This is a genomic window from Pleurocapsa minor HA4230-MV1, from assembly GCA_019359095.1.
Taxonomy (GTDB): domain Bacteria; phylum Cyanobacteriota; class Cyanobacteriia; order Cyanobacteriales; family Xenococcaceae; genus Waterburya; species Waterburya minor.
In genome coordinates, this window is the sequence record JAHHHZ010000036.1 from 115,343 (window position 1) to 173,013 (window position 57,671).

50 protein-coding genes (2 of these 50 running past the window's edge) are annotated in these 57,671 nt (G+C 40.7%); 27 read left to right on the top strand and 23 right to left on the bottom strand.

Translation table 11 applies throughout. The features are described from left to right. Both metH and KME09_24455 read left to right on the top strand, forming a co-directional pair. On the top strand, window positions 1-355 hold the 3' end of the coding sequence (gene metH, locus KME09_24450) for a methionine synthase (GenBank protein ID MBW4537089.1). The gene continues 3,224 nt to the left of window position 1, outside the view; 355 of the gene's 3,579 nt are visible here — the last part of the coding sequence; its start codon lies off the left edge, out of view; it ends in the stop codon at window positions 353-355. Continuing rightward, entirely contained in the window at window positions 355-540 is a 186-nt protein-coding gene (locus KME09_24455) for a hypothetical protein (protein ID MBW4537090.1), read from the top strand. Before metH ends, KME09_24455 begins: the two co-directional genes overlap by 1 nt. Before the next feature lie 167 nt (window positions 541-707). Here the strand turns inward: KME09_24455 and mfd are convergent, their stop codons facing one another. Then, entirely contained in the window at window positions 708-4,220 is a 3,513-nt protein-coding gene (mfd, locus tag KME09_24460) for a transcription-repair coupling factor (protein MBW4537091.1), read from the bottom strand. Window positions 4,221-4,486: 266 nt separating this feature from the next. On the opposite strand from mfd, the gene KME09_24465 reads away from it, so the two are divergent. Continuing rightward, entirely contained in the window at window positions 4,487-4,780 is a 294-nt protein-coding gene (locus tag KME09_24465) for a type II toxin-antitoxin system RelE/ParE family toxin (GenBank protein ID MBW4537092.1), read from the top strand. A 12-nt stretch (window positions 4,781-4,792) separates the two neighbouring features. Next, a complete protein-coding gene (locus tag KME09_24470; protein ID MBW4537093.1) occupies window positions 4,793-5,098 on the top strand; it encodes a HigA family addiction module antidote protein in 306 nt (101 codons plus the stop codon). An 89-nt stretch (window positions 5,099-5,187) separates the two neighbouring features. On the opposite strand, the gene KME09_24475 is transcribed toward KME09_24470, so the two are convergent. Both KME09_24475 and KME09_24480 read right to left on the bottom strand, forming a co-directional pair. Then, window positions 5,188-5,487, bottom strand: coding sequence for a helix-turn-helix transcriptional regulator (locus KME09_24475; GenBank protein ID MBW4537094.1), 300 nt, complete (start codon window positions 5,485-5,487; stop codon window positions 5,188-5,190). After that, window positions 5,480-5,875 carry a type II toxin-antitoxin system RelE/ParE family toxin gene (locus tag KME09_24480; protein MBW4537095.1) on the bottom strand — a complete coding sequence of 132 codons (396 nt, stop codon included), beginning with the start codon at window positions 5,873-5,875 and terminating at the stop codon, window positions 5,480-5,482. Before KME09_24480 ends, KME09_24475 begins: the two co-directional genes overlap by 8 nt. A 265-nt stretch (window positions 5,876-6,140) precedes the next feature. Between KME09_24480 and KME09_24485 the strand changes: the two genes are divergently transcribed. The 3 genes from KME09_24485 to KME09_24495 all read left to right on the top strand — a co-directional run bounded on the left by KME09_24485 (window position 6,141) and on the right by KME09_24495 (window position 10,194). Next, entirely contained in the window at window positions 6,141-6,872 is a 732-nt protein-coding gene (locus KME09_24485; GenBank protein ID MBW4537096.1) for a hypothetical protein, read from the top strand. A gap of 618 nt (window positions 6,873-7,490) precedes the next feature. Further along, entirely contained in the window at window positions 7,491-9,647 is a 2,157-nt protein-coding gene (locus tag KME09_24490; protein MBW4537097.1) for an OmpA family protein, read from the top strand. A 13-nt stretch (window positions 9,648-9,660) separates the two neighbouring features. Beyond that, window positions 9,661-10,194: a GTP-binding protein gene (locus KME09_24495; GenBank protein MBW4537098.1), complete on the top strand. Its 534-nt coding sequence runs from the start codon at window positions 9,661-9,663 to the stop codon at window positions 10,192-10,194. On the opposite strand, the gene KME09_24500 is transcribed toward KME09_24495, so the two are convergent. Then, on the bottom strand, window positions 10,163-10,822 hold the full coding sequence (locus tag KME09_24500; GenBank protein ID MBW4537099.1) for a transaldolase: 660 nt from the start codon (window positions 10,820-10,822) through the stop codon (window positions 10,163-10,165). The two genes, KME09_24495 and KME09_24500, sit on opposite strands and share 32 nt — an antisense overlap. A 204-nt stretch (window positions 10,823-11,026) precedes the next feature. On the opposite strand from KME09_24500, the gene dnaK reads away from it, so the two are divergent. Together dnaK and KME09_24510 are read left to right on the top strand one after the other, a co-directional pair. Next, window positions 11,027-13,390: a molecular chaperone DnaK gene (gene dnaK, locus KME09_24505; protein ID MBW4537100.1), complete on the top strand. Its 2,364-nt coding sequence runs from the start codon at window positions 11,027-11,029 to the stop codon at window positions 13,388-13,390. 58 nt (window positions 13,391-13,448) lie between these two features. Further along, window positions 13,449-14,342, top strand: coding sequence for a J domain-containing protein (locus tag KME09_24510; protein ID MBW4537101.1), 894 nt, complete (start codon window positions 13,449-13,451; stop codon window positions 14,340-14,342). Window positions 14,343-14,452: 110 nt separating this feature from the next. On the opposite strand, the gene KME09_24515 is transcribed toward KME09_24510, so the two are convergent. From KME09_24515 to KME09_24525, 3 genes are all read right to left on the bottom strand, one after another. Next, window positions 14,453-15,187, bottom strand: coding sequence for a DUF2993 domain-containing protein (locus tag KME09_24515; protein MBW4537102.1), 735 nt, complete (start codon window positions 15,185-15,187; stop codon window positions 14,453-14,455). A 109-nt stretch (window positions 15,188-15,296) separates the two neighbouring features. Beyond that, on the bottom strand, window positions 15,297-16,772 hold the full coding sequence (locus KME09_24520; GenBank protein ID MBW4537103.1) for a catalase: 1,476 nt from the start codon (window positions 16,770-16,772) through the stop codon (window positions 15,297-15,299). A gap of 321 nt (window positions 16,773-17,093) precedes the next feature. Continuing rightward, window positions 17,094-18,815, bottom strand: a complete 1,722-nt coding sequence (locus KME09_24525; protein ID MBW4537104.1) for a hypothetical protein — start codon at window positions 18,813-18,815, stop codon at window positions 17,094-17,096. A 309-nt stretch (window positions 18,816-19,124) separates the two neighbouring features. Here KME09_24525 and KME09_24530 point away from each other — a divergent pair, with 309 nt between their 5' ends. Beyond that, window positions 19,125-21,119, top strand: coding sequence for an FAD/NAD(P)-binding protein (locus tag KME09_24530; GenBank protein ID MBW4537105.1), 1,995 nt, complete (start codon window positions 19,125-19,127; stop codon window positions 21,117-21,119). Between the two features lie 158 nt (window positions 21,120-21,277). Here the strand turns inward: KME09_24530 and KME09_24535 are convergent, their stop codons facing one another. Next, a complete protein-coding gene (locus tag KME09_24535; GenBank protein ID MBW4537106.1) occupies window positions 21,278-21,589 on the bottom strand; it encodes a 2Fe-2S iron-sulfur cluster binding domain-containing protein in 312 nt (103 codons plus the stop codon). Beyond that, window positions 21,586-22,935 carry a selenium-binding family protein gene (locus tag KME09_24540; GenBank protein MBW4537107.1) on the bottom strand — a complete coding sequence of 450 codons (1,350 nt, stop codon included), beginning with the start codon at window positions 22,933-22,935 and terminating at the stop codon, window positions 21,586-21,588. Before KME09_24540 ends, KME09_24535 begins: the two co-directional genes overlap by 4 nt. 375 nt (window positions 22,936-23,310) lie before the next feature. On the opposite strand from KME09_24540, the gene KME09_24545 reads away from it, so the two are divergent. Together KME09_24545 and KME09_24550 are read left to right on the top strand one after the other, a co-directional pair. Further along, window positions 23,311-24,087 carry a class II glutamine amidotransferase gene (locus KME09_24545; GenBank protein ID MBW4537108.1) on the top strand — a complete coding sequence of 259 codons (777 nt, stop codon included), beginning with the start codon at window positions 23,311-23,313 and terminating at the stop codon, window positions 24,085-24,087. 119 nt (window positions 24,088-24,206) lie between these two features. After that, window positions 24,207-24,551, top strand: a complete 345-nt coding sequence (locus KME09_24550) for a DOPA 4,5-dioxygenase family protein (GenBank protein ID MBW4537109.1) — start codon at window positions 24,207-24,209, stop codon at window positions 24,549-24,551. A 45-nt stretch (window positions 24,552-24,596) separates the two neighbouring features. On the opposite strand, the gene KME09_24555 is transcribed toward KME09_24550, so the two are convergent. From KME09_24555 to KME09_24565, 3 genes are all read right to left on the bottom strand, one after another. Next, the gene (locus KME09_24555) at window positions 24,597-25,562 is read right to left on the bottom strand and encodes an aldo/keto reductase (protein MBW4537110.1); all 966 of its coding nucleotides are present in this window, start codon (window positions 25,560-25,562) and stop codon (window positions 24,597-24,599) included. 70 nt (window positions 25,563-25,632) lie between these two features. After that, the gene (locus KME09_24560; protein ID MBW4537111.1) at window positions 25,633-25,863 is read right to left on the bottom strand and encodes a hypothetical protein; all 231 of its coding nucleotides are present in this window, start codon (window positions 25,861-25,863) and stop codon (window positions 25,633-25,635) included. Between the two features lie 45 nt (window positions 25,864-25,908). Next, a complete protein-coding gene (locus KME09_24565) occupies window positions 25,909-26,223 on the bottom strand; it encodes an NIL domain-containing protein (GenBank protein MBW4537112.1) in 315 nt (104 codons plus the stop codon). Between the two features lie 192 nt (window positions 26,224-26,415). Between KME09_24565 and KME09_24570 the strand changes: the two genes are divergently transcribed. From KME09_24570 to KME09_24585, 4 genes are read left to right on the top strand one after another with little or no spacing between them, the layout of a single operon-like run. After that, a complete protein-coding gene (locus tag KME09_24570) occupies window positions 26,416-27,531 on the top strand; it encodes a sulfonate ABC transporter substrate-binding protein (GenBank protein ID MBW4537113.1) in 1,116 nt (371 codons plus the stop codon). 5 nt (window positions 27,532-27,536) lie between these two features. Next, window positions 27,537-28,700 (top strand): FMNH2-dependent alkanesulfonate monooxygenase, encoded by a 1,164-nt coding sequence (gene ssuD, locus KME09_24575; GenBank protein ID MBW4537114.1) that lies wholly within the window; start codon window positions 27,537-27,539, stop codon window positions 28,698-28,700. A gap of 57 nt (window positions 28,701-28,757) precedes the next feature. Continuing rightward, window positions 28,758-29,540, top strand: a complete 783-nt coding sequence (gene ssuC, locus KME09_24580; GenBank protein ID MBW4537115.1) for an aliphatic sulfonate ABC transporter permease SsuC — start codon at window positions 28,758-28,760, stop codon at window positions 29,538-29,540. 24 nt (window positions 29,541-29,564) lie between these two features. Further along, entirely contained in the window at window positions 29,565-30,350 is a 786-nt protein-coding gene (locus KME09_24585) for an ATP-binding cassette domain-containing protein (GenBank protein ID MBW4537116.1), read from the top strand. Between the two features lie 187 nt (window positions 30,351-30,537). On the opposite strand, the gene KME09_24590 is transcribed toward KME09_24585, so the two are convergent. The 9 genes from KME09_24590 to KME09_24630 form a co-directional block, all read right to left on the bottom strand. Further along, window positions 30,538-31,539 (bottom strand): 2-hydroxyacid dehydrogenase, encoded by a 1,002-nt coding sequence (locus KME09_24590; GenBank protein ID MBW4537117.1) that lies wholly within the window; start codon window positions 31,537-31,539, stop codon window positions 30,538-30,540. A gap of 115 nt (window positions 31,540-31,654) precedes the next feature. Continuing rightward, window positions 31,655-33,799, bottom strand: a complete 2,145-nt coding sequence (ppk1, locus tag KME09_24595; GenBank protein ID MBW4537118.1) for a polyphosphate kinase 1 — start codon at window positions 33,797-33,799, stop codon at window positions 31,655-31,657. Window positions 33,800-34,089: 290 nt separating this feature from the next. Further along, on the bottom strand, window positions 34,090-35,406 hold the full coding sequence (locus tag KME09_24600; GenBank protein MBW4537119.1) for a hypothetical protein: 1,317 nt from the start codon (window positions 35,404-35,406) through the stop codon (window positions 34,090-34,092). 124 nt (window positions 35,407-35,530) lie between these two features. Next, window positions 35,531-36,928 carry an O-antigen ligase domain-containing protein gene (locus KME09_24605; GenBank protein ID MBW4537120.1) on the bottom strand — a complete coding sequence of 466 codons (1,398 nt, stop codon included), beginning with the start codon at window positions 36,926-36,928 and terminating at the stop codon, window positions 35,531-35,533. 62 nt (window positions 36,929-36,990) lie between these two features. Further along, window positions 36,991-37,935, bottom strand: a complete 945-nt coding sequence (locus KME09_24610) for a glycosyltransferase (GenBank protein ID MBW4537121.1) — start codon at window positions 37,933-37,935, stop codon at window positions 36,991-36,993. A gap of 7 nt (window positions 37,936-37,942) precedes the next feature. Further along, window positions 37,943-38,725 (bottom strand): class I SAM-dependent methyltransferase, encoded by a 783-nt coding sequence (locus tag KME09_24615; protein MBW4537122.1) that lies wholly within the window; start codon window positions 38,723-38,725, stop codon window positions 37,943-37,945. A 78-nt stretch (window positions 38,726-38,803) separates the two neighbouring features. Continuing rightward, a complete protein-coding gene (locus KME09_24620) occupies window positions 38,804-38,977 on the bottom strand; it encodes a hypothetical protein (GenBank protein MBW4537123.1) in 174 nt (57 codons plus the stop codon). Between the two features lie 9 nt (window positions 38,978-38,986). Next, window positions 38,987-39,658, bottom strand: a complete 672-nt coding sequence (locus KME09_24625) for a class I SAM-dependent methyltransferase (GenBank protein MBW4537124.1) — start codon at window positions 39,656-39,658, stop codon at window positions 38,987-38,989. Window positions 39,659-39,725: 67 nt separating this feature from the next. Then, entirely contained in the window at window positions 39,726-40,553 is an 828-nt protein-coding gene (locus KME09_24630) for a glycosyltransferase family 2 protein (GenBank protein ID MBW4537125.1), read from the bottom strand. A gap of 595 nt (window positions 40,554-41,148) precedes the next feature. Between KME09_24630 and KME09_24635 the strand changes: the two genes are divergently transcribed. The 10 genes from KME09_24635 to KME09_24680 all read left to right on the top strand — a co-directional run bounded on the left by KME09_24635 (window position 41,149) and on the right by KME09_24680 (window position 54,704). Then, window positions 41,149-42,303, top strand: a complete 1,155-nt coding sequence (locus KME09_24635) for a glycosyltransferase (protein ID MBW4537126.1) — start codon at window positions 41,149-41,151, stop codon at window positions 42,301-42,303. Further along, window positions 42,300-44,519, top strand: a complete 2,220-nt coding sequence (locus KME09_24640) for a polysaccharide biosynthesis tyrosine autokinase (protein MBW4537127.1) — start codon at window positions 42,300-42,302, stop codon at window positions 44,517-44,519. The genes KME09_24635 and KME09_24640 overlap by 4 nt, the downstream gene beginning before the upstream one ends. Window positions 44,520-44,571: 52 nt before the next feature. Then, entirely contained in the window at window positions 44,572-45,471 is a 900-nt protein-coding gene (locus KME09_24645; protein ID MBW4537128.1) for a sugar transferase, read from the top strand. Between the two features lies 1 nt (window position 45,472). Continuing rightward, window positions 45,473-47,335, top strand: a complete 1,863-nt coding sequence (locus tag KME09_24650; protein ID MBW4537129.1) for an ABC transporter ATP-binding protein/permease — start codon at window positions 45,473-45,475, stop codon at window positions 47,333-47,335. Window positions 47,336-47,406: 71 nt separating this feature from the next. Then, a complete protein-coding gene (locus tag KME09_24655) occupies window positions 47,407-48,600 on the top strand; it encodes a glycosyltransferase family 4 protein (GenBank protein MBW4537130.1) in 1,194 nt (397 codons plus the stop codon). Window position 48,601: 1 nt separating this feature from the next. After that, window positions 48,602-49,615, top strand: a complete 1,014-nt coding sequence (locus KME09_24660) for a glycosyltransferase family 2 protein (protein ID MBW4537131.1) — start codon at window positions 48,602-48,604, stop codon at window positions 49,613-49,615. 44 nt (window positions 49,616-49,659) lie between these two features. Beyond that, complete coding sequence (locus KME09_24665) at window positions 49,660-50,607, top strand: class I SAM-dependent methyltransferase (GenBank protein MBW4537132.1); 948 nt, start codon at window positions 49,660-49,662, stop codon at window positions 50,605-50,607. A gap of 42 nt (window positions 50,608-50,649) precedes the next feature. Continuing rightward, the gene (locus KME09_24670) at window positions 50,650-51,606 is read left to right on the top strand and encodes a flippase-like domain-containing protein (GenBank protein ID MBW4537133.1); all 957 of its coding nucleotides are present in this window, start codon (window positions 50,650-50,652) and stop codon (window positions 51,604-51,606) included. A gap of 69 nt (window positions 51,607-51,675) precedes the next feature. Next, window positions 51,676-52,968: an NAD(P)/FAD-dependent oxidoreductase gene (locus tag KME09_24675; protein MBW4537134.1), complete on the top strand. Its 1,293-nt coding sequence runs from the start codon at window positions 51,676-51,678 to the stop codon at window positions 52,966-52,968. Between the two features lie 32 nt (window positions 52,969-53,000). Then, window positions 53,001-54,704 carry a hypothetical protein gene (locus tag KME09_24680; protein MBW4537135.1) on the top strand — a complete coding sequence of 568 codons (1,704 nt, stop codon included), beginning with the start codon at window positions 53,001-53,003 and terminating at the stop codon, window positions 54,702-54,704. A 77-nt stretch (window positions 54,705-54,781) separates the two neighbouring features. Here KME09_24680 and recR read toward each other — a convergent pair whose 3' ends face one another. Beyond that, window positions 54,782-55,375, bottom strand: coding sequence for a recombination mediator RecR (gene recR / locus KME09_24685; protein ID MBW4537136.1), 594 nt, complete (start codon window positions 55,373-55,375; stop codon window positions 54,782-54,784). 250 nt (window positions 55,376-55,625) lie between these two features. On the opposite strand from recR, the gene KME09_24690 reads away from it, so the two are divergent. Beyond that, window positions 55,626-56,756, top strand: a complete 1,131-nt coding sequence (locus KME09_24690; protein ID MBW4537137.1) for a glycosyltransferase family 4 protein — start codon at window positions 55,626-55,628, stop codon at window positions 56,754-56,756. A gap of 18 nt (window positions 56,757-56,774) precedes the next feature. On the opposite strand, the gene KME09_24695 is transcribed toward KME09_24690, so the two are convergent. Further along, window positions 56,775-57,671, bottom strand: partial view of a glycosyltransferase gene (locus KME09_24695; protein ID MBW4537138.1) — the 3' portion only. Its footprint extends 255 nt past the window's final position; only the last 897 of its 1,152 coding nucleotides appear in the window; its start codon lies off the right edge, out of view; it ends in the stop codon at window positions 56,775-56,777.

Genomic DNA, 57,671 nt, shown 5'->3' on the forward strand with positions numbered 1-57,671 from the left:
ACAAAAACTCTTTCAGGCTGATAATTACACTGAATATCTGTACTTCCACGGTATGGCGGTTCAGATGGCAGAAGCACTAGCCGAATGGACTCACGCTAGAATTAGGCACGAGTTAGGCTTTGCCGCCGAAGAATCTAGCAGCATCCGCGATATCCTACAGCAGCGCTATCGAGGTTCCCGCTATAGTTTTGGTTATCCTGCTTGTCCTAACATTGCGGATCAGTTTAAGCAGCTAGATTTACTCGATACTAAGCGAATTAAAATGTACATGGATGAAAGTGAACAACTCTATCCTGAACAGTCCACTACGGCGATTATTACCTATCACCCCGCAGCGAGATACTTTAGTACCTAATGACAGACTTAATCTATCTTAATTACAATTGTCTTCAAAGAGGTTTTGACGATCTTACACAAACTAGAATTAAGATAGAAGCGATCGCCTGTCAAGAGATTTTTACTCAAGCCGAGAGGGATAAAGTAACTTTAATCTGGTCTTTTATGCACCAAGATGAAACCTTGCTTTGTCCTTTTCCTTAAAGAAAATATAAGGATACCGCTACGCGTCCTAAAGGACTTGTCTCGCATAGTTTCCGTCGCGTTTTGGGTAGGAAGATTCCCACCCAAAAGCCGACGGGGAGATACCGCTCCGCATATCGCGTCACGCGAAGCTAGTCCTTTAGGGCATATCCTTTAGCGCGCGAAACTTAAACCAATTCCAATTCAGGTAAAGCCTTGTGAATTGTACCCAACCAGTCAATCAAATCATTTAATTGTTTTTGGGGCTTCGCGATACCTAAACCCCGCACAATAACTTTCTTGGGCGCATAGACAAAACGCGATCGCAAGTGCTTCGGCAAATTCTCGGCGATTAGATTCCAAGCTGGTTCAGCCATCGGGGTTTCTAAGACAATATTTTGTTGTCCTTCGGGTTTAATACGCGAGAAGCCGATCGCTTTAGCAATTTGTTTTAATTCCATTACCTGAATTAATTGCTGGGTTGGGGAAGGGAGAGAACCATAACGATCTTCCCATTCGGCGGCAATTTGCACGAGTTCTTTTTTGGAGGTAGCAGTAGCGATCGCACGGTAGGCATCCATTTTTTGCTCTGGATCGCTGATATAGTTGGCAGGGATGAAGGATGTAAGTTTAAGATCGATTTGGGTATCTTCTACCTTGGGTATTTCTTGTCCCTGGATTTCTTGGATCGACTCTTGCAGCATTTCCATATAGAGATCGAAGCCAATTTGCGTCATTTGCCCTGATTGTTCTGCACCGAGAAGACTACCTACTCCACGTATTTCCATATCCCGCGTTGCCAATTGATAGCCAGAACCAAGTTGGCTAAATTCTTGTAAGGCGCGGAGTCTTTTGCGGGCGGTTTCTGATAATGTTTGTTTACTGGGGTATAGTAGCCAAGCGTGGGCTTGAGTACCCGATCGCCCAACTCTACCTCTTAATTGATACAGTTGAGATAAGCCAAATTTTTGGGAATCTTCGACAATAATGGTATTGACGCGAGGGATATCCAAACCCGATTCGATGATGGTGGTGCAAAGCAGTAAATCAGATTCGCCGTTGTTAAAAGTAAGCATGGTAGACTCTAATTCCGATTCTGGCATCTGTCCATGAGCGATCGCAATTTTAATTCCAGGAATCATGGTTCTCAGTTGGGCGCTAATCTCTTCAATCCCTTCGACACGAGGAACTACATAGAAAATCTGTCCACCGCGATCGAGTTCATTACGGATGGCGTTACGGATCACTTCTGGGTTATAGGGGGAAAGATGAGTTTTAATTGGACGACGGGATGGGGGAGGAGTGGTAATCAGGCTCATTTCCCGAATTCCTGACAGGGACATATACAGAGTACGCGGAATCGGTGTAGCAGAAAGGGTTAACACATCTACTTGGGATTTAAAATCCTTGATTTTTTCTTTCTGGTTGACTCCAAAACGCTGTTCTTCATCCACCACCAGCATTCCTAAATCTTTGAACTTAACATCCTTATTTAATAATTGCTGTGTCCCCACCACCACGTCTAATTCACCTGTGGCTAATCGCTGCACGATCTCCTTTTTCTCCGCTGCACTGCGGAAACGGTTTAATAAGCCAACGTTGATCGGATAGGGTGCAAATCGCTCTTTTAGGGTGTGATAGTGCTGCTGCGTCAGAATTGTTGTTGGTGCGAGAAACGCCACCTGCTTGTTACCACTGGTAATCACTTTAAAAATTGCCCGAATTGCCACCTCGGTTTTACCAAAGCCAACATCACCACATACTAATCGATCCATCGGGCGATCGCTTTCTAGGTCAATTTTAATTTCTTGAGTAGCTTTGAGCTGATCGGGAGTGGGTTGATAGGGGAAAGAATCTTCTAATTCTTGTTGCCAAGGGTTATCAGGAGGATAGGCATAACCTTCTAGTTTTGAGCGTTTAGCATAGAGTTTTAATAAATCTACCGCCAACTTCTTAATATTTTTCTTGACTCTGCTCTTAGTGTTTGACCAAGACACATTAGCCATTTTATTTAATTCTGGAGGACGCTTTCCTGTCTGCCGAAATCGCGTCAGCATATCTAAAGAATCGGCAGGTATTCTTAACGTTCCGTCGGCATATTTAACAACTAGATATTCACGGTTAACTAAAGTTTCTAATTCCAGAAATTTCCCTAAGCCATGATGTTTATGTACCACATAATCACCAGGACGTAATTTATCAAGATCGACTTTTTTAGAAGTAGCTCGACGGCGCTTACGAATATAGCCAGAAGTAGCTAAAGTTTGTTGTCCAAAGAATTCTTTATCCGTAACAATAACGATGCGATAAGTAGGTAAAATAAACCCTTCTAATTCCGCTAAACCAGAATATTTAACCGCTACCGCCGTACTTTGAATATGCGCCTTGTCAATTGCCCGAAAATCTTGGGGATTAGGGACAAACTGCACGGGACAATCGTGTTCTTGTAATAAAGAAGCCGAACGACTAGGCTGTGCCGAAACCAACCATGTCTGATACTTCTCTAAAGTCATTCCACTATATATTTCTCGCTTCCCTCTTAAGATTGCTGCTAACTTGGCAAACTGTTGAGGAGTTGTCGGAATCGGACGCGCCTGCAAATTATGTACCGCAACTCGATCGGGATTTGCTATCTCTAAACGAGGTTTTGCTTCCGCTATTTCTGATAAATAAATACAGTTAAAGTTATTAGTTTTAGCTAAACAATTAGAAAATTCACTATGAATCTTCGGCAGACTTTGATTTACATCTTGCCACTGAGATTGAGCTAATTCCAGCCAGCGATCGCTATGTGCTTGACACTGTTCTAATTCATCAATTGCAATAAAAGTACGCTCGGGTAAATAATCTAAAAGTGTTGCAGGCCGATCGAAGGCAATTCCTAAAAATCTTTTCATCCCTTCAGGGGGATTACCAGCCAGTAAAGCTTCTAATTCTTCGTTGTCTAAATAACTTTCGATACTCTTATCTTGCTCTAAAATACTCTGAGCAATAACATTACTAAAGCTGGTGGGAGTTAATAACAACTGCTCTACGCGATCGAGCGATCGCTGATTGGCAGGATCGAATTCCTTTAACTGTTCTAATTCATCGCCAAACCAATCTAGCCTAACGGGTAATTCTGCCGAAACAGGGAAAATATCGACAATATCCCCGCGTCTACTCCACTGTCCTTCGTTTTCTACCAAGTTTACTCGTTCATATCCCAATTTAGCCAAAAATTCATCTAGCTGCTGAGAAGTTAATTCCATCCCTGGCTGTAGAGTTAGACAATAAGACTGAAATACCTCTGGTGGTGGTAAATGGGGCTGAAGCGATCGCTCTGTAGCAACAATAGCTGTAGGGGCGATTCGCGAATCGCCCCTACAAAAAGCCCCTGATAAAACTTGCATCTGCCCCCAGGTAATTTCTGATTCAGGATCAAAATGGCTGTAGGGAGTGGCTTCAGAAGTAGGATAGAAATTTACTGTATCCCAACCCATTGCCTCTAATTGAGCAGCCCAACGCCCCGCCTCTTCTAAGGTAGAACACACCACCAACAAGTTCTTCTTTTCAGCTTGTGCCAAACTAGAACAAACGATCCCTTTGGCTAAGCGAGGAATACCGTTCAGCAACAAAGATTGCCCTCGATCTAGTTTACTTAGTAGTTCTTTGGTTAAAGGCGATTTTTCGATCCTCCGTACTACTGATGCAAAAGCCATATTTAACAGGATGATAAATTAAAGAATGAAAAGTTAGAAATTTTACTCTCTTTAAAAAGAGTAGCGAAAAACGAGGCTTGTTAGTGCAGGTATATTAGAAATGAGGTGCTGCGATCTCAAAGCTAGGCGCGACGCGAAGGACGCGAAGCTTATCCGAAGGTGTACCCTTTAGGGAATCCTTTAGGGAAGCTTAATCGCTTTTTGTATTAAAACAGTCTTATCTAATGGTGCTAAACTGTCTTTAGTATCATGACTACCGTGTTAAAATGATACTCAATTTTAAAGATCGAGGAACAAAAGATATTTTCAATGGAGACAAGACAAAATCTGCGCGTCAAACCTGTCCGCAATCTCTATGGAAAGTTGCCAGAAGAAAATTAGACCAGTTAGATTTTGCAGCAAATTTAAACGATTTGCGTTCTCCACTCAAAAATAAATTAGAAGCTTTAAAAAGCGATAGAAAAGGACAGTATAGTATTCGTATTAACGACCAATATAGAATTTGCTTTGTTTGGTCAGATAGTGATGTAGAAGATGTAGAGATTGTTGATTATCATTGACAGGAAATAGTTATGGTTAATATTCCTACAAATAGATCGCCAACTAGTCCAGGGGAAATGTTAAGAGAAGAATTCCTCGAACCAATGGGATTGACTCAACATCAGTTAGCTGATGGTATAGGAGTCAGCTACCAAAGAATTAACGAACTTATTAACGGTAAAAGAGGTATTACTACCAGTACAGCATTAAGATTAGCTAAATACTTCAATACAACTCCCGATTTTTGGCTGAATTTGCAAAGAGCAAATGATATTTATCGAGTTTTAAAAAAAGAAGCAGAACAGATAAACAAAATTCAACCAGTCAGTTCGACATAGAAGTAATTTTGGCGATCGCACTTGAGGTACACTTTCTTATAATTATTGGCGATGCGATCGCTTTTTCAATTGATAAATTTTAAATTAGATTATTTTGCGATCGGGACTAAATCAATTTTCACCTTTCGATTTAAAGCATTAGCAATACGTCCCAACATTGAAAGTGAATGTCCTTCATAATTTGCATCTTCTAAACGAGAAATAACTGACTGAGTAGTATCAATCATTTTTGCCAGTTCTTTTTGACTCAATCCCGCTTCAATACGAGCATCATAGATTAACTGTGCTACATAAGCATTGATTGTTTCTTGTTCGCATAACTCTCTTAATTCGGCATCATTACCAATTAAATTATCAATAATTTTAATTCCATCACTTGTTTTAGTCATTATCTGTTATCGCTCCTTTATAAGTATGTTTTTCTGGGTTTTGCTCAAACTTCTTTTTTCTTTTAATTGCTAATTCAATATCTTTTTTCGGAACTGCTGATGTCTTTTTAATAATTGAATGATTGAGTACAGCAATATGTTTACCATTAAAAAAATAGAGTATTCTGTACTGAGTATTTATATCTTTCGCTCTTAATTCATAGATACCATCCCGTAAGTAATCTGCTGCTGGTCTGCGTAATTCATAGCCAGTACTATTCAACTGGCGAATTCTAGCAACACATTTAGCAAAACCTTTGCGGTTTTTCTTTTTCAACTCCTCTAACCAGTCGATCACAGGAGCATCTCCTTCTTTTTCTTGAAAAAATAGTATTGAAGTTATCGGCACTGATTCAGATACATATTACTTTTTATAGCAATATTGCGATAATTTATTTCTATATTATCACGAGTGAAAAATATAAATCTGCATAGCGATCGCACGTACTATTGATGCAAAAGCCATAGTTTATAAGGGTGCGGAATAAATGAGGAAGGATGAAATAATTTTACCCTCTTAAAAAGATAGCGAAAAACGAGGCTGATTAGTGCAGGTATATTAGAAATAGAATTTATACTGGCTTTATGCAAGCTAATCTTTGAAAATAACAAAAATGTCTGATATCAACTATGAACTAGAATTGAGACAAGAGATCTCCAACTTATACAAAGTTTTTGAACTTTATCATTTAAATTCTCACATAGCAGGATGTCCCTGTTGCGTTACAAAAGACGATCAAAAATTAATCAAAAGTAAAATATTAAATCAATTAACTGTTGAAGATTTGAATAATTATGCTTTTCATGCAATTTCCACCTGGGGAACAATCGAAGATTTTAAACATTTTTTACCACGGTTATTGGAATTAACAGCTTTTGAACCTAAATTTTTCTGGCCAGATACAGTCATTAGAAAGCTTTCTTTTGCAGAGTTCGATGATTGGACAGAATCAGAACAAAAAGTCATCAATCAATATCTACTTGCATTGTGGAATTATATTTTATCTCAACCACCTCATTTAAATTTTAGTGCATCTGATTTTATAAACTCTTTATTAAGCATCAAAGATGAATTAAATCTATTTTTAGTAATATGGCAAAAACACCCTTCACTTTATTCTTTATTGCATTTATCAGAATTTATTAGATATCGAATTGATTTTAATAAAGTACCAATAAAAATCGATTATTTTTCTCAAAAAGACACAAAAGAATTTTTAGAATGGCTATCGAAAGATGAAATAATTAAAAAACTAGAACAATATTTTTTTGATAATTTAGATGAACCTTGGGCAGAACAGTTGGCTACTACTATAGATATTTTGAACTGTGTTTTCAATAAATAACTTTTTTAGCGATCGCTATTTAATTTGGAAAAGTGCGCTTGCCAATAATCAATTTATTATTCTCGTTCCAAAATTCGATCCACTTTATTTTCTATGGTCATCAATCTGCGTAAAATATAAGTTTAAGTAAGCTTTTCAACTAATTGTTTTTTGAAGCTTCCTTTTTTTAGTTTATATGTAAGTAGCGTAATCAGCGATCGCCCTTAATATTGATGCAAAAGCCATCTTTAACAGGATGATAAATTAAAGACTGAAAAGAAAAAACAGTATGGATCGGTGTAGATAGATTTAAGTAGGTAGGCAAAATAATTGCTCAAACCCCTACCCTTAGAACTATTTGTTACTCGTCCTAAAGGACTTGTCTACCGAACTAAGCGGCACAAGTCGCATAGTTTCCGTCGCGTTTTGGGTAGGAAGATTCCCACCCAAAAGCCGACGGGGAGATACCGCTCCGCATATTACTCGTTACTCGTTACTTGTTACTCCCTAACCTCATTTCCAATTTAATTACACCCACCTACTTAATTAAGTCTTAAGTCGAGATAATATTTTGATGAGAGAAAATTTAGGATACATAGGACACAATTTAGTCCTGTATGCTTTTAGTGAAGACCATCTATGAATGAAGATTCTCCAAATCAGCCAGATTTAGCTAACCACAAGGATCGAGATTCAGTTGATTTAGAACAGATTGAAAGTTTAATTGAGATTTTAATTGATGAAAAGACATCTCCTCCTAATTTTGATTCAGAATCGTTATCTGAACCAGATTTTAACTTATCAAGATCGGCTCAACTAGCTATTGAAGATCCGCCACAAGACTTCAATTTAATTAAATCAGACTCGGTAACCCAAGAAGATATTGCAATCGAGAAGCAAAAATCTGAGGCTGCAATAAAATCACCAGACATGACTACAATCGAAGAAGTGGAGAAGATCGCCACAGAAAAGGCTACTCCTGAAGATTTAGCCGATGTGGTTAATAGTTTAATTCCCTTGATCGTAGGATTACTGGAGTTTAAGCTGGATAATTCGCGCTCAGGCATAATTCAAACCATTAGACCAGTATTAGACCGTTTAATTGAAGAGCGAACTCAGGAAGATTCGCCTAAAATGGCTGCGGCGATCGCTAGAATTCTTCCCGCAGCAATTGAAGATGAGATCAGACTCAATCCTCTCGCCATTGCCAGGGCGATCGCGCCAGAAATTGCCCTAGCGATCAGGGAACAGATACTGCTAGATAAGGATGCTATTCCTGAGACTTTAGGGCCAGAAATGGGCAAGGCAATCAAGGCTCAGATTGAATCGTCAAAGGATGCTATGGTTGATGCTCTTTATCCTGTCATCGGTACTACTATTGCTAAATACATGGTGGAAGTAGTCCAAGATATCAACAGTAAGATTGAGAAAACCCTAACTCCTGAAGGAATTAAACGTAAATTTCGCGCCAAACTACAGAGAGTTTCCGAGGCAGAACTAATTTTTCAAGAGTCGGTAGGATACCGTGTTCGAGCAATATTTTTAATCGCTAAAGACTCTGGACTAGTAATTCAAAAAATACAGATTCCAGGCGAAAAACAGCTTGATGCTGAAATGCTGGCGGGTATGTTGACGGCGATCCGCAGCTTTGCTAATGACTGTATTACTTCAGGTTCGGAACTAGATTTGATTGACTATGGTGATTGGCAAATTTTGATTGAAGTTGCGGGATATTGCTATTTAGCGGTGATCGTTGCGGGAGAACCGCCTAGAGAATTTAGTACCAAAACGCGACGAATTTTAGGGGAAATAATCATCGAACATGATAAAACAATTCAGAATTTTAACGGTAATTTGGCAGATGTTCCCGTCGCTATTAAAACTAAACTAGAACAGTTAACCGAAACCAATAGCGATCGACCGCAAAAATCGTCTTCGCCAATCTTACTTTGGTTGCTAATTTTTGTTTTGGGTTTAATTTTTATTCCTTGGGGTATAAATAGCTATCGTGCCAGAATTGCCCGTCGCCTTGAGCAATTTACAGCAGTTCAACTAGATGCTGCACCAGAACTATCGGTATATCGTTTAGAGCCGACGGTAAAGCAGGGTAAATTGATTGTGCGGGGGAGAGTACCCGATGACTATCTACGCGATCGCGCCCAAACTATCCTGCAAGAAATTGCTAACCAAAATAAGCTGGAACTCGATAATCAAATCGTGGCGGTTCAAGTTCCTGTTTATCCCAGTTTAATAGCAGGTGAAATCCAAAGATTGACAAATTTATTTAATCAACAGCCAAAAGTAGCGATTAAGGCTTTATATCAGCCAAAGACTCTAACTATCAACGGATTTGTGCTGGATGAATCTACTCGCCAAACCATCGGTCAAGCATTTAAGCAGATACCAGGAATTGAACAGGTGGTGTTTGATATAGATCGGCAGTTACCCATCGTCAAACAGCGAATTTATTTCAATTCAGGTTCGAGTAAACTAGATGTGGCTGACAATTTTGCCAAAATTAATGCTGTTACAGAACTTCTACAACAATATCCACAACTACATTTACAGTTAATTGCCTCGAATGACGCGATCGGTTCTTCGGTAATTAACCAAAAGCTCAGACAAAAGCGTTGTCAAAGTGTTAAAACTGCTTTAGTAGCTAGAGGAATTCAATCTAGTAGACTAGTGAATAACTGCAATTCTTTACTTCAGGCTAACTATAACCAGCGTAATCAAGCAGAGTGGTTTAGGCGATATGTTAGCTTTGAACCATTAATTCCCCCGAACTCGCAATAAACATACTGTATTCATGTCCACCATTACCCAAAAAATTTGTTTGCTAGGAGATTTTAATGTTGGTAAAACTAGTTTAGTACGTCGTTTTATCGAAGATAAATTTAGCGATCGCTATCTTTCAACAGTAGGAGTTAAGGTATCTCGTAAATCCCTCAACGTTACAACTGAGACGCAAAGACACCAGCTCAATCTCCTGATTTGGGATCTCGAAGGAAATACTAAATTCAAATCTATTACACCCAACTATCTTAAAGGGGCTAGCGGTTCAATCATTGTTGCCGATCTGAGTCGATCTGATACCTTAGATAACCTCACTCAGCACTTGCAACTATTTTTTGAAGTTAATCCCCAAGGACAAGTCGCAGTAGCTTTAAATAAAGCCGATTTAATTCTCCCAGAAAAGCTAGCCAAGTTAGTGGAAAATTGCCAGTTGCCCGATTTTCCTAGAGTTTTGGGGATTTATACAACTTCTGCCAAGACAGGCGATCGCATTGAGCAGATGTTCCAAGAACTAGCTACTGTACTTGTTCCCCCTGAGAAACCATAGAAATTCCCCTTCCTCGATCGGTAAACTCGGCTACAGTTTGAATCGATAGCTCATGAGTCGTCATTGCTCGTAGAATATCTAGGGGGAGAGTAAGATGATGCGCTCCTGCTTGTAGGGTTGCGGCTGCTTCCTGGGGGGATTTAATGCTGGCTGCTAAAATTTCTGTTGGGCTGTTTTTCAATACCTGAGCCATAGACTGTACTAGTTCCAGACCATTTCCTAATAATCTAGTGGCGCGATTAACATAGGCGATCGCATATTTTGCCCCTGCTTCTGAGGCGATCGCTGCTTGGGCGGGACTATAGATCGCCGTCACCGAACAGGCAATTTTGGTAGCTAAATGGGCCGTTACGCGAAAACCCAACTCAGTAGCGGGAATTTTCAAGACCAAGCGATCGCCGACGATCTCAGCAGCTCGATATCCTTCTTGGATCATACTGGCAAAATCGCCAGCGCAGAGTTGGTAGTATAGTTCCCCAGGACAGATGGCTGAAAGTTGTTCCAGGCAATCTTCGGGAAGCAGAGTACTTTTCTTTAACAAAGTGGGGTTAGTGGTAATTCCCTTCACCCAGCCCATCGCCACTGCTGTTTGGGCTTCTTCTAAAATAGCCGAATCTAAATAAATCATAATTTTTGCTTGATGTAGATTATTTCGTCCTAAAGAACAAAGTTAGTCTTTTAGGGGTCTTGACTCCTAACTCTCAGCCTCTATATTTATTAAAGTAAACTAGAGAGAATTAGAAAGCTTATGTATGGTGTTAAGCTGCCAAAGCGAATTAAAACCACGTAATATATATATTTTGGGGAACGATTCTAGGAGACTATTATAGATATGGGCAAAGTAGTCGGCATCGATTTGGGAACAACTAACTCCGTAGTGGCGGTAATGGAGGGGGGAAAACCTACGGTAATTGCCAATTCAGAAGGAATGCGAACTACCCCCTCTGTAGTTGGCTTTAATAAAGATGGAGAATTAGTTGTAGGGCAGCTAGCCAGACGACAGAGTGTCTTGAATCCAGAAAATACTTTCTATGGCGTTAAACGATTTGTTGGTCGTCAATATGCTGAACTACAGCCAGAATCGAAGCGAGTTCCCTACACCATCAAGCGGGATGAGTTGGGTAACATCAAAATTCGCTGTCCTAAGCTGAAAAAAGAGTTTGCCCCTGAAGAAGTCTCAGCCATGATTTTACGCAAGCTAGCCGAAGAAGCTGAGCGTTATTTGGGCGAAACAATCACTGGTGCAGTAATTACCGTACCTGCCTACTTTAATGATTCTCAACGTCAGGCGACTAGGGATGCGGGGCGAATTGCTGGATTAGATGTACTGCGGATTATCAACGAACCTACCGCAGCAGCGTTAGCCTATGGACTCGACCAGCGCCGTCCTCAAACGATCATGGTATTTGATTTAGGTGGTGGGACATTTGATGTCTCAATTCTCGATATTGGCGATGGCGTATTTGAAGTCAGATCCACCAGTGGCGATACTCAACTAGGGGGGAATGATTTTGACCGTCGGATTGTGGACTGGTTGGCCGAAGAATTTCTCAAACAAGAAGGAGTTGACTTAAGAAAAAGCGATCGCCAAGCACTGCAAAGACTAACCGAAGCAGCGGAAAAAGCCAAAATTGAGCTATCTAAGCTCTCGGTTACGGAAATCAATTTACCCTTTATCACCGCCACCGAAGATGGGCCCAAACATATTGAAATTAAGCTCAATCGCGCTAAATTTGAAGAACTGTGTGGCGATCTAGTCAGTCGTCTGCGTCGTCCCCTCAAGCGGGCTATTGCTGATGCAGGTTTGAGTCCGATGGATATTGATGAGGTGGTGCTGGTGGGTGGCTCAACTCGGATGCCGATGGTACAGGATCTTGTCCGTAGTTATATTGACCTCGAACCCAATCAAAACGTCAATCCCGATGAAGTCGTGGCAATTGGCGCAGCGATTCAGTCAGGCATTATGACCAACGAGGTCAAAGATATTTTACTGTTGGATGTGACTCCCCTATCTTTAGGACTGGAAACTATCGGTGGGGTGATGAAAAAACTGCTACCGCGTAATACGACTATTCCCGTGCGTCGTTCAGATGTCTTCTCTACAGGAGAAAATAACCAAACCGTCGTGGAAATTCATGCTCTTCAGGGTGAACGGGAAATGGCAAATGGCAATAAATCTTTGGGTCGGTTTAAACTGACGGGTATTCCGCCTGCACCAAGAGGTGTTCCCCAGATTCAGGTATCTTTTGACATTGATGCTAACGGGATCTTGCAGGTAACCGCCAGAGATAAAACCACTGGGAGAGAACAGGGGATTACTGTTTCGGGTGCTTCAACCTTGAGTGATGCTGAAATTAATCGCATGATTAGTGAAGCGGATAAATTTGCCGAAGAAGATCGCGCCAGAAGAGAGCGAATTGAAAAACGCAATCGGGCTAAAGCTTTAACCGATCAAGCCCAACGCAAGCTCAAAGAAGTCACCCTCGATTTTGGGAGTCAGTTTGCCAGCTATTATCGCAGTCGCATCGATGTTCTGTGTGAAGAAATTCTTAAAAGCCTAGAACAGGATGATGAAAGAAGTTTAGATCGGGCTGAAGGAGATTTACAGGATACTTTGTATGAGCTGAATCGTGAAATTCGACTGCAATATGACGATGAGGAAGATGATAACTTCTTCGGGGCAATTAAGAAGACCTTCTTGGGAGATGACGACGATAAGTACATGGACGACTATTCCTACAATCCACGCCAAACTGACTATTATGGCGATTATGGGGCTAGTCAAGGCAATGGCTATGGTTATCCTCCTAGCCGTGATGTAGGTCGTCCTGCTGCGGGATACGGCAATGATAGCTATGGAGATGGCTACAATGATAATCTGAATGATGGTTATGATGATTACGGTAGTCAATCCCGTCGCCCTGCTGGAGGATATGACGATCGCAGTAATAGAGGCTACGACAGCCCACCTCGTCGGGGTTATAGCGCCGATCCTTATGACCCTTATAGTAGTAGTCCTAGCAATCGCGATCCTTCTCCACCCCGAAGAGAGACACCTCCATCCCGTCGCGCTGATTATCCCAAGGGTAATCGCCGTGACAACTATCCTCCTCAAGACCCGTACAATAGTCGTAATCCTGCGCGCAACGATCCTTATAGCAACGACTGGGATGATGAGGACGATGAGTGGTTCTAATGGTTTTACAATTTGCTAACCAATAACCCATAATCAACAATCAACCAATAACTGAGATATGCAGGCAGTGGGTAATTATTATGAAATGTTGGGCGTGACCAAAAACGCCTCAAGTGCTGAAATTAAGAAAGCTTATCGTACCTTAGCCATTAAATATCATCCAGACCGCAATCTGGGTAATAAAGTAGCTGAAGAGAAGTTTAAGGACATTAATGAAGCCTACGAAGTCTTGTCTGACCAAACTAGGCGTGTCCAGTACGACCAGTCTATCAATCGTAAAAACTTTATCAATAAAACTGGCTTGGGTAATTTTGGGCGTAACAACACTGCGGAAAGGGCCAATACAGAGAACCGTTCCCGCAGTCGAGTAGAAAATGAAGACTATCGCCCAGGTACAACTAAAAGAACCAGGGTGGTTAATTCCCGTCCTGTACGCCGTGATATTGAAGCAAAACTGACCTTGGGGTTAGATGAAGCCTATCGGGGAGGCAAAAGAAAAATTCGTTTAGAAGATGGCAGATCCCTAGAGGTTGATATGCCCGCCAAAATGATCGATGGGCAACGGATTCGCCTGAAGGGACAAGGTATTGAATCAGGCGATCTGTACCTCAAAATTACGGTAGCGCGCCATCCTTTTTTTGAAATTCAGGGAGAAAATATCTATTGCCAAGTTCCTGTCACACCTACGGAAGCAATCTTAGGCAGTGCCATTGAAGTCCCGACAATTGATGGTTTAGTTAAGGTGAGCGTGCCGAATGGAGTACGCTCAGGTCAAAGGTTGCGGTTGGCTAATAAAGGCTATTTTGACAAGTCAGGAAATAGAGGCGATCAGCTAGTAGAAATTCAGATTTTTACCCCTAAAGAAATTAGTGAGCAAGAAAAAGAACTATATGAAAAGTTAAGAGCATTAGAAGAGTTTAATCCTCGTAAAAATATTCTTAAAAGTCTCTAGCGATCGCGCATTTTTAGAGTTACAATTCATGGAAAATGTTTCAAAAGCTAATAGCTAATAGCTAAAAACCGATTGACCCTATGCGTAGTCTTTTAACTTATCACGAATGGTTATTGAGAATCAGGAAAATCGCTAATTACAGCCTTAGCTGCCATAATCATTTTTCCCTGACCAACATCAAGTTTATCGATCTTGAAGGAGACGGCATTTAATTCAAAATTACGCAGATCGAGTAATTCCTTGACGCTATCGAGTAAAGCTTGAGCAAATGCGGCATTGTCAGCAGCATGATATTCCACATCGGCGATCGCAATTTTATTACCGTCAGCATCCAAAGTCGGTTTAGCCGACAAAGCAATATGTTTTGTGGTTTGTGATTCGGCTATCTCGATATCTGCTTCGAGGTTGATTTTGCCCTCTCCAGGCAGCGCCAATTTGACATTATGCGCGTTAACTGTAACTGTTTCACCATTAAGATCTAGCTTCTGGTTTTTGAGCTTACCTTTAATATATTCAGAATTCAAAGCTTGCTGTAGATCTGTTTCCAAGAGAACTATTTTGGCTTCAGCATTGGTATCTTGAGTCAATTCAATATTACCCAAGGCAGCTTTAACTGCATCGATCGCGATCTCGTCAGTCTGAAGAATTAATCTTTCCGCCCTTAATTCTTTTTTCATCACCATGCCTTTACCGTCAATGGTGACAGACTCTAATTTGCCGCCAACTAGATCCAGGGGATTAGCTCTAACATCAACCTGGAGATCTTCTACCTCATCTAGCTGACTTTCGATCCCAACTTCTGCTGCTTTACTAATTGCTTGTTCGCCAAGATCAGGCTGGTTCATTCGATCATTCCTCTTTAACTGATTAACTATGCAAAATAATGAGGACAAAAAATAAGCTAGACTCTTTTTGAGTTCTTTCTCTTATTCTTCATCCTCTGTTTCTAATCTTTTAAACCGTTGCTGGTTTTGGTTGGGGTTTTGGGGGTTCGGTGGTAGCGATCGCTTTTTGTACTTGCTCGGCTAACATTGGGGATACCTTAGTAAATAGCTCCATTTGGTCTTTAATTACTTCTGGGGTTGCTTTACCAAGACTACCCGCGATATTGCTATAGAGACGCTCTTTTTCACCGTCATCAAGCATGTCATAATACATCCGTGCTTGATCGTAATGATCGTCTTCGTCTAACTCAATCCGCGCTGCCATTCCCGAAACATGATATGGGGGTTCTTCTGCCCGTTTGTCTGGTTGAGGATAGCTTTCATGAGTGGGGTTATAGTTAATGCGTGAACCATTGTTATCATCAACACGCATTAAGCCATCACGATAGGGCGTATTGGCTTTCGTGGCACGGGGTTGGTTAACGGGAATAGTATCGTAGTTAACACTTAAACGATGGCGGTGAGCATCAGCATAGGACATAATCCGCGCTTGTAACATCCGATCTGGCGACCAAGAAATCCCAGGGACGACATTACCAGGGGAAAATGCAGCCTGTTCTACTTCAGCATGGTAATTTTCAGGATTGCGATTTAGTTCAAATTTACCTACTGTCTGTAACGGAAAATCAGCATGGGGCCAGATTTTAGTCAGATCGAAAGGATTCCACTGGAAGTTTTGCGCCTGTTCATCGGTCATTACTTGGATCTTCATCGTCCAAGAGGGATAATTGCCTTGTTCAATCGCTTGATAGAGATCTTTAGTTGCCCAACGAGGTTCTACTCCCTCCATATCGCGCCACTGTTGATCGGTAAAGAATTTATTACCCTGGTCAGTGATAAAGTGGAACTTAACCCAAATTCGCTCATTCTGCTCGTTGATCAGACTAAAGGTATGACTACCATAACCGTTCATGTGTCGCCATCCCATAGGCGCACCGCGATCGCCCATCAACCATAATACTTGATGAATACTTTCAGGAACTAAAGACCAGAAATCCCACCACATTTGATCGTGTCGCCAATGTTCTTTAGGATGTTCTTTTTGCGAACGAATAAAGTCCATAAACTTCATTGGATCCCGCACAAAAAAGATGGGTGTATTGTTCCCCACCATGTCCCAGTTACCGTCTTCGGTATAGAATTTGAGTGAAAATCCGCGCAGATCGCGATAAATATCGGAACCACCTTTAGATTTAGCTACGGTAGAAAAACGCGCAAACAGCTCAGTTTGCTTACCTACCTCAGAAAACATTTTGGCTTTGGTATATCTGGTGATATCTTCGGTGACGGTAAAAGTACCATAAGCACCTGAACCGATCGCATGAACTACTCGCTCAGGAATACGCTCACGGTTGAAATGCGCCATCTTCTCTAAAAGAGTATAGTCTTCTAGTAATAAAGGCCCTTGCTTACCAACAGTTTTGGAGACAGTATTGCTAGCTAACGGAATACCCGCAGCATTAGTCAAAGTTTGTTCATTATCTATCACAAAAAATTCCTCTCCAGTTATAAGGCGATTGCCTACTACTTTTGTACTTATCTGTACCTAAATGCTAATGGTCTAGAGCAGGTGAATACGTCTTGCTTGAGATATATATAGCCGTACAAAATTAGATTAGGACATTAATAGTAATCGGCTCGGAAATAGGTAGTAGGTAGGGGCGAACGGCGACGCGAAGCTAATCCTTTAGGACGTTCGCCCGTACAGGTAGTAGGTAGTAGAAAGCAGTATTTTAAAGATGTTTTAACGTTTTTACTTAGGGCTAAAAAAGCGTTTTAGGAGTTAACTATTTTTTATTTATGACAACTAATTATGACAACGATAAAGCTCGTAATTATGTTGTCCTAATACACCCTCATACTCAGAATCGGCAGCACAATTTTGGGTTGCCAGTTCAACTTCAGCCCGAAAATTAATGAGCCATAAATCAAAAGGTCGCTCTATTTTGCTTAGTTCTTGAGTCAGTATGGCAGCAGAGTTTTGAGCATTAGGGTATTCAGTTTCATCTTTAGCTAGCAAAAATAAGGGAGAAGCAATGTTAGGTAGACTTCTTAAACCCCAAGCCAGCCCAATCATTCTGCCTGTCTGTCCGTGATGTTTATAAGTTGTGGCGATCGCAATTGGGCCTGTCGAACCCGCGATGATTTTATTGCTCATTAAATCGGGACGATGGTTTTGTAAATAGCCTAGATTTAAGTTAGCGATCGCTCCACTAAATAGTCCAATCGCTATAAAAATAATTACTATTCTTTTGCTACTTTTAATTGAGTTTGAGGCAAACTTGGCTGACTTTTGTGAGAAGATAAGTTCAGCTGAGGTTTCTGACCAAAAAGGACTTAATCCAGCTGCTACTAGAGCAATAACCACAGGAAAATAAACAAACTGAAACCTGCCTGCCAGGGTTAAATCCATGCCCAAAATATAGGTAAAACCACAAAAAAGTGCGATCGCCGCTAGCAAATATTTTTCTAAGGCTAAAATTGCGTCTTTTTGCTGCATATTTTGACGCTGGAATCTTAATCCACGGATTAAATAAGCTAGGTTTCGCCACCAAAAAATCAGTGTTAATAATCCTGAAAAAATAACTATAGCCAATGAGAAATTGTATAGGGAGGAAGGAAGTAGGATCACTATACTCATCAACCATAAAAGAAATCTGCCTATCGGTTCTAGCCATTTTTCCGCAGCATTACTAGCATAAATCCATTCAGTAGGCGAACTATTACGAACCGCCAATAAAGGAGATAGCCAGACTAAACAGCCAGCTAGGGAACCCAATGCACCCAGATAGACTTGTCGCCACTGGGGTTGAGTAAGTACGGCTTTATCTTGTCGCCATTGCTGCCACATAAGTTGGGTAAAAGCGATCGCCATTGCCATTAAGCTCAAAACGAAAAAGTAGTGAGTGGCGATGCCCAGACAGTTAATGACAATCCAAATTCCTACCAGTTTGGTAGAGATAGCTTTTTGCTGATTAATTGCTCGAACAGCGCAGACATAACATGCTAAAGAAGCGATAATAATTAAAATTACTAAGGTGTAATGACGCGCCTGGGCTGCTAAAAAAATGCCGAAGGGTGAAATTGCCATCACAGCAGCAGCTAGTTGCGAGACGATTAAAGAGCGAAAAGCAAGTCGGCAAAAGTAAAAAATTGCGGGAATGCCCAGAACTCCCAGTAAGGCAGAAAGGGATCTGGCTGCCCAAACAGAAACTAGCCCATCTACTGGCGGAAACAGTTTTAACCACAGATGAGTTAAGACAAAATACAAAGGGGGATGAGTGCTTTCTGTTTGCAAAAGATGGATGACATCGCCTATTCCCGCCTGAGAATTGAGCTGAAGTGGCTCTAAGAGAGTTTCTAGCCCAATAAATTGATTTAAAGGCACATTATAAAAACTATTACCGAGACTAAAAACAAGCGTGGCACTTTCATCAGTCCAAGGTGGTAATATTCCTAAATTGATCAAACGCAGACAGGTTCCCAGGATAATCCATAAGAGCAATAGCCAATAATGTTGATAGGGCATTTATTCAAGCATCAGGTAATCTAACGAAATTATCACAAGGTTAGTTTAATAGGAAGTAGGAAATAGGAAATAGGCATCGCTTCAAGGTAACTAAAGTTCATCAAAAATATCTCAAAAGCTAACAGCTAATAGCTAATAGCTAACAGCTAAAAAGCGATTGACAAACATCGTAGTCCCTTAACTTGTCACCAATGGGAAATAGGAAGTAGGGCGAAATTACTGTGCATCTTAATTTAAATTGAATACAATTGAAAATGAATTGTAAGTCAAAAAAAATAACAATCAGTTTGATTCAGCGTCTGTACAGCTATGAAAATTCTTGAAACCAGATTGACTTTAGACGATTTCATCCTCGAAATGAACAAAGTGCCTAGTCATGAACTTAAGCTTGCTCAACTTCAAGACTGGGTAGCAAGATTAGATTTAGAAGATCTGGCGATCGCCAAGCATATTTACTTTAGTCCTGAAGATTATCAACGCCGAATCATTTACCGCGACTCAAGCTGTGAAATAATTCTCGTCTGCTGGCAACCAGGACAATTTAGTTCCATTCACGATCATGGTGATTCTTTGAATGTAACTCACGTTTACCAAGGCGTACTTACTTCTAGAACTTTTGCTCGAACTGATTCTACAACTAAAATTGCACCTCTGCTTTTGGAAGAAAAATATTTACAGCCAGGGGAATTAATCGGAGTCGATCGCGCTCAAATTCATCAAATTGCCAATACTTCAGAGGAAAATTTAATTACTCTCAACTTTTATGCCAAACCACTACAACAGATGCAAGTTTATAACTCCACGAGAGAACAAACGCAATTTCCATCAATTCGAGCTAATTTTCACAAATTTGAGTCGCAGATAACAAGTATAGCGATCGTTGGTGGTGGTTTTAGTGGTTCGATGGTGGCGGTACATCTACTCAAAAATGCAGTTTCTCCGCTACGTATTAAGCTAATCGAAAGTCGTCCTGTTGTCGGTGAAGGAATTGCTTACAGCACTAATTGGGATTGTCATTTGCTTAACGTGCCTGCTGGTAAAATGAGTGCTTTTCCAGACCATCCCGACCATTTTTGGCAATGGTTACAGACGCAAGAATCAGAAATAGGTAAAAAATTTAGTCCAGATGATTTTGTTCCACGAAAGCTTTACGGTGAATACGTTAAATCAATTTTAGCCGAAGCAGAAGCCGAGGCAAATACAGGTGTGAGTTTGGAAAAATTAACTGATGAAGCGATCGCTTTAGAAACGAATACAGAACGCGCTACTATTGATCTTAGTAGTGGTAAAAGCCTGGAAGCCGATCGCGTCGTACTAGCTTTAGGTAATTTTCCACCTGCCGATCCTCCTGTTGCCGATCCTGCTTTTTATCAGAGTCAACGTTATTTTCGCTTTTGGTCTGCACCATCTTTGTTATCCTCTGTAGCTACTGACGAAGCGATTTTAATCATTGGTTCTGGCTTAACTGCTATAGATGCGATCTTGGCACTTGAGCGACAAGGACATCAAGGCAAAATTTATGTTGTTTCCCGTCGTGGTTTATTTCCTCAAATCCATCAGCCAAGCAATTCTTATCCACCCTTGTTCGAGTTTGAACCAATACCAACCACAATTCGTTCTTTAGTACGTAGAATTAGACAGGAGCTAAAAATAGCTGAGGCTAGAGGTGATAACTGGCAATCGATCATAAATTCCCTTCGTCCCCAGATTCAATTAATTTGGCAATCCCTGGCGATCGCTGAAAAACAAAGATTTTTACGCCATGTTAAACCCTACTGGGAAAGTCATCGTCATCGAGTCCACAGTGCGATCGCTCGGCAAATTGAGCAAAAAGTTGCAGCAGGACAATTACATCTCTTGGCAGGACGTATTCAAGCCTACAATGAAGATGCCGAAGGAGTAAATGTATCGATTCGCGAGCGATGTAGCAACTATATAAAGAACTTACGAGTAGGTGCAGTGATTAACTGTACGGGGTCGGAATGCAACTATCACCGATTGCAACATCCTCTAATTAAAAATTTACTCAGTTCTGGTCTGATTAAACCAGATCCCCTCAATCTTGGTTTAGATGTAGCTGACGACGGCACACTGATTGATGCAGCAGGGGCAAGATCTACTTTTCTTTTTACTCTCGGTTCGCCTCAAAAAGGCTGTCTTTGGGAAACAACTGCGGTATCTGAAATTCGTCAGCAAGCTCAGACATTAGCACAGCAATTACTTGCTCTAGAGATGAAAAATGATTCTTTAAACAGATCTTTTATCATTCCAGAACAACAGCCTGTTTGGTATTACGAAATTTAATTTTACCAATGGATAATAAACAGTTATAGCAGTCGAAGTAAAGGTTAGGACAAGAAAAATTTTATCTCGCGCAAAGGCGCAAAGACGCAAAGGGTCTAGGAGATGACTTAATCTATTGTTCGATGGCTATAATTAATAATTGTCCATTGAATTATCAATTATTTAAAAGGATTAAGATACAAATCTTTCTGAGACTCCAAACCAACTTCAAACTGACAATGCGATCGCGCACGGGCAATACAAAGCAATACGTATCCAGCTTTTATTTGTTCTGGTTTAAGACAAATGGCTTGAGATTGGTCTACTTTGCCACTAATTAATTTGGCAGCGCAGGTAATACAAGCTCCATAGCGACAACCGACAGGTAAGGGCAATCCAGCTTGCTCCACTGCCTCTAAAATATATTTATCTTCAGATATTTCCAAGGTAAAGTTATCTCGATTGAGCAATTCGATGCGATACGTTTTCATAGCCAAATATCGGAAGTACAATCGCCTCCTGGATAACGCATTTCATGGGCGCGGGCTGCCCCGTTTGGTTCTTTACCAAAGTCTAGATAAAAATCTTGATTGAGAGACAGTCCTCCCTTATCTTGATCGCAATCGATTTGTAGCAAGTAAGAACCTTTTTTGGCTAAATCTGGATAAAATTGGTTATCCCAAGTGCTAAATAGCGAACTAGTAACGTATAAGCGTTTGCCATCTAGACTCAGTTGCAACATTTGTGGCCCGCCGTGCAGTTTTTGTCCTTTAACTTCAATATTTTTACCCAACAATCCTCCACACCAAACTTGTCCTGTTAGCTTAGGTTTGGCAGGATCGCTGATATCATACTGACGAATATCGCCATGTAACCAGTTAGAAAAATAGAGATAGCGATCGTCGAGAGAAATTAAGATATCTGTAATTAAGGAAGGGACGGGAAAAGACCAGCCTTCTAGTTCAACAGCAGGAACATCGATGACTTTTTCGACTTGCCAATAATCATTTTCTTTATACCAATGCCAAATATTACTAGCTAAAGCAGCACCTACATAACCGTGAATACTATCGGGATTATGATGAAAGCGCACTTCTAGGGGAATTAAACCTTCTTCTCCCAAATCGACGCTTTGGATAATTTCGTGTTTCTGCCAATCCCAAAAATGTAGTTGCTGACCGTAATTTCCAGCCGTAACATCGTTAAGATCGAAACCAGGATAGAAGGTTTTGGGTGCAGCCCATTCGCTGCTCACCATGACGTTATGGCGAGGCTGATACCAGAAATCGTAGTTAAATTTCATGCCATTGCTTTGTTCCCAACGACCGATAATTTCAAAGCTCTCATCTAATAGTAAAAAGCCACCTGGAGCATTACCTTGGCTATCTCCTAACATAGAAATCATTAACTGACCGTTAGCCAAACAGTGAACGGTATGAGGTGCGCTAAGATTAGTCTTGTCTTTAATCTCTTCTGGTTCAATGATCTTATGAATTTTGGGTGCTTTGGCATCGGCAGTATCTACAATATAAATGCGACTGGAACGAATTCCTGGTATGACCAAAAATCGACGGGATTTGTTGCTATCCCCATGACAAGAACTACAGGCATTCCAGCCAAAGTGATGCAATTCATCGCCAATATAAGGCATAGTCAGCCGATGAATTATTTGAGAATAGCTAGGAGAATCTGGATCGACATCTATTGTCGCGAGATAATCAGGTTGTTCAATTCCCGTGCCAGTATAAAGAGCGATCGCATATAACAGCTTTTCTGGTTCGGCTTTCATTGCTGCTTGGGGAGAAGCATAGCCAGGGCCACAACATACATCTGCCATTTTTTTACCTCCTCTAAAAAATTCGGTCGAGATTCTGACAATCTACAATCGATAAATCTAAAATCTCAAATAACTCAGTCAACCTTCTCTAATTTATTTTGATTTAAAACAGTTTTAAATGCAATTAAAATTTATTTCAAAAACAAATACAATCTAAAAAATCTAAATGACTCTCTAAGACCACTCTAGCTAATAACTAACAATCAACGATCCTGATTATCTTTACTTCCTACTTAACCCAAATGTTAAATTAATTTTGCATAGTTACTTAGGACTGCTATAGCAACCCCAAATGAGATGAGAAATTTCTACTACCTACTACCTACTACCTAAAAACTAATCAATGTCGTTTCATGAATCAAATAGGACTACTATATGTGCCAACTACTAGGTATGAACTGTAACATTCCCACCGATATTTGCTTTTCCTTCGAGGGTTTTTCAACCAGGGGTGGCAAAACTGACGATCATCGTGATGGATGGGGGATTGCTTTTTTTGAAGGCAAAGGCTGTCAGCTTTTTATAGATTCTAAACCTTCTAGTACTTCTGCTGTAGCCGAATTGGTACGACGGTATCCGATCCATTCTACCCATGTCATCGCCCATATCCGTAAAGCGACTCAAGGAGAGATTCTTCTCGAAAACTGCCATCCTTTTAGTCGAGAATTGTGGGGACGTTATTGGGTATTTGCTCACAATGGCGATTTAGCTGATTTTGAACTTGAATCAGGGCAATTTTATCAGCCTGTGGGAGATACTGACAGCGAAAAGGCTTTTTGTCTGATTTTAGAAACCTTACGTGCAAACTTTCCCCAAAGTAAGCCCCCACTGCCAAAATTGTACTCAGTGCTGAATCAGATTACTAAAAAATTAGCAGCAAAAGGCATATTTAATTATCTGCTTGCCGATGGAGAAAATTTCTTTGCCCATTGTTCTACCCAACTTTGTTACATTGTGCGTCAAGCACCTTTTGCAGCAGCCCATTTAATCGATCGAGATGTTACGGTAGATTTTAACGAATTGACCAACAAGAGCGATCGCGTTGCTGTTATCGCCACTACTCCCTTAACCGACAACGAAATCTGGACTCCCATTTGTTCAGGGGAATTATTGGCTTTTCAGGACGGTTTACCGATTCAATTCAACTTTTAAAGCTTACAGCAGTTTTCAATTGACTAGACTTAAATTAAAGCAAAGAGATAATTTATCTCCATCCTTATATAATCTAGCTTTGATCAGAAAGAGATCGCTTTTTTAGCGAAGAATTAGAAATGGAATTTCAAGACATCAGTTCGATTGAAAAATATCACGCCCACGTTTATTTTGATGAAGTCACCGTCGAACAAGCAAAAATATTGTGTGAAGAAGCAGGAAAAAGGTTTTCAGTAATCGTGGGACGGATGCACCATAGACCTATTGGGCCTCATCCGAGTTGGAGTTGTCAATTAGCTTTCGATCGCAGCAATCATACAGATTTGCTAACCTGGTTAGCCTTAAACAGAAATGATCTGACAATATTGATTCATCCACTTACAGGTAATGATCTAAAAGACCACACTGATTATGCTTCTTGGATGGGAGTACCTCAAGAATTAAATTTAGATGTGTTTAAATAAACAAAATAGCAGGCATTAAGTAAGTCAGCATGACTGTCTGGTATTTTAAGTCCACTGACGAAAGAATGCGCCATTTTCTCCAGCGTTAGTAGTTAATTGTTCTATTTGGGTCATTTGTGCTGTGTTCAAAGGAGTATAATTGCGCGCTACGGTCACGTTGGATTCTAGTTGTTCGGGATTTTCGGCAGCTATGATGCAACAATGTACTCCAGGTAAAGAGAGGCTATACCCCATAGCCTGTTCCATACTAGATAAAAGACCAGGTTGTAATAATTTACCGTAGGCAGGGACTTTCATAGCGATTACACCGACATTTTTTTCTCTTGCTACTGGCAATACGGTACGGGAAAATGGACGGGGATGATGAACATCGGCAGCGTTGAGAGAAATTAAAGTCGTATCAAAATCGTAGCGACGCAACCCCTCGGCAATAACTTCTGGTTCGTGATGTCCTGTAATTCCCGAAAATTTAATTAATCCTTGCTCTTTGGCTTCTTCAACAGCTTTGATTGCGCCTCGATCGCTAAAAATAGTATCTAATTCATCAGTAAAGGAAACGTGGTGTAATTGCCAAGAATCAAGATAATCTGTCTGAAGACGTTTTAATGAACGCTCTAATTCTCGCCAAGCACCATCATAATCTCTGGCTGCGGTTTTACTGTTGAGATAAATGCGATCGCGATAGGTCGGTAAAACTTTACCAAAGCGTTCCTCTGAAGGCCCATAGCTGGCTGCGGTATCGTAATATTTGATCCCTAATTCTAAAGCTTTCTCAATTAAAGCGATCGCTTCAACTTCTAAATCTTCATAGGAAATTGGAGTTTGCCCTGCTCCACCCAAGCCCAAGATTGGTAGACTAATCTGAGTCTCGCCTAATATTCTTTCTGGCATGGATTTGGTTGTTGATGAAGAGGCGTGAGCTGTTTTTTTGATTAAAGCTTGGCTGCCAATAACTGTTGCTGCTGCTACGCTACTTACCAGAAAGTTTCGTCGATTGGTTTTTTGGCTCATAATTTTTGATTTTAGCTTTCAGAAGTATTCTAGCGAGAATATTTCTTGGGTAAAAAATTAACTTTAGCCTTTAATCATTAGCTTTTTCCCAGGATGGTGCAAAAGGTGGTAAAGCCAAACGACAAGAACGCCAGTGACCATAAACTGAAACTCCAAGTTTGCAGCAAGAACCTCTACCTTGACCTCCATCAAACTTGTAAAACCGACAGAAACGGCAATTGGAAGGGGATGGATTAGCTTTTTTAATCTGAGTTTTGTCTCGTTCCAGGGATTCAGTCAGTTTCTGTTTGGTTAGTGTCATGGGTTAAAGAAGCTTTTTCTGTTGATATTTTTTTTATTTGTGATTTTAGTAATACCAACTATCGCGAGGGGGGTTGGCTTTACCAGTAATTTTGAGATCAAGGGATTCTAAATAAGCTAGTCCACAACGAATCTGGGGAATCGTACCTCGCAGTTCGAGATCGAGTTGTCCTTTCAATTCGTAATCTTTGCCTAATTTCGCTCCAGTAATGTTGAAAGCTAAGGCACAATCAGTAGCTAACCGCGACAGTATGGGTTCTTGTTGGTAGCGATCGCAAAATAAAATTTGTAATCGTACTTGAGTAAAGTCATTTCGGTCATCAGAAGTGCTGGAAATGTTGCCTAGTTCGGTTTGGCTCATGGCTTGATACCCATCATGCTCCTCTAGAGAGAAATTAAATCTGCTTTTATTTTCCTTTTTTGAATTGTAATCGCAATCTAAATAAATTTCAAATTAAATAAGATACATTTTCAATTTATTTGTGGTTTACTAGAGACATACGCATTGTTTTAGATAATCTATTTCCACTCTCAAACAAAAGAGGGTTCAATTGTGGTTTTTTGCTCAAAATCATTTCTAATTGGTATTTTCAGCTATCCTACTAAAGGTAGCTACAAGACTTGTCGGCGTGCCTTCTACCTGCGACCTACTTCGCTTCTGTTTGCCTTGAGTTTAGGATTGAGTACAACTTTATCAGGCTGTCTTCCTAATGATTCTGCTAACTCGACTGATACAATTTCCCCCGTTACTTCCTCTGTTGATACAGTTAATTCCAATAGCAACGTTGAAAGTCAGGTAATTCGGATTGGCTATCAAAAGTTTGGCACGCTTTCAATTCTCAAAGCACGGGAGAATTTAGAGCAACGTTTGGCAAATCAGGGAATTTCGGTACAGTGGGTTTTGTTTCCCGCAGGGCCTCAACTACTAGAAGCCTTGAATGCAGGTAGTATTGATTTTGGACATACTGGAGAAGCACCGCCTATCTTCGCTCAAGCTGCTGGTGCGCCTTTGGAGTACGTTGCCAATCAAACACCAAACCCTAAAGGCGAAGGAATTCTGGTACATCAAGACTCAGACATTAAAACAGTAGCGGATCTTAAAGGCAAAAAAATTGCTTTAAATAAAGGGTCTAACGTGCATTTTCTGCTCGTCAAAGCTTTAAAAGCAGGAGGTGTTAAATATGAAGATATTGAAACTGTCTTTTTGCCTCCTGCCGATGCGAGGGCAGCTTTTGAGCAAGGTAGTGTTGATGCCTGGGCGATTTGGGATCCTTTTTATACAGCAGCTAAACAAGCGACAAATGCCCGTGTTCTGGAAGACGGAGAAGGATTAGTAGCAAATCGGGAGTTTTATTTAGCAGCTAAATCTTTTGTCGATCGCTATCCCGAAAGAATTAAGACAATTCTGGAAGAAGCTGAAAAAGCCGATGTTTGGGCAAAGACAAATATTACTGAAGCAGCAAAGCTGTTGTCGCCCCAGTTAGGTATTGACGTGCCAGTACTGGAAGAAGTATTGGAACGTCGTCCTAGTGGGATTGAACCTATTCAACCAGACGTAGTGGCCGATCAGCAGCAGGTAGCAGATACCTTTTACCAACTAAAACTATTACCCAAAACAGTTCGAGTGCAAGAAGTTGCTCGCACAACTAAGCAAAATATAGAGAGATAATTACTATGCAAGTTCTCTGGTTTATTCCCACTCATGGAGATGGTCGTTATTTAGGTACTGGAATCGGCGGACGCTCGACCGATATTACCTATCTAACTCAAATTGCTCAAGCTGTCGATCGCCTGGGCTATACTGGCGCATTATTACCCACAGGGCGTTCTTGCGAAGATGCCTGGATCGTTGCTTCAACTCTAATGGCGCAGACACAACAGATGCGTTTTCTGGTGGCGGTGCGTCCAGGTTTGGTCTCTCCAGGAGTTGCTGCACGGATGGCTGCTACCTTCGATCGCTTGTCTGGGGGACGTTTACTTATCAACGTCGTGACGGGTGGCGATCCAGTTGAATTAGCAGGAGATGGGTTGCACCTGAGTCATCCAGAACGTTACCGACTGACAGATGAATTTCTTACTGCTTGGCGAGAAATTATTAGTGGAGATGAAGCCAATTTTGAAGGGGATTATCTCAATATTCGCGGTGGCAAATTGCTGTTTTCTCCCGTGCAGAAACCCTATCCGCCTTTGTGGTTTGGTGGTTCTTCGGCGATCGCCCAACAGATTGCAGCTAAACACGTAGATGTCTATTTAACCTGGGGAGAAACTCCCAAACAAGTAGCGCAAAAGATTGCTGAAGTACGTCGTTTGGCAGAAGCAGAGGGACGAAAGATCCGCTTCGGGATTCGTTTACACGTTATCGTGCGAGAAACAGAAAGCGAAGCCTGGGATGCAGCTAATCGGTTAATTAAATATGTCGATGAAGAGGCGATCGCTACTGCTCAACAAGCCTATGCCCGTATGGATTCGGAAGGACAAAAGCGGATGAGTCAATTACACACAGGCAAGCGTGAAACCTTAGAAATTAGCCCTAATCTGTGGGCTGGTATTGGTTTGGTTAGAGGTGGGGCTGGAACAGCACTAGTAGGCGATCCAGATACGGTAGCAGCCAGAATGTCCGAGTATGCAGATTTGGGAATTGAGACTTTTATCTTATCGGGCTATCCCCATTTGGAAGAAGCATATCGTGTAGCGGAATTGTTATTCCCGCTTTTACCCCTAGACAATCCGCCAGCAGTTCAGCAGCAAGTAATGTTTAGTCCGTTTGGTGAAATTGTAGCGAATAATAATTTTCCCCAGCAGGAGATTAAGAATCAAGTAGTGACTACTGTTGATTAAAGTAGGGCTTGCTGAATGATCTTAGGGGGAAAAGTAATGAGTAATGGGTAATGGGTAATGGGTAATAAGATTTTAAACAAGAAACAAATAAATTTACTTGCTCCTTGGATAGTTCCAATTCTCCTGATTCTGATTTGGCAAGTATTGGCGCAGATCGGTTGGATTTCTACTAGGGTATTACCTGCACCTGTAGCTGTAGTCAAGGCAGGTATTAATTTAGCTAGTACAGGTGAATTGTACAAACATATTTATGTCAGTGCAGTGCGGGCAATGTGGGGATTTATTATCGGGGGTTTGATTGGCTTTGTCTTAGGTTTGATCAACGGTGTCTTTCGTTGGTCGGAACTTTTATTAGATACCTCGGTACAGATGTTACGCAACATTCCCCATTTAGCGATGATCCCGTTAGTAATTCTCTGGTTTGGCATTGGTGATGTTGGCAGAGTTTTTTTAGTGGCGATCGGAGTTTTATTTCCTATTTATATCAATACCTATCTGGGAATTCGTACTGTCGATCGCGGTTTGTTAGAAATGGGCAAAGTATACGGACTTTCTTTTTGGGAGCTATTTTGGCAGATCATGCTTCCTGGGGCGTTACCGTCAATTTTGGTGGGTGTGCGTTTTGCTTTGGGGATTATGTGGCTGACATTGATTGTGGCAGAGACGATCGCTGCTAACTCTGGCATTGGCTATCTGGCAATGAACGCCCGTGAGTTTATGCAAACAGATGTCGTGGTATTCGCGATTTTATTGTATGCCCTGCTAGGAAAATTAGCAGATGCGATCGCTCGTCTATTAGAAACGAAATTGCTGCAATGGCATCCCAGTTATCAATTTTAAGTAATTTGAGTAATAAGTATATATATGACTATGACTGATAAGGGAGTAGACCTGAAAATTTTAGAGTTAAGTAAAGCCTTTGGTGACAAAAAGATTTTGCAACAACTAGATTTAGAACTTGCCCCTGGAGAATTTGTGGTGATCGTCGGACGTAGTGGGTGCGGTAAAAGTACCCTGCTAAGACTAATTGCTGGGCTGGAAACTCCCACCAGTGGAGGCGTATTAATTGACGGAGAACCTTTTAAAAAATTAAACCAGTCCGCACGCATGATGTTTCAGGATGAGCGACTATTGCTGTGGAAACGAGTTTTAGAAAATGTCGGCTTGGGACTACGGGGTAATTGGCAACCTCAAGCTATGTGGGCTTTAGAGCAAGTTGGTTTAGGCGATCGCGCTCATGACTGGATTGCTCAACTTTCTGGCGGACAACGTCAACGAGTTGCCTTAGCACGAGCCTTAGTTAGCCAACCGCGCTTACTGCTGTTAGATGAGCCTTTAGGTGCGCTAGATGCCTTGACCCGTATCGAAATGCAGCATTTAATCGAACATTTATGGCAGTCACAACAATTTACGACCTTACTAATTACTCACGATGTGGAAGAAGCAGTCACACTAGCCGATCGCGTCGTCTTATTAGAAGCAGGTCGAGTGGAGTTGGATATACCCGTTCCTCTGCCTCGTCCCCGTCACCGTGGTGATGCTATGTTTGCTGCTTTAGTAGAACGTATTTTAGAGCGTGTACTGAACAGTAAAACCGTTTCTAGAAAACAAACTGCCGACAGACAATTCGTAATTCATAATAGCAACTGATGTTACGCAGAGAAAAGTTAGTAATTACAAGATGTAGGGAGACTGGGAGATGGGGAGATAGGGAGATAATTATTGCCCCAAGTCCCCAAGTCCCCAAGTCCCTACGTCAAAACTATAGAGTAAATTAGCAGATGCGTAATATCAGATAGTAATAAGTAATAGCTAATAATGTCGATCGGGCATTTATTCAAGCATCAGGTAATTTAACGAAATTGTCACAGGGTTGGTTTAAGGCGATCGCCGTAATATTAGACAAAGTGGTTTCGGCAATACTATTCAAAGCCTCTACCGTAAAGAAAGCCTGGTGTCCTGTAATAATTACGTTGGGAAAAGTAAGCAACCGTTCAAAGTCATCATCTTGGATAATTTCGCCAGATAAATCTTCAAAAAACAGTTTCCCCTCGTGTTCGTAAACGTCTAGTCCTAAATAACCAATTTGTTGGGATTTTAAACCTCGAATTACCGCTTTTGTATCGATCAACCCCCCACGACTAGTATTAATTAACATCACTTCTGGCTTCATCAGGCTAATTGCTGTGGTGTCGATTAAATGGTGGGTATCGTCCGTAAGGGGACAATGCAGACTAATAATATCTGATTGAGCAAGCAAATCCTCTAAGCTCATATATTCCCCAAATTGCTCGGCAAACTCCTGATGGGGAGACAAATCATAAGCCAGTATCCGACAGCCAAAACCATGCAGAATTTGACCTGTGAGACGACCAATTTTTCCCGTACCAATAATGCCCACCGTACGACCATGCAAATCGAAACCCAGTAGTCCATTTAGGGCAAAGTTACCTTCACGGACACGATAATAAGCCCGATGTATTTTGCGATTGAGAGTTAAAATTAAGGCGATCGCATGTTCGGCTACGGCATAAGGAGAATAGGCTGGTACTCGGACGACGGCAAGTCCAAATTCTTCAGCAGCATTAAGATCGACGTTGTTATACCCCGCACATCTCAGGGCAATTAATTTAACCTCTTGGTTACTCAAGATTTCAATTGTCTGACGATCCAGGCGATCGTTGACAAAAACACATACAGCCTCAAACCCAGAGGCTAAACTTGCCGTCTGCGCATCTAAACCAGCATCTAAAAACTTGAGTTCATGACCATATTTTTGATTAACTTGAGCCAAAAATTGGCGATCGTAAGGTTTAGCACTAAATACCGCAACTTTCATTCATTTACCCAAAAATTAACAGCTAAAGAAAATTAACCCACTACATACTACATACTACCTACTACCTACTCTTAGCAGATTGATTAGTGCGTAACATCAGTTAATTAGCAGCCATTCATGTAGATTGTTTCGCCATTTCCATAAAGATATCGTGAGTACTATGGGCATCTTCTCCTTTATGCGGTTTTCTTTGAATATAACTTCCATCTGATTGTAATTCCCACGCCTTACGATTATCCGCCAACATGACCCCCAAAATTTCCTGGAGATCGCGAAAAATTTCGGGACTTTCGATCGGCGTAACCGCTTCGACGCGACGACTCAAATTACGGGTCATCCAGTCGGCGCTACCAATATAAATTTCTTCTTCACCGTTGTTATGAAAGTAGAAAATGCGCGAATGTTCTAAGAAACGTCCAATAATACTAATTACGCGAATATTATCACTAATTTTGGGCAATCCTGGGCGCAGACAGCAAATTCCGCGAATAATTAAATCAATTTCAACTCCAGCCTGAGAAGCTTCATACAGCGCCTGAATTACTGGCTGATCGACTAGGGAGTTCATTTTGGCGACAATCCGTCCTGTTTTACCCTGACGGCAATTCTCCGCCTCGCGATCGATCATCTCGATCATGCGCTCTCGTAGATTAACTGGAGCAACCAGCAGCTTACGATAGGATTTCTGTCGCGAATAGCCAGTTAAAAAATTAAATAAATCCGTTAAATCTGCGCCCAAGTCCTCTCGACAGCTAAATAGACTCAAATCCGTGTAGAGCTTTGCCGTTTTAGGATTATAGTTGCCTGTACCAATATGAACATAACGGTGAATTTTTTCTTTTTCTTGCCGAACTACTAAAGTAATTTTAGTGTGGGTTTTCAGTCCTGCAACACCATAAACAACATGAACCCCAGAGTTCTCTAGTTTTTTCGCCCAAAGAATATTATTTTCTTCATCAAAACGAGCCTTAAGCTCTACTAATGCCACTACCTGCTTATCATTCTGGGCTGCGGCAATCAAAGCTTTGACAATAGGTGAATCTCCCGAGGTACGATAGAGAGTTATTTTGATCGCTAGGACATTAGGATCGTAGGCAGCTTCGGTGACAAACCGCAGCACAGTGTTGCTAAATGAATGATAGGGATGATGTACTAGCAGATCTCCATTACGAATCACGCTAAAAAAGTTCTCTCCGTCGCCTGTAGATTCATCTTCTTCTTGCTGTAACCGACTCAAGCGACCAGGTAGTACCGAGTTCCAGGGTTCGTCTTTAAGATCGCGAAGAGGTAGAGATAAGAAAGAGATTAAATCGCCCAAGCTGAGTAAGCCATCAACGTCATAAACATCGTTTTCTTCTAAACTAAGTTCTTGCATAATCATCGAGCGCAATTCAGCAGGAATCGAGGCTTCTACTTCTAACCGTACCGACGAACCCCCAATGCGTCTTTTTTGTAGCTCTTTTTCAATTGCCAGTAATAAATCATCTGCCTCATCTTCTTCGACGGAAAGATCGGCATTACGAGTTAGTCGAAAAGCATAGGACTCCAAGATATTCATTCCAGGGAATAAATACTCTAAATTATGAGTCACAATCTGTTCTATCGGCACTCCTGTCCAAACTCCAGCATTACCTCGATATTTTTGTCTTAATTCTTCTGGCAAAGCAATGAAGCGAGGTAGTACTTTAGGAACTTTCACTCTGGCAAATAATTCATGCTCGATTTGAGGATCTTTTAAAATCACTGCCAGATTCAAGCTGAGATTAGAGATATAGGGAAAAGGATGAGAGGGATCTACAGCCAGAGGAGTTAAAACAGGAAAAATATAGTCCTCAAAATAACTATTGATATAGGATCGTTGTTCTTGATTGAGATCGACATAATTTAACAAATGAATCCCTGATTTAACCAAGGATTTTTTCAGTACTTTTTCAAAATGCCGATGTTGCTCTTGAAACATCGGTGTCAAAACTTTGGTGATCGCCTCTAGCTGCTGTTGGGCTGTACGACCATCCATTGATAGTTTACTCACTCCCGCTGCCACCTGTTTTTTTAAAGCAGCAATTCTGACCATGAAAAATTCATCTAGGTTCGAGCTAAAAATCGACAGAAATTTAAGACGTTCTAGTAACGGCGTTCTTTCATCTAGTGCTTCAGCTAAAACTCGTCGATTAAATTCTAGCCAACTCAATTCTCGATTGAAATAGTATTGAGGATCGTTGAGATTGATGGCACTATTGACGGATTTGGTACTAGTCATTGTTTGCGGGATTACCGAATTAATATGCAGAGAGCTTTAGATATTTTAGGCAATAAACCTGGTTCTTAGAATCTTATCTTCAATGGATGTAGCCATTTCATCTGCCTATGGTTGTAAATATGGTAATAAATGCTCTCTAAGGATTGATTAAGAACTGACGTTACCCACAGAAGAGTTAGTAATTACAACTATGTAGGGAGATTGGGAGATGGGGAGATAGTTTATTTTCCAAGGTCATAATACACAATTTAAATGCGTACAAGCTTATCTAAATATGAAAGCCAAAAATCTTAGGAAAACTCAATGATTAGAGGTTGATCTGGCACATCTAGAGGAATTTGTGTTGGATTCATCAATTGTTTTTTCGGTTTAGTATAATCCTCCAAAGTGTATATTTTTGCTTGGGCAAATGTTTGTGCTAAAACCAGTTGTACCTTCTGATTAGGCACTTCAATTGCTTTCTTGGTGTTGAGGTCAAATCCTGATGTTTCTTGCCATAAAACTAAATAAAACTTGCCGTCGCTTTTTTGTAGCAGAAGGTGATGTAGATTGCTAGTGTTACCGCTTAAACTGTAATTTAAAGTACCAGTCGTAAATTTGCTGCCACCTGGATCTTGTAAGAGCTGAATCAAAGCCTTAAGACTGACAAAACTGGGCTTGACTTCACCATTATTACGTAACAAACCAAACTCCAAACCGCTAATATCCCGTTTGGGATTGTAATGAAGATCCATCAGCTCATAGCCAAAAGTTTGCTTAATTCCCTGCTTAAATTGCTCTAAAAACATTCGCGGAATATACTTTTGTGCAATGTTTTCGGGGACTGCCAGGTGTCCTTCTTGTGTATTGATGGCATTGTGATAGCCAGTCTCTGTCGTCATAACAGGTTTTCCTGGTGCATATTTATGAGAAAGGCCGATCCCATAGGGAATACTGCCGTATCCATTTGCGCCCCAGCCCGCAGTTCCAGGATAATGACCAGAAAAATAGTTGTGTAAAACACCATAGTCCACAAAATTGCTCATATTCCCTACGGCAATATATGCTTCTTCTGAAGTCAAAGATGGCCCTAAAACAGGTAAAGCACTAGTTTGAGCATCGCTTTTCATCAATTGGTAAAGTTGCTCCGTATATTGACGTAAAGTTTGCACCCAGTTACTGTCACCGCTGAGATCGTACTCATTTGGGCCTTCTACTGCCTCAACCACATCGCCAAGTTCTTTAACCAGAGCAAGTCCTTGTTGTGGAGTGCCACCACGGGGATCAAAAATCAGAGTGGTACTAATGCCATTGCTTTTTAATTCTCGAAGGCGATCAAGGTAACCATTAAGATTGCGAACTCCACCATCTCGAATGTGATGGACTCCCAATTCTAATAATTTGGGTTTAACAATTTCTTGGTACTTTTGATAGTAATTAGTATCGTTATAATATAAATGAGTATTGATTCCAATCGAGTCAACAAAAGAGTAGGCAGTGCGAGCTTTTTCTGAGGTTGCATTGACGGATGGAGAAATAAGTAGACTACAAGCAATTATGACAGGGCAAAACAAACTCAATACATAATACCTGTAATAACGTTTCCAGTGTTTAAATAATATATTCATCACGACTGATACTAAATCCGATTCTCAAAAATAACTTGGTGGTAAGCAGTTTAATTACCCATTACCCATTACCCATTACCCATTACCCATTACCCATTACCCATTACCCATTACCCATTACCTATTACCCATTACCTTCTTCATAGAGATTGTATTTACAAGCAGCTATACCCAGTCCTAAAAAACCCCAAAGAATAATACCAGGCGCTCCAATTTGTTGACGACCAAAGATTAAACCGACCAGGGAACAAAAACTAATGGCACGGCAGATACTCACAAATGGATTCAGATTAAACATCGCATCTTGAAACAGCCTCATAATAAGTAGAAGTATTCCCCCTAGATAAAAACTACCTCCAAACCAGCCTAAAGATAAAAGTATATCCAGAACGCCACTATCGAGAATTTCCTGCTTTTCCATTCCATTCCCCATAACATTCATCAAAGCCTTGTCTATTTCTTGACTATACAAAGCTTTTCTGTCGTTAGAACTTTGGTCAGCCTCAAGATTAAATAGAGTTTCCAGGCGAGGGGTGATTCTCTCAGCAAATGGGTCTATGGTAGTTAAGGGAATTACACCTAATATAAGCACCATCAGAATAATAGCTATCCGAATCCGCAGCTTGGACTTAATAAAGCTTAGATGAGTTAGTAATCCCACAAACCACATGATCCAAGCACCGCGCACTAGGGTGAGTAAAAATGCTAAATAGCCAATGACAGAAATAGCCCGAGCAAAAGCTCCTTGTTGATTTAGTAGCATTAGTAAACCTACCATCATAAAAACGGCAAAGACTCCAGGGGAATGCATTGTACTCCAGACGCGAATCTGCAAAGGTTCAGCAGATCCAGCACTAATCATATTGGTATTTGTCAACCATACCCCGTCCCAATCAGGCGCGACTAAATATTGGATTATTCCATAAATTCCCATGACTAAAACACCCCAAGTAAAAATGCGTTCAAGATTTTGACGATAACTTGGGTAGTTGCGCCAATTGGCAAATAAGTGGAAGCCAAATAGAACTGGAACTAGCCACTCCAATAGAGCTATAGTCACTGGTATCGGTGAGCTTTGAATTAGGCCAACAAGATAAGCGTAAGCAAGACCGATAAAACTTAGAATAAAAGGAAGTCCACCTTGACGATTGATCTTGGGCAAATGTTTCCCCAGAGTAACGAGCGTGATCAACAGCACTAGATAAGGAGCGAGCAAGATAGGACTAGGATCTGTAAAACTACCGCGATAATCGGCAAGACGACGAACCAGGGGAGTCAGAAACCACATCCACCAGCTAAACCCGATGTAAAGAATAGGATAGCGAAAATAGAGGAAGACGCCTATTATAAAAGCTCCTCCAGGAAAAGCTAAATTGAGAATCTTGCCCGCACCAGCTACAATCAACAGAGTTGAAAGCAGTAACAATCCTAAGATTGCCATCCAAGCAGACGCAGGTTGCAACCTAATCGAAAAACCTTTTTTAACAGAAGGAGTAGTTAAAGATATCTGCTTGGGAACCATTATTTTTGTTCTTAATCTCCTGATGCACTAAATAGTTTGATTTTGCGATTCGGCGATCGCATTTAACTTTTATTTTGCCAACTCTGCCAACCCAACCAATGTCCATCAAGAGAAGCACGCCATTTCTGGGTAGCCACTTTGCCCTGACTGGGTAAAAATCGCCACCACTGGATTAAACCAAAAGCTTGTCGCGTACCTACCAGGATCGACCACAATACATAGATAAATCTTTGCAGGAAATTTAGATGTTCTAGCAAGATGAATGTTTGATTATGGATGGCATTTGCCAGAGCTGTGGCATTAAACTTAAATACTCTTTGATCCTCGTCAAAACGCTTTCCTAGATAGTGATCGACTGCTACTGCTGGATCGTAGATTAGCTTCCAACCTGCCTCCTTACACTGGAGACCTAAAGATAGTTCCCAATGCACTTGAGCGCCTGAGCCTCGTAATCGTTCATCAAAACGGATTTTTTTGAGGAGAATGCGTCGATAACTACAATTGACTCCCTTAAGCACGTCCACCTCGCGGGGTTCTCCCTCTCCTAGATGATGATTACCAATTAAGTTGCCAAACCACCGAAGTCGTCCTACAACATCAGAAGCACCAGGATGGGAAGTAGCATCTTGTAGTTCTGTGCCTAGATAAAGCCAGTCTCGACCCCCTACCCCTCCTACTTGTTCGTCGGCGATAAAGTGAGCCTCAATCCGTTCTAACCAATCATGGTGAGGTGCAGCATCATCATCAGTTATGGCAATGATATCGCCTCGTGCTACATCAAGTCCTGCATTCATCGCCAGCACGACCCCTGGAACATTGACTACAACTTTGCGTAGTGGTAATACTTCAGAGTTGAAACTGTCTAGAAATTCCCAAGTTTCAGTATCAGTATCTCTTACTACTACTAAAACTTCGTCTGCTAATCGAGTTTGCTTTTGCAATGCTGCTAAACATCTGGCTAAATCTTGGGAACGACGATAAGTAGGAATGAGAACGGTGATCGACATAGTAATACTAAATCTTTTTCCTAGCAACAATACATAATTTGCCTGCGAATCCAGGTAACAGATAAGCAACTATCTTGGCTACCAGAGAAGTTCCTTGCTTTTGAAACAGACAGATTTCACAACCTTCAGCTTTCAAGAAACGACGAATTTCAGATGCATTTGTCCAGTAAACTGCATCGGCATCATTGCCAACCATGACTGTTGCTAAATCTATTTCACGAGCTTGGAAGGCATTTACGCCTAACTCAGCTTTAAGACAACGCCATATATTGACAAAGACTAAAGCGATCGCCTCGCGCCAGCTAGTTATCCCCATATAGGGAGTACGATTTCTGAGCAGATCTAAAGTTATCCGCATCGCTACCAACGGAGAGGTTAAATTGGGAGCCATCAGAATAATATGCCCTCCTGGTTTTACGACTCGAACCATTTCCTGGAGAAACTTCTGGGGAAACTGCACATGTTCGATCGCATTCATTGAACCCACCGCAGCATAATGATCGCTGGGGATATTCTGAGCATTTTGGAAGTCGGCAATACAAAATATGTCTGATTCATCGTTAGTAGACAAAAATTTCTCGGAAACGTCACTTCCTTGAGCAGCAAATCCTGCTTGCCTGAGTAAGAGGGTACTTGTCCCCACTCCACAACCCACATCTATGACGGGATCGTCGATCTTGACAAATCTCTTAAACAGATTGACATAGGGCGTAAACATCGCTGTTGGTTGATTTCGGAGTACCTCTGCATAAGAGTCCGAACCGCGATAGTAATCTAACATTTGGCTCATAATGGCATGTCCTGTTGATTATTTGATTTGTATGGCAGAGTTTACAAGTAGGTGGGTGTAATTAAATTGGAAATGAGGTTAGGGAGTAACAAGTAACGAGTAACGAGTAACGAGTAACGAGTAATATGCGGAGCGGTATCTCCCCGTCGGCTTTTGGGTGGGAATCTTCCTACCCAAAACGCGACGGAAACTATGCGAGACAAGTCCTTTAGGACGAGTAACAAATAGCTCTAAGGGTAGGGGTTTGATCAATTATTTTGCCTACCTACTTAATTCGATCAAAAGTCCTTGATTGGTTACTAATTGACAAGGAGCAAAATCAGTAAAATATTTAACTCTTCCTTTTCTTTCTTGGGCGATATCTAATAGCAGTTGTTCCCCAGGTTTCATAATGCCGTCTTCCACAAAATGTTTATCACAATTATCTAAGTAAACAAAACCTGGATGTTTTAGTTTGGATAAAGAGGATTTAACACAATCACTTCTTTGTAAACCATCAATTAAAACAAAATCGAAATAATCATCTGCTAAAGCTGATAAATCGGTGTAGTTACTACGTTCTCGATATTCGTAGGTAATATTATTCACATTTTTTTGCTTGATAATTTCGCAGACTTTCTCGTACCAAGCTCGATTGTGTTCGATACTATAAACATGCTCACATTGTTGAGCTAACCACACAGTAGACATTCCAGAACCAAATTCTAAAATTTTCCAGTCTGGTTGAATTAAATTTTCTAGTTCATTAATCGCTCGATAAGCAATCCAAGGTTTAAGTGGTCGATAACCTACAGTTTTGCGTAACAAAGTGCCAATCAAAGCTTTGGGCATAGATGTTGTCAAGCCAGTAAAATCTACCAGATTACCTCTAGCATCATGAAACCTAGTTTTTTTGTCTTCTTCGCCCCGAATTATCCATTCAATTACGTTCATTTATAGTTACCTCAATTTGATGTAAGTAGATTTATCAACGCTTAGATATATGCCCTAAAGCTGATAATTAATTTTGACTAGCTGTTTCTTCTGTCGGTGAGAAGGAATAGATCTTTTTGGCAGGATGAATTACTGAAGTGATATTCTGCATCTCCCAAAGCTTGGCATAGCGAACATATTCACGGGTTGCCCCTAGCATGGCGTGGATCAGTCCCCTGGTACCCAGCAGGAAATTATATCTGGCAATATAAATCCAGAGAAACCTCAGAATAGGTCGCAGAAAAACGATTAAACCATTAACGCGATAACCTTGTTCATGAAGTGTTTCCGCTTCCAGAATAGAGTAGCGATTAAGGGCTGCTATATATTCATTCATCATATTGCCACCCCAATGAATCAAAACACCTTCTAGAGGAATGGCCTTGCCTGGAAATTTAACTTCCTCATGGACTTTCATGGTGGGATCATAGTAACTAGAACATCTATTAAACAAGCGGACAAAATTACTTCTTTTACTAGGACGGGAAATATTAGGCAGTAAAATACCTAAGAAATCTCCTCGTCGATCTAACGAATAACCATCACGTTCATCCATCGGGCTATTTAAAACCTTTCTAATCGAGATTTCTAACTCAGATGTGACAATTTCATCGGCATCCAGGAAAAATACCCAATCATGAATAGCCAAGGATAGAGCCTTATTTCGTTGGATTGCATACCCTAGCCATTCCTGCTCATAGACAATAGCCCCTAAAGAGGCAGCGATTTTTTTAGTCTGGTCAGTACTACCTGAATCTAATATGAGTACCTCATCAGCCCAAAGAACACTTTGAATACATCGCTTGATGAACTGTTCCTCATTCTTGGTCAATATAATTACTGAAAGGGCTATCATAAATAACTCTGTGATGGTTTTTTATAATTTTGCAGATATTATGAATTACTTTTGTAGGGTTTGGTGGTGAGAAAAAAGTAACTATTAAGTGAGATATTAAAAACAAGTGTCATCTTACGAACAGAATTTAAAATTACACAGCTTTAAAGTTAAAAGCTAACTGTTTTAATTGTCTAGCTAGAAAAAACTGTCAAAACCCTTCAAATTACACTAAAAATAGTTTAGCTTTATCGCACAAACAGCTTGTCAGTCATTGTCTCCAGGAATTAGCTTAAAAGCCAATACTTCTTCTTAATCATTAATTAATCATTTTTCGCCAGCTTACTTTTTATATTACTTTTGGCTTACTAAACAAGGGTTTCTAATTAGTCTATTTAATCTACACTGAGAGTCAATTCTGGATTAGTTGCCTACCAAGGGAAACATTGATTGCTCAAGAAAATTAGTTTGTTTTTGAGGAAAACAAGCGTTGTAGTATATGACCACTGCTCATCGCACATTAACTTCTCGCTAATTATTTTGATTGTGTTTTATTTACTGAGAAAAAAAGGACTAAATTCAGTCAAATCTAGTCAAAAATCAAAAAAGTAAAATAATGAAAATAGCTTTAGTACATGATTATTTAACGCAACTCGGTGGAGCAGAAAGAGTTTTTGAATTATTATGTCAATTTTTTACTCAGGCGGATGTCTTCTCATCTGTTTACGATCCTGAGAACACGATCGATCTTCAAGGACACTCTGTTAAAACAACTTTTCTCCAAAAACTACCAGGAGCCAAAAAGAATTTTCGTCTTTTAGCGCCTGTATATTACTTAGCTTTTCGTCAACTCGATCTACAAGACTACGATCTGATCATTAGCAGCACTTCCAGCTTTGCCAAAGGAGTAAGAAAAAGACCTGGAGCAATGCACATTTGTTTCTGTCATAATGTGACTCGTTTTCTCTGGGATACGAAAACTTATCTAGAAGAATATAGTAGTTTTAAGCGACTTTCTTCCTTAATTAATCCCGTAATTAAATCCTTACGCGAACAAGACTTACGGTATGCTCAAGAACCAGACTTATATATCGCCAACTCTAGTACTGTCGCCAAAAGAATCAAACAGATATACAACAGAAAATCTTTGGTAATAAATTATCCGATTAATACCAATAAGTTTATTTTTTCGGCCGAAAAAGAAGATTATTACTTAATCTCATCGCGCATAATTAGTTATAAAAGATTAGATATTGCGATCGAAACGTTTAACTGGTTAGGATTACCGCTGATTATTATTGGAGATGGCCCAGAGCGTAAACGTTTGGAAGCGAAGTCTTCAGACAATATCAAGTTTTTGGGTTATGTAGATGACGAGTGGCGTACTCATCTAATGGCCAAAGCCAAGGCTTTAGTTGTCATTGCGCTTGAAGATTATGGTTTAGTGCCGATAGAAGCCAATGCCAGCGGTACTCCTGTTATTGCCTATGGCGCGGGAGGAGTTTTAGATACTCAAATTTCTGAGGAAACTGGGGTGCTGTTTAATCCCCAGTCTCCTGATGCTTTGCAAGCAGCAATCAAACAAGTAGAAAGCCAAGAGTGGAATTATGCCAAAATTCGCGAACATGCAGTCAATAATTTTTCTGAGTCAGTATTTTTTGAACAAATAATCAAAGTTATTGAAGAGTTTTGTGGTCAGTCTACTGTAGATGATTTAAACATTAATTTCGAGTGTTTGGCTGACACAGTTGCAGCAGGAGCTAAACAATGAGTCGTCAGAATATCAGAGACTTAGAAACAGAAAGTGACTTAGGTTATGGACAGCTATTTGCCAAGCTTTGGCAGGAACGTTTCTTGTTTGCTGGGGTTTTTGGCGGTGTATTGGCTCTTGCTATTCCTCTAATTTTGATTAAAAAGCCTGTTTATCAAAGTACGATGCAAGTATTAGTAGAATCCAACTATCAAGCAAAAGAACTCCAAAGTGATGTCGAAAGTGAATTTGCTGATGCGACTGTGGAGATCGATTATGCTACTCACTTAAAAGTATTAAAGAGTTCGGAAATCTTAAAAAGAGCAATTAAAAAGTTGGGGCTAAAAGATTCGGAGCATACAGTTCCCGAAATTATACAAGAATTGCGAGAATCCCTAACCGTATATCGACTTGTGGAAGAAGAATCAACATCGGAGAGTGGAACTGAAACTAATATTATCCAAACTATCTATACTGGTGGCGATCCTCAAGAAACCAAGCGAGTTTTACAAGCAATCCAAGAAGTTTATCTCAATTACAATCTCGAACAACAAGAAAAGCGCCTTCAAGATGGATTAACTTTTATCAACAATCAAATTCCCCACGCACGGAATGATCTGGTTGAAGCAGAAGCAGCTTTAACCCAATTAAGCAAAAAGCATAGTTTAGTTTCTCCAGAATCAGAAGCGATCGCTTTGGAAGAAAATATTCGGGATGTTGCTAAACAAAGAGCCGCCTTGAAAGCCCAACAGCGTGAATTTATCGGCGACTACAATAGCTTACAAAAGCAATTGGGATTATCAGCAGAAGATACTCGCGTTCTATCTAGTTTAAATCAATCCCGCCGTTATCAAGATTTACAAAAAAGATTACAAGAAACTGAAATTCGCCTGGCTAATGAGTCCAAAAAATATACCAATAATAATCCTCTAATTCAAAGTCTTAAGGATGAACGGGATGTCCAACGAGATTTGATCATCCAGCAAACCCAGCGGATTTTAGGTAAAAGAGCTAGTAATTCTGACTTGGTAATCGCATCTGTGCAAAAACAAGGACAATTTTTGGGCAGCAATAATTCCCAGAAAATTACGGAAATACAAGTTAAGTTACAAGGCATCCATGAACGAGACATCAGCTTAGCAAGGACTCAAGCCACACTAAAGCAACAGTTAGTCAATTTTCCTGAATTGATTGCTGGCTATAGAAATCTTGCTCAAGAAGCGCAAGTCAAAAGAGATGCCATACAAAGACTATTAAAAGCTAAGCAAGAGCTAGAAATTGAATTAAATCGCGGTGGTTTTAATTGGCAGGTTATCGAACCACCACTGTTGGGCGAGAAAATTGCCCCTAGTTTACCAAAGGATCTGTTTTTGAGTTTTATAGTTGCTTCTTTTCTGGGGGGATTGTCGGTATTCTTTAAAAGTGCGGTTGATGAACGAATTACCAATCCTCTGGAAATTAAACGTCAAACTGCTTTACCTATTTTAGGGACTACCCCTGGATTGCATCTATCTTATTCTGAACGTCTTTTCGCACAAGTTTCTTTTCTATCTACCCCTCACCCGACTAACACCATTAAGGAAATAATTCAGTGGAATCCGTTTCGCGAGGCGATAGATTTAATTTACGAAAACTTTAGATTAACCCGTACCAGTCCACCGATTAAATCTTTGGCGGTAACCAGCGCCATCTCTGGAGAAGGTAAATCTACTTTTGTCTTGGGTTTAGCTTTAAGTGCAGCTCGTCATCAGCAAAGAGTGTTGGTAATTGATGCCGATCTTCGTTCTGCTAGTCTCCATGCGCCTTTTAATTTGAATAATGACTGTGGTTTAGCCAATTTTTTGGCAGGGGAAACCAATCATCTTGTGATTGAACAGGTTTCTTTGTTAGGAGAAACCATTGACCTAATTCCTGCTGGCTCTAGACCAACAGATCCAGTTAAGTTACTAAGTTCTTCGAGATTACAAATCCTGATTGACCAATACAAGCAACACTATGACCTAATTTTAGTCGATACTCCTCCAGTAATTGGCATGGCCGATGCGATTACTATTGCCGCTAACTGTGATAGCGCGGTAATGATGATGCGCTTAGATAAGGTCAAATCGGCTCAACTGTTAGACGCTACCGCTTTAATTAGCAAATTAAATGTTTTAGGCATAGTGGCTAATGGTTCTAAAGAAATAGCTCAAGAATACAACAAACAGCCCCAATATTCCTTACCACCCCTAGTTTAATTACCTACTTGGCAAGACAATTATGACTAACATCTTACTCCAAACGTCTAAAATACTTACCTTAGCCATAGATTCGTCTAAAGCTAAAAGCTATTTACCAGTCTGCGATTTAAAATGGCGACAAAAAAATCTTTGGGTAAAAAAGATTTCTCCTGATGCCGAACATAATTTTCCTGCTCTTACTAGACAGCAATGGTTGGAAAATTGTTTACGTAATTCTTGGGTCAAACGAATTTGTGTCGATCGCGCTATAGGAGAACAAGGAATTAAACTTTGGGCAGATACTTGCTACCAAGTCAATAAGCCTATTTTTCTGCGCATCCTTTCTCATCGGGAGTTACCTAATTGTCGTCAGAGTATCTACTGGCAGGTCAAAAGACTTTTCGATTGCCTAGCAGCTTTAACTTTACTCGTAATCGTTAGTCCCTTAATGCTGGCGATCGCTTTACTAATTAAAATTTTTGCTCCAGGGCCAATTTTCTTTGCTCAGTGGCGAGTGGGAGAGAGGGGGAAATTATTTAAGATCTATAAATTTCGGACGATGAAGGTGGATGCCGAAGCTCAACATCATCAATTGATGGGCAACCAAAAAGGTCTACACAAATTATTAGTCGATCCGCGCATTACTCCTCTGGGTAAATGGCTGCGCAAATATAGTCTGGATGAGTTACCTCAGCTATTTAATGTTCTCCGAGGAGAAATGAGTTTAGTTGGGCCTCGTCCCTGGGCTTTGTATGATGCTTTGCGTCTGGATCGCTCTGATGTCAAGAGGTTAAATGCTCTGCCTGGAATTACTGGAGCTTGGCAAGTGAAAAATCGTTCTCGCTTGTTGGATCTACATGCGGTCAGTAAATGCGATTTGGAGTATTTGCATAGCTGGTCTTTAATTCTGGATTTAAAAATCCTCCTCCTAACTGTACCGAAAATTATTTCTGGTTCTGATGCTTATTAAGATACAAATTCCCCTTAAAGTTCCGCTGAAGATGAGTAAATTAATGAAAACAACGCGGTTTTGGCAGGATAATTCCCTAATTTTACGCGAATTTAAGCACTTTCGCGCGATCGCCACCATCGCGATTATCTGTACTGTGCTGGCTGCTTTGTTTGAAGGGGGGACGGTAGGCTTGATCGCCTCTTTTCTCCAGGGACTAACCAACCCCAATGAGCCAGCAATTCGCACAGGGATTGAATGGTTAGATGTCTGGTTTTTAGCCACTAAAGCATCGGCGACGGCAAGAGTTTATCGAATATCGGCTTTAATTCTGGTGGCTATTTGGCTGCGTTCTGCTTTTAGTTATCTGGGAGACTTTTATGCTCAACTGACTCAATCTCGTTTGTGCGATCGCATTCGCGCCAGTTTGTTTGAGCAATTGCAGAGTTTGAATCTAAGCTATTACTCTAATAGTCGTTCAGGGGAATTAATCAATAGTCTGACGACTGAGATCAACCAACTACAGCAAGCTTTTAGCATCTTTTCTGGTCTGATTACGCGGGGGTCTACCTTGCTCGCCTATGTAATTTCCATGTTTTGGATCTCCTGGCAACTTTCTCTGGCTTCGGTGATGCTTTATAGCCTTCTATCAGTTGGTTTATCTAGACTGATTGGGATGGTACGAGAGGCTAGTTTTGCCGTACCCACAACTAATGGTCATCTAGCTTCCGTGGCGATCGAATTTATCAATGGGATTCGGACGGTTACAGCCTCGGCAACGCAAAACTTTGAGCGGGGTAGATTTAAGGTAGCCAGTCAGGAGGTAATGAAGGCGCAAGATCGAGTGGCAAAAATTGGTTGCTCGATCAAACCTTTAGCCGAAGGGGCAGCTAGTACGATTTTGATCGTCATGGTGTTGGTGGCGTTTAATTTATTTATTGTGGATGGCAAATTCCGCGCTGCTTCGCTTTTAACTTTTATGTTCGTGTTATTTCGGATGATGCCCCTAGTACCGCAATTAAACTCAGCCAGGCAGGAGTTAAGCCGTTTCCAAGGTTCTATTGATAATATCAAACAACTTTTAGCCACCCAAGATAAAACTTATTTAACCGATGGCGTAATTGAATTTACGCACTTAAACCAAGGCATAGACTTAGTTTCGGTTGATTTTGGCTACAATCCCCAAGAGTTAATTTTACGCAACATCACTTTAGCGATCGCCAAGGGCAAAACTACCGCGTTAGTCGGCGCTTCTGGGGCAGGAAAAACCACTTTGGTGGACTTAATTCCCCGATTATACGACCCCACCAGAGGGCAAATTCTAGTGGATGGCATCGATCTGCGCGATTTAAAGATTAATTCCCTACGTCAGAAAATGGCTGTAGTTAGCCAAGATACATTTATTTTTAACAATAGCGTCAGATACAACATTGCCTATGGTCTAGGAAATATAGATGAAGAGAAAATTTGGTCAGTAGCTAAATTAGCCAATGCGATGGAATTTATTGAGGAAATGCCCGAAAAAATGGACACCTTGTTAGGCGATCGCGGAGTTCGTTTATCGGGAGGTCAAAGACAGAGATTGGCGATCGCGCGGGCTTTATTGCGCCAACCAGAAATTTTGATTCTTGATGAAGCTACCAGTGCTTTGGATTCTGTAACGGAACGCTTAATTCAAGAGTCTTTAGCCAGACTTTCTTTAGGTCGCACTGTCATTGTCATTGCCCATCGATTATCTACCATCGTTAATGCCGATAAAGTAGTGGTACTTGATGGAGGACGCATTGTTGAGCAAGGAAAATACCAAGATTTGTTAGAGCAGCGCGGCAAGTTATGGCAATACCATCAAATGCAGTATGGTTCGCCTTCAATTAAGACAAATTAAAGCAAATTCAAGTCTGTTTAAGCTATTTAATCAATTTATTTAATCCAAACTACTGAACAAAGTCGTAGTTAATGAAAATTTTACTTACCATTCACCACAATCTAGATCCCAATACAGGAGCGCCTGGCAGCACTCTTAAACTGGGTCAAGAGTACCAAAATCTAGGACACCAGGTAGAATACTACTCCTTTGATAATCTGCCTAGTTGGATTCATGCCAAGGTCAAGTCCTTAGTATTTGCCTGGTTTGTCGCGGTGCATATAGCTAATCTTTGCCGTCGGCAAGCAGTGGAGATAATTGATGCTTCCACGGGTAATGCCTGGATTTGGGCAAAAATGCGTCGCAAGTCTCGTGCCAAACTCCCCCTATTGGTCACGCGCAGTCATGGTTTAGAACATATCGTCCATCTAGAGCAGCTAGAGTCAGCTAAACAAGGAAAATTGCGTCTGAGTTGGAAATATCCTCTATATCATGGTGGCTATCGCCTGTGGGAAGTCGCTACTTCGATGCGCTATGCCGATTTAGTTTTTCAACGCAACCATCATGACTTGGAATATGCCACCGAACAATTGGGCATCAAACCAGAACAGTCCCATGTCGTTCCCTATGGTATTCCCGAAACTTTTATCAATCTTCCCTTTGAGCCATTATTAGACTCTACACCCATAGCGATCGCCCTGGTGGCAACTTATCTTCCCCGCAAAGGCATTGACTATAGCATTCCCGCCCTCAATACCATCCTGGAGCGTTATCCCCAGATTACGGTGAGTATGTTGGGAACTGGTTGTCCAGCCGAGCAGGTTTATGCCGACTTTAAACCAGAGCTGCGCGATCGCGTCCACGTCATGCCTCATTATCACCATGACCAATTACCTACTTTACTTCAAGGACACCAAATTAAGCTTTTTCCCTCTCTGGCAGAAGGATTCGGTATTGTCCTGATCGAAGCCATGGCTTGTGGTCTAGCCCCCATAACTACGGCGATCGATGGTCCCAAAGAAATTGTCACGGATGGACAGGACGGAATTTTAATTCCCCCTCGCGATCGTCAGGCGATCGAGCAAGCTTTAGAACGGTTAATTAGCGATCGCCCCTATTTAGAACAACTGCGTCGCCAGGCCTATGATACCGCTCAAAAATACAGTTGGACAGCCGTTGCCCAACAACAACTCGCTCTCTATGAGAAAGCTTTAGATCGACACCAAGAAAAAGTTAGTAAAGGAGACTTAAACTGTGATTGCCCATCTCAGCCATCAGTTGAATAACATTGAGCCTTTTGAATCTCTGCTCTCAATCGTCATCCCAGTTTTTAATGAAGAGGAAAATATTCTCCAGCTTTATGAACGTCTGGTTAGTGCAGCACCCAGTTGGGATTTAGCTTTTGAAGTGATCCTGGTGGATGATGGCAGCAGCGATAAAACTCTTGGTCTGTTGCGACAACTTCATCAGCAAGATGCTCGATTCAAATATATTAGTTTCTCCCGTAACTTTGGTCATCAAACCGCTGTTAGTGCTGGTCTTCGCTACACCAAAGGCAATGTCATTGCAGTGATGGATGCCGATTTGCAAGATCCGCCAGAAGAACTTTACCGCTTCCTCCACAAGTGGGAGCAAGGTTATCAAGTAATTTATGGCATTCGGACTAAGCGTAAAGAAAATATCTTCAAACGTTCTGCCTATCACGTTTTTTACCGCATCCTAGCTTGGTGTTCTTCCATCGATATTCCCTTGGATTCAGGCGATTTTTGTGTCATGGATCGATCGGTGGTGGATTGGCTCAATGCTCTGCCTGAACGCAATCGTTTTGTAAGAGGCTTACGCTCTTGGGTTGGTTATCGGCAAATTGGTATTCCCTATGAGCGACACATGCGTTTAGCTGGAGAAGTTAAATATACTTTCCAAAAACTTTTACGGCTGGCTTTTGATGGCATCATCAACTTTTCTTACCGACCTTTGCAAATTAGTGGCACTTTCGGTCTGCTAGTCTGCTTGCTCTCCTTTATCGGCATTATCTTTGTGGTGCTACATCGAATTTTAGATTTTAAAGTCTTTGGTTATTCCCCTCAAGATGTTCCTGGTTTTACTTCCTTGGTCTTAGCAGTGCTATTTATTGGTGGAGTGCAACTGTTGACTATGGGCTTATTTGGGGAATATCTCGGGCGAATCTTCGATGAAGTGAAGCAGCGACCTCTTTATATAGTCAAAGAACAAGAAGGTTTTAAAGTCCATGAAGGATCTTATAGCGCCGCTACTCTATTGCCAGGAGACTTAAAACGTTAAATTAGCAGTTTTTTTGACACTTATTACCAGACAGGAGTTTAAATATGAGTTGTATTATGTGTGGAACTCAAGCGAGTCAGGCGATCGCTCAAGGAACAGATTATGAATATCATACCAAGCCAGACACTTTTAAAATAGTCGAATGCTCTGGATGCAAGCATGTATATATTCACCCGATGCCAACGATTGAGGAAATTCCTGCCCTTTATCCATCCACTTATTACACCATAAATCCTCAATCACCTAATTATATTAAGGGTTTTATTCTGGAAACTCAAACCTCAATGGGTGTAAAGCGAACCCTCAAGTTTATCAAAGATCGTTCGATCCATTCTGTGGTTGATATTGGCTGTGGTAACGCCCATCGGCTGCTTAAACTTGCTGATGTTCTTGGTAATCAGGTCAAACTGATTGGCTTGGATTTGCAGCACGAATCATCCACCATCACTGCTGCCCAAGAGAAAGGAGTTGTTCTGGTCGAAGGCAATTTAGAAAGTGATTTGAGTGCCTTACCAGATGGAGAGTGTGATTTTATCATTATGAACCAGGTAATAGAACACCTGCGAGATCCCAAATTAGCCTTACAAGCTTTGCACCAAAAACTATCACCAGAAGGTATATTGCTGATTGAAACTCCCAACGTCGGTGGACTGGATTACCGCCTATTTAAGCAAAGATATTGGGGACATTGGCACATTCCTCGACATCTCAATTTATTTACCCAAAAATCTCTAGCATCCCTAGCAAATCAGACGGGATACAAAGTCATTCAACAGGGTTCTTTGCCATCTCCAGGCCCGTGGATTCTCAGCTTACGCAATTTTATCGGTCTTAACAGTATCAAAAAAAGTACTGGTTCAATTAAATCTTGGGCTGAATTTATCTGCTTTAGAAATTTTTTCGTGGTCAGCTTTTTTACTCTCCTAGATTCCCTAACTATTAAATTAGGAATTCCCTCTTCTAATCAATTTGTAGTAATCGGCAAAAAATAAACATATTTTTTTTTCATTTTTTTCATAGGGAGAGCTTTAGCTTTGAAGCGAAATCAACTTGTTTTACTAGGCTGGATCATCAGTTTTTTATTTTTAGGTCTTGTCCTGCGAGATGTTAATTGGTTCTCAGTCAAAGAAGCCTTAGTCAGAGTACCTTGGATATTTCCGCTGATGATGATCGTCACAACTTGTTCAGGATTTGTCCTGAGATCCTGGCGGTGGCAATTTCTGCTTCCTCGGGGCATCCCTATCCAAGATTCTTTAGGAGCAGTGGTTTTAGGCTATGCTGCCAACAACGTTTTACCAGCCCGCCTGGGTGAAATCGTCCGCGCCCAAGCTATTGGTCAAAAATGCCAGATTAGTCGTTCTCTAGCTTTAGCCAGCATCTTTGTAGAACGGGTTTTTGATGGGCTAGTGCTGACTTGTCTCTTATATTTGGGCATTAGAGGAAGTAATATACCCCCTTGGGCTTCATCCCTAGGAGTTTTAGGATTAAGCCTGTTTGGTAGCGCCCTAACTATAGTCTTACTTTTGGCACTGACTCGCTCTCGATGGGAGAAAAAAATTGAGCGGCTGTCTTCGTCAAAGTTGCGTAACATCCTAAAACAGTTTGGTGGCGGACTAACCTTAGTCTGGAGTAGTCCATTTTTGCCGATCACTATTTTGGGCTTAAGTCTCACTGTTTGGTTAGTTGAGGGCGTTACTTACTACATCGCGATTCAAGCCTTTGAACTACAAGTCCCCACTACGGCAGCTTTGTTTGTAATGGGACTAATTAACTTAGGTATTTTAATTCCTAGTGCGCCAGGATATTTAGGTGCTTTTCACTATTTCGGTATCTTAGCCTTGAGTGCCTGGCAAATTCCTAGAGAAGAAGCTTTAGCTTGCGTGATAGTTATTCATGCTTGTCTCTACTTTCCGATTACTATCTGGGGCTTAGGCTATATTCCCTACTTTGGGTTTTCTTCATTAGGCAAATTGAGCAGTGAAGTTAAGTAAATTGAGTTTAAAATTCTGGCGATCGCACTAAATAAATCAAATAAATTAAGATGGAGTATTAATCTAACCATGAGTCTATTGATTGTCGGTGGTGGGGCAACGGGTTTAGCAGCAGCCTATATTGCTGCCAAGCGAGGAGAACAGGTAACTTTAATCGAGGCTTCTGACAAGCTGGGAGGACTTTTATCTACTTTTGAGGTGGGGGGGACTAGGCTAGAATACTTTTACCATCATTTTTTTACCCACGATCGCGAAATTAATTGGCTACTAGAAGAAATGCATCTTGCTCAGGATGTTCATTTTGTCGAAACCAACATGGGGATGTATCGCTACAGAAAAATTCATCCTTTTGCTACTACCAAGGATTTACTCTTGTTTCCCGAATTGAGCATTATTGATAAACTCCGTTTTGGACTAACCAGCATCTTTTTATCCCGTCAACGTAACTGGCAAAAATATGAAAATATTTCAGCTTTAGACTGGTTCTATAAGTGGGCTGGTAAAAGAGCAACTGACTCAATTTGGCAGCCAATGTTAAAAATTAAATTTGGCGAATATGCCGATCAAATCCCCCTTTCTTGGATGATCGGACGCATGACTCAAAGATTGAAATCTCGTTCTGGTGGTAAAGAAAAATTGGGCTATCTCAAAGGTAGTTTGCAAAGATTAGTCGATGTTTTGGAGTTTCGTCTTAAAGAGTTGGACGTAAAAATTGTTAAAAATGCGCCAGTTACCGAACTTCTGTTAAACAATCAGCAAGTAATCGGGGTCAATACTACTTTAGGCGAGTTTAAGGCGGACAAAACCTTAGTAACGATCCCCACAATCTATTTAGCCAAACTAATTCCCGAAGATTTTGCTAATTATCGCCAGCAATTAGAACAAATTGAATATTTTGGAGCGATTTGCGTGGTAGTTATCTCGCAAAAGCCGTTAAGTAATATTTATTGGCTTAATATTGGCGATCCTGGTTTTGAATTTGGTGGCGTAATTGAACAAACTAACTTTCTACCACCAGCAGAGTATCAAGGATTACACCTTACTTATTTATCTCGTTATGCCACCTGGAATGAAGCAATACTCCACAAAAGCGATGAGGAAATTGCCACTCTTTTTAAAGACCAATTAACCTCAATCTTTCCCGATTTAGACAGTAAAGGAATTAAGGAAATAAAAGTTTTTCGCACTAAGACGGCTGCTACAGTTTGTGACCAAAACTTTTCTCAAAAAATTCCCAATTATAAAACACCAATTCCCAATCTTTATGTTGCCAATATGGCTCATGTATATCCTGATGAAAGAAGTGTAAATAATAGTATTAAGGTGGCTTTAAATGTAGATGCTGTTCTAAAAAGTAATTAACAAATAGATATTAGTAATCAGTAATTATTCAAATGAAATCTAATATAAATAAAAGTTTATTCCAACCATTAGCTAATTTAAAACCAACTCTAGAAAGATCTTTACTAGAGATAATTATTAAAATCTTTAGTGGGGATTCTAGTCGAAGCTATCAATTATTTTTTCTGTTATTAATCGGCATTGTTGCTAGCCTCTCAATTATTTTAATTAATATTGGCATACCGCCTATTAATGCTTTACCGACGGATATCAGTATCTTACTTGAGAGTGGTTGGAGAATTATTAATGGTCAAACTCCCCATCTGGATTACTATTCTCCTCTAGGTATATTTACTAGTTTGCCGATCGCTTTTGGCATGAAAATTAGTTCCCCCTCAGCTTCCTCGATCGCCTATGGTAATGTGCTGCTGTTGGTTATTTTCACCCCTTGGGCATGGTTAATTGCTCGCGATCGCTTATCTGTCCTCAATGCCTTTTTGTTCGCTCTATTTATGGCGTTGCTGCTAGTCACCCCCAGACCATTAGGCAGCCCCATGAGCGAGGTTAGCTATGCTATGCTCTACAATCGGCAGGCATTTGTCTTTTTATCGATGCTTTGCTTGGAAATATTTATTACGCACCGCACTCCCGAAAAAGCTTCAACTAAAAGCCAATTTCTCGGTGGGTTATCAAGTGGTATTTTATTTACTTTAATTTTTTATTGTAAGGTTAATTACTTTGCGATCGCCATATTTGCCATCTTGCTTCATCTCATTTTCTTTCCCTTTTCAAAAGCATGGGTTTTAGGTTTTCTTAGTAGTGTATTCAGTGTGTTTATTGGCATATATATTTTGTTTGATGTCAATTTATTAGCTTATCTTGCCAATATTTCTTTTGCTGCCCAAAGTCAAGACAAAATTCAAAAGCTGCATAATTTAAAAGGAGTATTATTTGATAACTTTTATTGGCTTTATTTGATATTCACGTTAATAGTTATTAATTCTTTAAATCAAAATAAAAACACTCCTGAATTATCTGATTTTTGGCATAAAACTAGACCGCAAATCATCGCCACGTTTGTCGCATTATCGGGAATATTAATTTGTGGTACTAACTCTCAAGCTACAGATATTCCGCTCTTTTTTGTAGCAGGACTCATTTTGTTAGAACAGCTTCGGCGTGAATTTCAACTTCATAATTATTCAGTCAATAGCTTCTCAGGCTTAAAATACTTCTTGACAATTGCGATCGTAACTTTATTTTGTGCTGTAATTCTACTCCAAGATCTCGGCAGTATTACTTCTGCTGTACTGTCAAACAAATTAAAACTTACTACTCTGGCTCAGTCTCAGCAATTACATTCAAAAACGATGTCCGACTTATTAGTAGTAGAAAAGTCCGCTGACTATCCAATCATGATTAATGATGGATTGGATTTAATCAGTCCATACAAATCAAAAGATAGTCGAGTTTTGGCACTGGATTTTGCCAATCCTTTCTCCTTTGCTTTAGAGTTGCCTCCACCCACAGGTGATGCTCTATGGTGGCATTATCACCATACATTCAGCCAAGAATCTTTTCCTGAAGCGGAAAAAGTTTTTCGAGACGTTAATTTAGTAATTATCCCCAAGCAAAGTGATGAAGGTAGTAGTGCTTCTAAGTATATGCAAGAAATATATGGAGACTATTTGCAGCAAAATTTCCAAAAACAAAATGAATCTAAATTTTGGACGTTATGGACTAGGACATTAAAGTAAATCGTTAAATCTTTTGCAGTCGAAAAAAGATTTGGTAACCAGTAATCAATAATTAGTAATTAGTAATCAGTAATCAATCAATCCAATTCCCGTCTACCTTCTAAAGCCCTAGCGAGGGTAACTTCATCAGCATATTCTAAATCCCCGCCCATGGGCAAGCCAAAAGCAATTCTAGTCACTTTAGTGAAAGGTCTAACTAAACCATTGATATACAGCGTCGTGGTTTCCCCTTCAACACTAGGGCTAATCGCCAAAATCACCTCTTTAATTTGCTCTTTAGTTAAGCGACGTACTAAAGCTTCAATATTAAGCTGTTCAGGGCCAATCCCGTCCATGGGAGAAATTACGCCACCCAAGACATGATATAAACCACGATATTCTCGGGTTTTTTCCAAGGCAATAGTGTCACGAGAGTCAGCGACGACACAAATGGTAGTGCGATCGCGATTTTGATTACTACAAATTGCACAAATCGGTTCAGCAGAAAGATGAAAACAAACCTTGCATAAGCCAACCTGCTGTTTAGCAGTAACTAGAGCCTGAGCTAATGCTCGAACTTCTTTTTCAGGACGTTTGATGAGGTGTAAAGCCAGTCTTTGGGCGGTTTTCGGCCCGACTCCTGGTAAAAGCTGTAGCTGCTCAATTAAACGAGCTAAAGGAGGCGTATAAATGGCGAACTCCGATAATTATCTTGATGTCTAAGAAAATGTATTATATCAAATTAGTACTTACTACCGACAAGAGTTACTTAACTAATGTTACGCACCTGCTAATTTACTCTATAGTTTTTGCGTGGGGGTTTGGGGAGATACGGAGATCTCCCTATCTCCCCATCAATTTCAATCAACAAATTAAATACCTGACAGCTTATAGGATATGCTATGAGCTAAAGCTTTTCTCCTATAACTTGACCCAATTTCTGTGAAAATACTGCAAATAGGTTTAGAATGGTTTCCCGAAAGAGCAGGTGGACTGAACCGCTACTACTATGATTGTTGTAATTATTTGCCCCAAGAGGATATTCAACTTGATAGTTTACTTACTGGTTCAAGCAAGATTAATCAGGATTTACCCAGCCGAGTAATAGCTGTTGCTCCCTCTAAGAGTTTACTTTTACAACGCTGGCGGGCAATGAGAAAAAATTATCGTCAGCTAGTAGCACAAGAAAAGTACGATCTGATAGTTTCTCATTTTGCTCTATATACATTTGCTCTTCTAGATCTGATCGGCGATCGCCCTCTTGTTACTCATTTTCATGGCCCTTGGGCATTAGAAAGTGATGTCGAAATTAAACGCCCCATCTCAATTTGGGTTAAAAAACAAATCGAAATAACTGTTTATCGCCGATCATCTCAATTTATCGTCCTGTCTCAAACTTTCCGCGATATTTTACATCAAGAATATCAAGTCCCTCTAGCAAAAATCCACATTATTCCTGGGGGAGTTGACATCGATCGCTTTAACATTGATTTATCCCCCACAGAATCGCGTTGCCAACTCAATTGGCCTCAAGATAGACCAATTATTTTTTGTATTCGTCGTCTAGCTAAACGGATGGGAATAGAGAATTTAATTACAGCAATGGCACAGGTACGCGATCGCTATCCCGATATTCTGCTTTATATTGCGGGGAAAGGTGCATTAGCTACTACTCTACAAACTCAAATTGAAGCATTAGAATTAACCAATCATGTCAAACTGCTAGGATTTATGCCCGATCGACAGCTCCCACTATGTTATCGTGCTGCTAACTTCTCTATTGTCCCTACTATTGCCCTAGAAGGCTTTGGTTTGATCGTAGTGGAATCTTTAGCTGCTGGTACTCCAGTATTAGGAACTCCCATTGGCGGTATTCCCGAAATCTTAAATCCCTTTTGCGCCGATTTAGTTTTGGCGGGGTGCAATCCAGATGAACTTGCTAGAGGAATGATCGAAACTTTATCAGGTAAGCGCATTTTACCGAGTAATCAAGCATGTCTAGATTACGTTCAAACCAACTATAATTGGCAGGCGATCGCGCAGAAAATTAAACTTGTCTATCAAAGTGCCTAAAGAAATCTAGTAAACAAGCTATACAAATGCTATGGCTTGAGCAAAGCTTTTTAACATCGTGTTTAAGGTAAAGTTAGATTTAGCACTACTGTAACCTTGTTGAGCAATGGTTTGAGTCAAATGTCGATCCTCAATCAATTTTTGAATTAATTGACGTAAAGCGATCGCATCTTGAGGTGGAAATAAGTAGCCATTGATGCCGTCTTCAATCAACTCTAAAGCTCCTCCAGCAGCAGTGGCAATTACGGGTTTTTGAGCTAACTGTCCTTCCACAATGACCCGCCCAAAAGGTTCTGGCTCGGTAGAAGTATGAACTATAATATCGCAAGCTTTCATTAACGTCGGAATATCATCACGAAATCCTAACCAATGAACTCTACCTGTTAATTTGGGCGTGGCAGTTAAGGTTTTTAGTTGGAAGACATATTCTCCTTCGCCAAATAAGGCTTCTCCTACCAAAATCACCTGGACTTGAGGCAATTCTTTAACTGCCTCCAGCAGAATATGTTGCCCTTTCCAGTACGAAAGACGACTAAATAAACCAATCAAAGGTGCATTCCCAATCCCTAAGCCGTCACGTACTTTTTCCCTCTCCTCAATCCCGACGCGATCAAATTGTTGAGACTCAAATCCGTTATAGACTACATTTAATAATTCTTTTTTCCCTCCCGCAGCCACAAAAGCCTGACCCGTAGCTTGAGAATTAACCAAAACTTTGGTGGCAAACCGATTGGCTAAAAACACTACAATCTGACGATTTATCTGGCTAAAATGCTTGGCCGTTAAAATATCATGTAGATACCATAAAACTGCTGGGCTTCCTCTTAAAGTTGCTAAGACCGAGGTGATAAAGGCTTTTTGGGAATTAGCTAAAACCAGCTCGTAATCCTTGGCTTCTTTAGCGATCGCTCCTGC

Bases quoted from the DNA above. Each gene is read 5' to 3' on its own strand.
- KME09_24470 (MBW4537093.1), top strand. From the start codon at position 4,793: ATGGTTAATATTCCTACAAATAGATCGCCAACTAGTCCAGGGGAAATG.
- KME09_24640 (MBW4537127.1), top strand. From the start codon at position 42,300: ATGAGTCGTCAGAATATCAGAGACTTAGAAACAGAAAGTGACTTAGGT.
- mfd (MBW4537091.1), bottom strand. From the start codon at position 4,220: ATGGCTTTTGCATCAGTAGTACGGAGGATCGAAAAATCGCCTTTAACC.
- KME09_24535 (MBW4537106.1), bottom strand. From the start codon at position 21,589: ATGAAAACGTATCGCATCGAATTGCTCAATCGAGATAACTTTACCTTG.
- dnaK (MBW4537100.1), top strand. From the start codon at position 11,027: ATGGGCAAAGTAGTCGGCATCGATTTGGGAACAACTAACTCCGTAGTG.
- KME09_24500 (MBW4537099.1), bottom strand. From the start codon at position 10,822: ATGATTTATTTAGATTCGGCTATTTTAGAAGAAGCCCAAACAGCAGTG.
- KME09_24625 (MBW4537124.1), bottom strand. From the start codon at position 39,658: ATGAACGTAATTGAATGGATAATTCGGGGCGAAGAAGACAAAAAAACT.
- KME09_24565 (MBW4537112.1), bottom strand. From the start codon at position 26,223: ATGAGCCAAACCGAACTAGGCAACATTTCCAGCACTTCTGATGACCGA.
- KME09_24600 (MBW4537119.1), bottom strand. From the start codon at position 35,406: ATGAATATATTATTTAAACACTGGAAACGTTATTACAGGTATTATGTA.
- KME09_24655 (MBW4537130.1), top strand. From the start codon at position 47,407: ATGAAAATTTTACTTACCATTCACCACAATCTAGATCCCAATACAGGA.
- KME09_24540 (MBW4537107.1), bottom strand. From the start codon at position 22,935: ATGGCAGATGTATGTTGTGGCCCTGGCTATGCTTCTCCCCAAGCAGCA.
- KME09_24630 (MBW4537125.1), bottom strand. From the start codon at position 40,553: ATGATAGCCCTTTCAGTAATTATATTGACCAAGAATGAGGAACAGTTC.
- KME09_24545 (MBW4537108.1), top strand. From the start codon at position 23,311: ATGTGCCAACTACTAGGTATGAACTGTAACATTCCCACCGATATTTGC.
- KME09_24665 (MBW4537132.1), top strand. From the start codon at position 49,660: ATGAGTTGTATTATGTGTGGAACTCAAGCGAGTCAGGCGATCGCTCAA.
- KME09_24615 (MBW4537122.1), bottom strand. From the start codon at position 38,725: ATGAGCCAAATGTTAGATTACTATCGCGGTTCGGACTCTTATGCAGAG.
- KME09_24490 (MBW4537097.1), top strand. From the start codon at position 7,491: ATGAATGAAGATTCTCCAAATCAGCCAGATTTAGCTAACCACAAGGAT.
- KME09_24610 (MBW4537121.1), bottom strand. From the start codon at position 37,935: ATGTCGATCACCGTTCTCATTCCTACTTATCGTCGTTCCCAAGATTTA.
- KME09_24560 (MBW4537111.1), bottom strand. From the start codon at position 25,863: ATGACACTAACCAAACAGAAACTGACTGAATCCCTGGAACGAGACAAA.
- ppk1 (MBW4537118.1), bottom strand. From the start codon at position 33,799: ATGACTAGTACCAAATCCGTCAATAGTGCCATCAATCTCAACGATCCT.
- KME09_24635 (MBW4537126.1), top strand. From the start codon at position 41,149: ATGAAAATAGCTTTAGTACATGATTATTTAACGCAACTCGGTGGAGCA.
- KME09_24675 (MBW4537134.1), top strand. From the start codon at position 51,676: ATGAGTCTATTGATTGTCGGTGGTGGGGCAACGGGTTTAGCAGCAGCC.
- KME09_24550 (MBW4537109.1), top strand. From the start codon at position 24,207: ATGGAATTTCAAGACATCAGTTCGATTGAAAAATATCACGCCCACGTT.
- KME09_24510 (MBW4537101.1), top strand. From the start codon at position 13,449: ATGCAGGCAGTGGGTAATTATTATGAAATGTTGGGCGTGACCAAAAAC.
- KME09_24680 (MBW4537135.1), top strand. From the start codon at position 53,001: ATGAAATCTAATATAAATAAAAGTTTATTCCAACCATTAGCTAATTTA.
- ssuD (MBW4537114.1), top strand. From the start codon at position 27,537: ATGCAAGTTCTCTGGTTTATTCCCACTCATGGAGATGGTCGTTATTTA.
- ssuC (MBW4537115.1), top strand. From the start codon at position 28,758: ATGGGTAATAAGATTTTAAACAAGAAACAAATAAATTTACTTGCTCCT.
- KME09_24590 (MBW4537117.1), bottom strand. From the start codon at position 31,539: ATGAAAGTTGCGGTATTTAGTGCTAAACCTTACGATCGCCAATTTTTG.
- KME09_24495 (MBW4537098.1), top strand. From the start codon at position 9,661: ATGTCCACCATTACCCAAAAAATTTGTTTGCTAGGAGATTTTAATGTT.
- KME09_24455 (MBW4537090.1), top strand. From the start codon at position 355: ATGACAGACTTAATCTATCTTAATTACAATTGTCTTCAAAGAGGTTTT.
- KME09_24530 (MBW4537105.1), top strand. From the start codon at position 19,125: ATGAAAATTCTTGAAACCAGATTGACTTTAGACGATTTCATCCTCGAA.
- KME09_24475 (MBW4537094.1), bottom strand. From the start codon at position 5,487: ATGACTAAAACAAGTGATGGAATTAAAATTATTGATAATTTAATTGGT.
- KME09_24465 (MBW4537092.1), top strand. From the start codon at position 4,487: ATGATACTCAATTTTAAAGATCGAGGAACAAAAGATATTTTCAATGGA.
- KME09_24485 (MBW4537096.1), top strand. From the start codon at position 6,141: ATGTCTGATATCAACTATGAACTAGAATTGAGACAAGAGATCTCCAAC.
- KME09_24585 (MBW4537116.1), top strand. From the start codon at position 29,565: ATGACTATGACTGATAAGGGAGTAGACCTGAAAATTTTAGAGTTAAGT.
- KME09_24525 (MBW4537104.1), bottom strand. From the start codon at position 18,815: ATGCCCTATCAACATTATTGGCTATTGCTCTTATGGATTATCCTGGGA.
- KME09_24605 (MBW4537120.1), bottom strand. From the start codon at position 36,928: ATGGTTCCCAAGCAGATATCTTTAACTACTCCTTCTGTTAAAAAAGGT.
- KME09_24515 (MBW4537102.1), bottom strand. From the start codon at position 15,187: ATGAACCAGCCTGATCTTGGCGAACAAGCAATTAGTAAAGCAGCAGAA.
- KME09_24555 (MBW4537110.1), bottom strand. From the start codon at position 25,562: ATGAGCCAAAAAACCAATCGACGAAACTTTCTGGTAAGTAGCGTAGCA.